Source organism: Williamsia sp. M5A3_1d, from assembly GCF_053345315.1.
Window position 1 is genome coordinate 460512 of sequence record NZ_JBKEZX010000003.1, and the last position, 56057, is coordinate 516568.

Genomic DNA, 56057 nt, shown 5'->3' on the forward strand with positions numbered 1-56057 from the left:
GACCATCGATTTCGACTCCTCGACCGGTCGCAAGGTGCCGGTGTTGCTCGGTTCACCGGCCATGCCCGTGCGGAGCTGAGTGGCGATCGGCTCCCCCGAACCACCGCGACCTGCGGGTTTACCGGTGGCCGACGCCGCCGAAACACGGCATTCACATGAGCTGACCACACTGGACAACGGCCATCCGACAGCCGAGTCAGGAGCGACCCCATGACCGTCATCGACCACCAGAGCGTGGATGTCGCCACCCACACCTGGACGCGCGCGTGCGCGCTGACCGACCTCGTCCCCGGACGAGGTGTGGCGGTGTTGCTGCCCGACGCGACCCAGGTGGCCCTGTTCCGCATGCATGACGACGAGTTGTACGCCGTGGGCAACATCGACCCGTTCGGACGCGCGGCGGTCATGAGCCGGGGCCTCGTCGGTGATCGTGGCGGCGAGCCCACCGTCGCCAGCCCGTTGCTCAAGCAGGTCTTCTCGCTGCGCACCGGCCGGTGCCTCGACGACGAGAGCGTGGGGCTGGGCACCCATGCGGTCCGCGTGGTCGACGGCATCGTCGACGTGTGTTCGTGTTGACCGCCGGCGACGTGACCCCTGAGCCCTCGTCTCCGGACTCCTTGACTTCGGACCCCTCGTCTCCTGTTCCCTCGCCACCTGCAGTGACCGAGCGCCCTCTGGCCGGGTTCACCATCGGGATCACCGCTGCGCGGCGTGCCGACGAGTTCGAGGCCCTGCTCGTGCGCCGGGGCGCCGAGGTGATGCACGCTCCGGCTATCCGCATCATCCCGCTCGCCGATGACGCCGAACTGCAGCGCGTCACCGCCGAGATCGTCGCCGATCCACCCGACGTCGTGATCGCCACCACCGGCATCGGGTTCCGCGGATGGATGGAGGCCGCCGACGGTTGGGGCATGGCCGAGGACCTCGTCGAGTCGCTGACGAGATCGACGGTGCTCGCGCGTGGGCCGAAGGCGAAGGGATCGATCCGCGCCGCCGGGTTGCGCGAGGAGTGGTCGCCGCCGAACGAGTCGTCGAGCGAGGTGCTCGACCACCTGCTCGCCGGCGACGTCGAGGGCAAGCGGATCGGCGTGCAGCTGCACGGCGCCACCACCGAGTGGGAGCCACTGCCCGACCTCTGCGAGGTGCTGCGCGAGGCCGGTGCCGTCGTGGTGCCGATCCCCGTCTACCGCTGGACCCCGCCCACCGACACCGGACCGATGGACCAGATGATCGCCGCGGCCATCGGCTGCGGCATCGACGCCATCACCTTCACCAGTGCCCCCGCGGTCGCGTCGATGCTCGGTCGCGCGCACGACACCGGGCTCCTCGAACCACTCCTACACGCGCTGCGCACCTCGGTGGTGCCCATGTGCGTGGGCTCGGTCACCGCCGGGCCGCTGCACGCCCTGCAGGTACCGACGGTGCAGCCCAACCGGTTCCGGCTCGGCGCCCTCGCGCGCCTGATCGCCGAGGAACTGCCGCGGCGCGCGACGGTGCTGCGGGTCGCGGGTCACGACGTCACCATCCTGAGCCGCAACGTCGTCGTCGACGGCGAGGTGCGCACCCTCACCGCCGCGGGACTCGCGCTGCTGAAAGGGCTGTCGCGCACACCCGGCCGGGTGGTGTCGCGCCAGGCGCTGCTGGCCGAGCTTCCCGGTGGCGGCGACGACACCCATGCCGTCGAGACCGCGATGGCCCGACTGCGCACCGCGCTGGGCGACTCGAAGATGGTGCAGACGGTGGTCAAGCGTGGGTACCGGTTGTCGGTCGATCTCGAGGACGATGACCCGCGGTGACCGAATCGGTTGTCGTGCAGCGGTTGCCGGAGGGGGTGACTCCTGTCCTCGTCGCCCACGGCACGCGGTCGTCGGTGGGTGTGGCCACCGTCGCGGGCATCGCCGAGCTGGTGGCGCAGCGGGTCGGTCCCACGCGCGTCGCGTTCGTCGACGTCCTCGGACCCAGTCCCACCGATGTCCTGCGTGATCTCGACGGACCCGCGGTCGTGGTCCCGGCGTTCCTTGCGTCGGGGTACCACGTCCGCGTCGATCTCCCCGAACACATCCGGGCGGTCGCGCGCGAGAACGTCGCCGTGGCACCGGCTCTGGGTCCCGACCCGGTGATCGCCGCCGTGCTGCTGGCGCGGTTGCGGGAGGCGGGGTGGCGACCCGGTGACGCGGTCGTGCTGGCGGCCGCGGGGTCGTCGGATCCCGACGCCTGCGGCGACGTGCGTCGCGCGACGGACATGCTCGCCGAGCTCACCGGGGACCGTGTCGACGTCGGATACGTCACCACCGCATCGCCCGCGGTGCCCGAGGCGGTCGTCGCCGCCCGCGCCCGCGGTGCGCGCCGTGTCGTCATCGCGTCGTATCTGTTGGCGCCCGGGCTGTTCCACACCCGGCTCGCCGGGTTCGGCGCCGACGCGGTGGCCCAACCCCTCGGTGCCGATCCCGCGATCGCCGACCTCGTCGCGTCGCGCCTCGTCGCCGCGGCCCACCTGGTGACCGCGCGCTAGACCCGCCGAGTGGGCAGGTAGCGGCGTCGATCGGGCAGGTAACCCCGCCGATCGGGCATTTAACGGCGTCGATCGGGCAGATAACCACATCGATCGTGCAACAGTTCACGTGAAGCGTCTGCGGTGCCGCGATGGTCACGGCCAACTGCCCGTTCGATCCGTGGAACTGCCCACTCGACGGCGTTTACTGCCCGGTCAACGCCGTCTACTGCCCGGTCGACGGGTGGGTCAGGTGGCGGTGCGGTCGACGATGTCGCGGACGAGTCGTGCGGTGAGTTCCGGACGCGACAGCGGGACCATGTGATCGCAGTCCTCGTGGGTCACGGTGAGCTGCTCACCCAGCGCGGCGTGCATCGCGTCGAGGAACTCGGGCCGCACGTAGGGCGGCTGCACGCGGTCGGCGATCACCAGATGCGTGGGCACGGCCACCGCGGGGACCACGAACGGCCGCGCCAGTTCACTCCAGGTCGCCGCGACCGCGCCGGGATGTACCCGCCACGTGAGGCGGCCCCTGGAGTCGGTGGTGAGGTGCTCGGCGATCTCGGCGGTCAACAGCTCGTCGGGTACCTCCCACCAGGCCTCGGCGCGTTTGCGGTCCCATGCGTCCTGCTCATCGGTGAGGTACCAGGTGTCGAGACTGGCCGCGGCGACCTCCGACATCTGCCCGCCGTCGAGGCCGATCGCGGGATCGAGGAGTACGAGACCCCGGATCCGTTCGGGCGCGGTGCGGGCCAGGTGGACGGCGAGCGCTCCACCGTAGGAGTGTCCGACGACGACGACCGGTCCGTCGGTGGCGTCGTCGAGCACTTCGATCAGTGCTCCCACCTGTCGTTCGATGGTCCACGGTGCCGCCCACGACGCATGCCCGTGCCCCAGCAGGTCGGGGGCCACGACGCGGAGCTCGGGGAGGTGGCCGGTCGCGAGGTCCCGCCATCGCCGACCGTGTCCGGTGATGCCGTGCACCGCCAGAACTGTCGTCCCGTCGTCCGGACCGTAGATCGTGACCGTCATGTCGCCCATGTCCGCGATCTTGCCCGACACCTCGCATCGGGTCGCGCCGGGCGGTGTCGGGGTCGGATGATCTGATCGACGCGACGCGACACACGCCGGACAGCGGGTGCGGAGTGCATGCAGGGGAGGGGGAGCGAGATGGCCGAGCAGACGACGCGCGCTCGAGCACGGACCGAAGTCCGTGCGTCGCTCATCGCCGCATCGCGCACGCCCACGGTCGTCCACGACTGGGAGCCCGCCGCGGCCGCACTGGTGGCCGCCCCCCATGGTCCGGCGTCCGACCACGTCGCGGCCGACCCCGATCGGAACGACGCCTGGCGGCCGGTGCGGATCACCGGTGGACCGGGTACTGGGAAGTCGTCGTTGCTGGTCGACATCGCCGTCGCCCGGCTCACCGACCCCACCGTGGATCCCGAGTCGGTTCACGTCATCGCGTCGGATCGTCGGGCCGCGGCACGTCTGCGCGAAGAGATCAGCGGACGTGTACTGCGCGCATCCGACACCGACACCGACAACCGGGGTCTGCGGCGTTCCACCCGGGAACCGTTGGTGCGCACCGTCCATTCGTATGCGTTCGCTGTCCTGCGGCTGCAGGCTTCGGCGCAGGGCAACCCGCCGCCGCGTCTCATCACCGGATCCGAACAGGACGCCGTGCTGCGCGAACTCCTGGCCGGTGACATCGCCGACGGTGCCCGCAACTGGCCCGCGCGACTGCGCCCGGCTCTGGGCACCGACGGTTTCGCGCAGGCGTTGCGTGACCTCATGATGCGGGCGGCCGAACGCGGTGTCGGCCCCGAGCAGCTCATCGCGCTGGGACGCGACCACGGTCGCGACGAATGGGTGGCGGCCGGGATCGCCTACCGGCAGTACGAGCAGACGACGCTGCTGCGCGGTGCGGTCGGCGTCGAGGCCCCCCAGGCGTCGGCGCCCGCGGTCGACGCCGCCGAACTCATCGGATCGGCCCTCACCGCGCTCTCGACCGACGACGTGCTGCTCGACCGCGAACGAGCGCGGATCCGACACCTGCTGGTCGACGACGCCCAGCACCTCGATCCGCACGCCGCGGCGTTGATCCGCCTCGTCGGCACCGGCACGGTGGAGGCCGTCATCGCCGGCGACGGCGACCAGTCCGTCTTCGGGTTCCGCGGCGCCAGTTCGCGATTCCTCGACGATCTGGTCCCCGCCGGCGACGTCCGCCGCGACATCGTGCTGCGGGTCAACCATCGCAGTGTCGACGAGATCGCGACCGCTGCCGCCGACATCGCCGCCCGCCTGCCGCGTACACGATCGCCGCGACCGACGGTGGGAGCCGGTGACGACGCCGGCGCGGTGAGTGTCACCGCATACTCGTCGGCGGCGAAGGAGGCGACCGCCATCGCCGACACCCTGCGACGGGCGCACCTGTTCGACGGTGTCGCGTGGTCGGACATGGCCGTCATCGTCCGATCGGTCCCGCGCGCGATCGCACCGCTGCGCCGCGCACTGCGGTCGGCGGGTGTGCCCGTCGCGACCCCCGCGAACGAGATCGCGCTGCACCGGCAGCGGGCGGTCGCGGCCCTGTTGACGGTGTTGCGCGGTGTCGACGACCTCCTCACCGCCGACGATGCGTTGATGCTGCTGTCGGGACCCATCGGTGGGGCCGACCCGACGGCGCTGCGTCGACTCCGTCGGGGGCTGCGTCGTGTGGACGGTGCGATCACCGACGCCACCGGCGACACCGAGGGTGCAGCGGAGGATCCTGCGGCCCAGCGTGACTCGCTCGACATCGTCGTCGACCTCCTGTCCCGCCCGCTGACGCAGACCACCGCGCACACCGACGCGTTGACCGCCACCGAACGCGCGCCGCTCACCCGGGTGCTCGAGGCGTTGTCGGCGGCGCGCACCGAACGCGCGCGCGGTGGAGGTGTCGAGGACGTGCTGTGGGCGGCGTGGCAGTCGACCGGCGCGGCCCGACGGTGGGCCGCGACCGCCCTGCGCGGTGGCCCGGCCGCCGATCAGGCCGACCGCGACCTCGACGCGGTCGTCGCCCTGTTCGACGTCGCGGCGAGCTTCACCGACAACCTGCCCGCCGCCACCGTCGGCGCCTTCGTCGACCACGTCTCGAAGCTGCAGATCCCCGGCGAGCAGTCGCGTCGAGCGGTCGTCCCCGAGGCGGTCACGATCGTCTCGGCACATGCCGCGGCCGGGCGGGAATGGGACGTCGTCGCCGTGGCCGGGGTCCTCGACGGGCTCTGGCCCAGCCTGCGCAGCCGCGGCAGCATCCTCGCCACCCCGCAGCTCGTCGACCTGCTCGACGGTGTCGCCACGGAGGCGCTCGACACGGTCTCCCGGACCGCGACCGCGCTGGCCGAGGAACGCCGCCTGTTCCTCGTGGCGTGCTCGCGGGCGCGTCGGCGCCTGATGGTGTCGGCGGTCGACGACGGCAGTGGCGACTCGGCCCCGTCGCGGTTCGTCATCGAGATGGCCGCGGGTGCAGAGGGTCTCGATCCCGAGGAGACCGCGGTGTCCGCCGACGGTCTGCTCGAGGTGGCGCCCGCGGTCCGGCGCGTGCTGTCGCTGCCGTCGCTGGTGGCGACCCTGCGCGCGCAGGTGTGCGCACCCGACACCGCCGACGCCCAGCAGCAGACCGCCGCCGATCTGCTCGCCCGCCTCGCCGACGCCGGTGTCCCCGGCGCGCATCCCAGCGAGTGGTTCGGGCTGCCCGAGGCCAGCAGCGACGTCGGGCTGTGGGATCCCGCGCGGGGGCCGGTGACCTTGTCGCCGTCGTCGATCGAGGCGCTGCAACGGTGTTCGCTGCGCTGGATGCTCGAACGCAACGGAGGACGTGACGGCGATTCGGCGCCCGCGGTGGCGGGGACGCTGGTGCACACCCTCGTGCAGGCGCTGGCCGGGCAGATCGATCCGACGCATGTCACCGAGGCCCTGCACCGCGTGTGGGATCAGGTCGACGTGGGCGCGCAATGGTTCTCGGCCCATGAGCTCGACCGTGTGGAGGGGATGCTGACGCACTTCGCCGACTGGCTCGTCCGCTCTCGCGACGAACTCGACGAGGTCGCGGTCGAGGTCGAGGTCGATGCGGTCATCCCTCCCGACTCCACCGACGACGCCACCGCCGACGAGCCCGCCGTGCGGCTCCGGGGTCGGATCGACCGGCTCGAACGCGACGCCCACGGGCGTCCGGTGGTGGTCGACGTGAAGACGGGCAAGACCATCGTCAGCCGCGACGACGCGCAGGTCCACCCCCAGCTCGCCGCGTACCAGCTCGCGCTGCACCTCGGCGGCGCCCCGGAGATCGGTCCGGCCGAGCCCGGGGGTGGGCGACTGGTCTACGTGAACAGTGCGTCGACGAAGACCGGTGCCACCGAACGTGTTCAACCGCCGTTGACCGGCGATCAGATCCAGGAATGGATCGGCCTCGTCCGTTCGGCCGCGCGGGCGAGCGTCGGGCCACGTTTCGTCGCGACCGTCAACGCAGGCTGTGTGCGGTGCCCGCTGACCGCGTCGTGCCCGGCGTCGATCGCGGGGAAGGCAGTGACCGATGACTGATGGGACCGTGTCACCGATCTCCACACGCATCTCGGCGCGGTCGTTATCGGCGGCGCTGGGATTGCCGCCGCCGACCGACGAGCAGGTCGCGGTCATCGAGGCGCCGATGGAACCGCTGCTGGTGGTGGCCGGCGCGGGCGCGGGCAAGACCGAGACCATGGCCGCGCGGGTGGTGTGGTTGGTGGCCAATCGGATGGTGAGCCCCGACGAGATCATCGGACTCACCTTCACGCGCAAGGCGGCAGCCGAACTCGCGGCGCGAATCCGTCGACGTCTCGCGATGCTCGCCGCGTCGTCGGCGATGATCGGCTGGGACCCCGACGGTTCCATGCGAACCCTCCTGCGCAGCGCCGATCCCGAGGTCAGCACCTACCATGCCTACGCCGGTCGACTCATCGGCGACTACGGACTCCTGCTGCCGGTGGAGCCGGCGGCGACGCTGCTCTCGGAGACCGAACTGTGGCAGCTGGCCTTCGGCGTGGTCACCGGCTGGTCGGACGAGCTCGAGACCCCCAAGACCCCGCTCGGGGTCACCGAGTCGGTGCTCAAGCTGTACTCCGACGCCGCCGAGCACCTGGTCGATCCGAACGACATCGACGGCTTCGGCATGGATCTCCACCGGCTCATCGACACCCTGCCGCCGGGTCCGCGGCAGCGCGCCGACCCGTCGAAGGAGCTGCGCGGCATCCAGGAGGTCATCACCGAACGCCACCGCTTCGTCCCGCTGGTGGAGCGGCTCGCGGCGACGATGCGCGAACAGAACGTGCTCGACTTCGGCAGCCAGATGTCGTTGGCCGCGCGGTTGGTTCGCGATCACCCCGAGGTTGCCCGCGCCGAGCGCCAGGCCGTGCGCGCGGTGCTCCTCGACGAGTACCAGGACACCGGGCACTCCCAGCGCGTGTTGCTGTCCACCCTGTTCGGGCAGCCGCCGCAGGCACCGAACGGCAGGGGTTCGACAGACCGGGGGCCGGCGTCGATCGCGGTCACCGCGGTCGGTGACCCCATCCAGTCCATCTACGGCTGGCGCGGTGCGTCGGCGGCCAATCTGCCGCGTTTCGCCACCGATTTCCCCGACTCGTCGGGTTCTCCGGCGCAGCAGATGGAGTTGCTCACGAGCTGGCGCAACCCGCGGACGGCGCTCGAGTTGGCCAACCGGATCTCCGAGGACCTGCGTGCGGTCGGCATCCCGGTGAGCGTTCTCCGGCCCCGCGACGACGCCCCCGACGGTGCGATCGACGTCGCGCTCCATCCGACCGTGGTCGACGAACGCACCTGGCTGGCCGAGGAGATCTCCGCCGAGTACGCCCGGGCCGAGGAGGCGGGTGAGGCCCCACCGACGACCGCGATCCTGGCGCGCCGCAACGAGGACTCGGCGCCGCTGGCCGCAGAACTGGAGAGCCGAGGCATCCCGGTGGAGGTCGTGGGGATCGGTGGGTTGCTGTTCGTCCCGGAGATCCAGGACGTCGTCGCGATGTTGCGGCTGATGGCCGACCCCATGGCGGGCACCGCGGCGATGCGACTGCTGACCGGGGCGCGGTGGCGACTCGGGGCTGCAGATCTTGCGGCGTTGTGGCGCCGCGCCCGACACCTCGCCGCCGTCGAGTTCGCCGCGGTGACCGGGGTGGTCGCCGATCTCGCCGCGCTCGACGACGCGCTGGACTCGGCCTTGCCGACCGACGCGGTCGATCAGGCCGGCCTGGGCGATGCGATCGCCGACCCCGGCGACAAGTCCCAGTACAGCGCGGAGGGGTATCGCAGGATCACCGAGTTCGCGGCCATGCTCGACGGGCTCCGGCGGCGTCTCGGACAGTCGCTGCCCGATGTGGTGGCCGACGTCGAGGCGACACTCGGCGTCGGGATCGAGACCCAGATCCGGGCACGCCGTATGCGCGGGACCATCACCGGGCGTGAGCATCTCGACGCCTTCGCCGAACACGTGTCGGCCTACGCCGAGCGGTCGGCGGCGACACTGCCCGGCCTGCTCGCGTTCCTCGAGTCCGCCGCGGCCATCGAGAAGGGACTCGAACCCGGCGCCGTCGAGATCGCGGAGGACCGGGTGCAGATCCTCACCGTGCACGCGGCAAAAGGCCTGGAGTGGGAGGTGATCGCGGTGCCGCACCTGTGCACCGACATCTTCCCGGGCGGCCGCTCCGACGGCACGTGGATCGGCAGCGCCCGCGAGTTGCCTGCCGCGCTACGAGGTGACCTCGCCGATGCCTCCGGGGTGGGGTTCCCCCGGTTCGACACCTCCGCGGTCACCGACCGCAAGGAACTCGAGACGGTCATCGCCGACCACAAGCAGGCCCTGCGTGACCGCAAACTCGAAGAGGACCGACGGTTGCTGTACGTGGCCTTGACCAGAACCCAGCGGCGGCTGCTCATCGCGGGTCACCACTGGACGGCCAGACACGACAAACCCAAGGGGCCCTCGGTGTTCCTCACCGAGATCGGCGACATCGTCACCGAACTGTCCGACGGCCCTGAACCGATGGCCGGTATGCATCTCGCCGAGTGGGCACCCGCTCCCGCCGACGGCGCGGACAACCCGCTGTCGGCGCACGCGGTGACCGCGTCGTGGCCGCAGGATCCGCTGGGCGACCGGCGTGCGCAGGTACGTGCGGGAGCCGACCTCGTGCTGGAGGCCCTGCGCACCCGCGGTCAGCCGACGCTGTTCGACGCCGCGCCCGACACCGTGGAATCCGGTTCTGTGGCACCCGATCCGGGTGCCGACGAGCACGACGGCGACGTGTTGCGTCGCGAGGTCGATGCGCTGCTGGCCGAGCGTGCGGCGGCGAACTCCATCGACCTCGAGGTGGTGCTCCCGCATCACCTCTCGGTGAGCGATCTCGTCGAACTCGACCGCGACGAGGCCGCGTTCGCCCGCAGGCTACGGCGACCGATGCCCTTCAAACCCAACCGCCTGGCCCGGCGCGGCACCGCGTTCCACGCGTGGGTGGAGCGTCGCTACGGCGCGACACGTCTGCTCGACATGGACGAGTTGCCCGGTGCCGCCGACGAGACCTCCGACACCGACGCCGACCTCGCGACGCTGCGCGACGCATTCCTGGCCTCGAGCTGGGCGGCGCGCAACCCCATCGAGGTCGAGGTGCCGTTCGAGACGGTCATCGGCGACACCGTGATCCGCGGACGGATCGACGCCGTGTTCGCCGAACCCGACGGGGGCGCTGTCGTCGTCGACTGGAAGACCGGTGCGCAACCTGATGCCGCACAAGCGAAGTCGGTCCAGATCCAGCTCGCCGCCTACCGCATCGCGTGGGCCGAACTGAGCGGCATCCCGATCGAGCGGGTGCGTGCGGCGTTCCACTACGTGCGTTCGGGGGTCACCGTCGAACCCGACGACCTCCCCGACCGCCGCCGGCTGGCGCAGATGGTGGCTCGCGAACAGGCTCAGGGAGTCGCGCGGTAGATCTTGAGCGCCCGGGTGATCATCGGCACCTGTAGCGGCAGGCGGGCGATCGCGCCGTAGCGGAGCAGAGGCTTCTTCCAGAGGATGCGGACCGAGTTGATGTTGGCGGGGAACACCGCGACGAACAGGGCGACCGCGGCCAAGGCGGCCGGCTTGCGGGTGCGGGGCACGAGGAGCCCGACCCCGATCGCGGCCTCGGCGACGCCCGAGGCGTAGGTCAGGGTGCGCGGGTTGCCGGGGATCTCCTGCGGGACGATCGAGTCGAAGGGGCCCGGGACCACGAAATGCAGGGTCCCCATGCCGATCAGCGCGCTGCCCATCACGGTGGCGTCGCGGCGTACGGCGTCGCGGCGGTGGGGGAGTCTGTCGAGGAGTGTGGCCATGCCGACCACTGTCGCACAGTGTGGCGATATAAGGTCGCCGGTGATGCCTGGCCCATTACGTCGCCGTCTGCGGTCCGACGACCTCACCGGTAAACCCGATCACGCTCTCGTCGGGGTGGTGCGCATCCCCGAGATGCAGCAGAGCCCGGTACGGGCGATCAGTCGGCGGGTCCTGTTCGCCCTCGGGGCTCTGTTCGCGGCGGTGTTCATCGTCTACCTCGACCGTGACGGTTATCGCGATGTGCAGGACAACGAGCTGTCGTTCCTCGACTGCCTCTACTACGCGACGGTGTCGCTGTCGACGACGGGCTACGGCGACATCACGCCGTTCGCCCCCGAGGCGCGACTGATCAACGTTCTCGTGATCACCCCTCTGCGGGTGATGTTCCTGATCGTCTTGGTCGGCACGACCCTCGAGGTGCTCACCGAACGTTCGCGGCAGGCCCTGAAGATCCAGCGTTGGAGGAGCAAGGTGCGTAACCACACCGTCGTCGTCGGCTACGGCACGAAGGGCAAGACCGCGGTGAACGCGATGATCGGTGACGGCACCAAGCCGTCGGAGATCGTCGTCGTCGACTCCAATCAGACCGTTCTCGACTCCGCGGCCGCGAACGGACTCGTCACGGTGCGCGGCGACGCGACCCGTTCGGATGTGTTGCGCCTCGCCGGGGCCCAGCACGCCTCGGCCATCGTCATCGCCACCAACCGCGACGACACCGCCGTCCTGGCCACCCTCACCGCCCGCGAGCTGGCACCGCGCGCGAAGATCGTCGCCTCGATCCGCGAGGCGGAGAACACCCATCTCATCCGCCAGTCCGGTGCGAACTCGGTCGTGGTGTCGTCGGAGACCGCCGGCCGGCTCCTCGGTCTGGCCACCTCGACCCCCGCGGTCGTCGAGGTCATCGAGGATCTGCTGACCCCCGACGCCGGCTACGCCATCGCCGAACGCGACGTCGAACGCGACGAACTCGGTGCCTCACCCCAACACCTCGTCGACATCGTCCTCGGTGTCGTGCGGTCTGGCCGGCTACATCGCGTCGACGACAGCGAGGTCGACGCCATCGAGTCCGGTGACCGCCTGCTCTACGTCCGTAAAGGGCCCGCCTGACACGCGGAGTCGATGACGTCGCGCACGACGAGTCGGTGGTCGACCCCCGGCGCGACAACGCCCATCGCTCCCGTCGAGTTCACCGTCGCGACCCCGTGCACGCCGCTCCACAGCGCGGCCGCGCGACGTTCGGTGCCGTCGAGTCCCATGCGATCGAGTTGCCGGCGTAGCCACGTGAACAGTGGTCGGGAGGTGGCACGGAGGTCTCCGCCGCCCCCGACGAGCAGGTCGTGTCGGAACATCAGCGCGAACATCGCGGGCCGACGGACGGCGAAGTCGACGTAGGCATGTGCCGCGGCATCGATCACTGCGCGACCCTCGAGATCTCGTGCGGCCGTCTCGATCGCCGACGCGAGATCGGCGAGACCTGCGGCCGCGATCGCCGACAGCAGCGCGCGATGGGTGGGGAACCACCGCCGCGGCGCGCCGTGCGAGACCCCGGCCCGTCGAGCGATCTCGCGGAGGCCGATGTCGACCGAGCCGCTGTCCTCCATCAGTTCCACGCCTACCCGCACCAGGCGGTCCCGTGTCGACTCCTGCACGTAGACAGTGTCCACCACGACTGGTAGACACTGTCTATGCATGCGGCTCAGTGGTGGTGTCGGCACGTCCTGGTCGGACCCGCGCTCCGGGTCTGGCACCGCCCGCGAGTGATCGGACGCGAACACCTGCCGCGCGCGGGACCGGCGATCCTCGCAGCCAACCACCTCGCCGTCTGCGACTCGTTCCACCTGGCCCTGGCCGCCCGACGACCGGTGTTCTTCCTCGCCAAGAGCGACTACTTCGACCAACCGGGCGTGGGCGGCGCGATCCGCCGTCGCTTCTTCGTGGCGGTCGGTCAGATCCGCGTCGATCGATCCGGAGGTCGCGGCTCGGCGGCCGCGCTCACCACCGCGGAGGAGGTGCTCGCGTCCGGCGGGGCCTGGGCGATACATCCCGAGGGCACACGGTCGCCCGACGGCAGGGTGCACCGCGGGCGTACCGGCGCCGCGCGTGTGGCGGCGCGGACCGGTGTGCCGATCGTCCCGGTGGCGATCACGGGAACCGTCGGCAGCACGTGGCGACGACGACGCGTGACGATCCGGGTGATGCCCGCGATCCGGGTGGCGCCGTCCGATGACGTGCGTGCCCGAACGGACGAGCTGATGCGGACCATCGCCACACACGCCGAGCTGGCCTACGTGGACCGGTACGCGCGCCCGCGCTCGGCCGCCGACGCCGTCGCGATCACCGATCACTAAGCTCTCGCCCGTGGCCACATTCGAGTTCGTCGAGTCCCCTCTGCTGTCCCGGTCGACGATCGACAGGGCCGACGAGATTCGGCACGACACCGCGTTGTTGGCCGGCGCATGGCCGACGGCGAAGGTTCTCGAGATCGACCCCGAGGGCCGCTACGGCGTGGGTGAGGACGGACTCCGGTGGCGACCGGCGCTCGATGTCGCCACCGAGATCCCTGCGGCGGCGGTGTTGTTGGGCATCGACGACGGCGTGTACCTGTGGGCGATCCGGGTCCCCTCGATCGAGGGGCGCACCGCCGACGCGCGGCGCAGCGCGGGACGCCTCAGCGGCGACGAGGCCGGTCTGGTCAGCACCGCGTTGGGGATGCTCAACTGGCATGACGCCGCGGCCTTCTCGCCGGTCGACGGCAACCCCACCGAACCGGCCAAGGCCGGTTGGACCCGACGCAACGTCGTCACCGGCCGCGAGGAGTTCCCCCGCACCGACGCCGCCATCATCACCGTCGTCCACGACGGCGCCGACCATGTGCTGCTGGGTCGGCAGGCGGGGTGGCCGGAGCGGTGGTTCTCCACCTTCGCGGGGTTCGTCGAACCGGGTGAATCACTCGAACAGTGCGTGGTCCGGGAGCTGCACGAGGAGACCGGCCTCGACGTGGTCGAGCCGCGCTACCTCGGCAGCCAGCCGTGGCCGTTCCCCCGGTCGCTCATGCTGGGGTTCGAGGCCCGCGCCGACCGCGATCAGCCACTGGACTTCCTCGACGGCGAGATCACCGAGGCCATCTGGTTCCCCCGCGACGAGGTGCTGGCCGCGTTGGCCAGCGGCGACGAATGGCTGCGCGGTGAGAACGCCTCCGACGACGACGGTCCACGCCTGCGCCTACCCGGATCGATCTCCATCGCCCGGCAGCTCGTCACCGCATGGGCACACGACAAGGGCTGACCCGGGGATGACGACCGACCGTGGTCGTCAGACGCTGAGCTTGGCCTTCACGTCGCGCACCGAGGGGTTGGTGGCGGTGGAACCGTCGGCGAACTTCACCGTCGGCACCACGTGATTGCCGTTGTTGACGCTGCCGACGAACTCGGCGGCCGAGGGATCGGCCTCGATGTCGATCTCGGTCCACTCGATGCCCTCGCTGCGCAGGCCGGTCTTCAGCCGGGCGCAGAAGCCGCACCACGAGGTCGTGTACATGGTCAGGGCGGAGTTCTCGCTGCTCATGGCCCGTCCAACGTCTCGGGGCGGTGTGGTTGTTCCCGGGTGGGTGGTCAACGGTTGTCGCACCCCGTTGCGATACTGGAACCATGAGCACGCTCGACGGCCTCGACCCCGAACAACAGGCCGCAGTCCTCGCACCGCGCGGACCGGTCTGTGTGCTGGCCGGCGCCGGGACGGGCAAGACCCGCACCATCACCCGGCGCATCGCCCACCTCGTCACCGAGGGCCACGTTCGCGGTGGTCAGGTGCTCGCGGTGACCTTCACCGCGCGCGCGGCGGGGGAGATGCGCGGGCGCCTGCGCTCGCTGGGTCTGGCCGAATCGGGCAACACCGTCCAGGCGATGACCTTCCACGCCGCGGCGATGCGCCAGCTCCGGTACTTCTGGCCGCAGGCCATCGGCGACACCCGCTGGGAACTGCTCGACAACAAGTTCCCGGTGGTCTCCCGCGCGGCCCGGCGCGCCGGTCTCGACACCTCCACCGAGACGCTGCGTGACCTCTCGTCGGAGATCGAGTGGGCCAAGGCCTCGCTCATCGGATACGACGAGTACGCATCCGCGGTCGCCGCGCGACGTCGCGAGACCCCGCAGCCCCCGGAGAAGGTCGCCGCGGTCTACGAGGCCTACGAGGAGGCGAAGATCTCCCACGACGGCGACCGCCTGCTCGATTTCGACGACCTGTTGCTGATGACCACCGCGATCCTGCGCGAGAACGACGGTGTGGCCGAGGAGTTCCGCGACCGCTACCGGTGTTTCGTCGTCGACGAATACCAGGACGTCACCCCCGCGCAGCAGGGTCTGCTCGACGCGTGGCTCGGTGCGCGCGACGATCTCACCGTCGTCGGCGACGCGAACCAGACCATCTACACGTTCACCGGGGCCAGCCCCAAGTACCTCCTCGACTTCACCCGCCGCTTCCCCGACGCCGAGATGGTGCGCCTCGAACGCGATTACCGCTCCACCCCGCAGGTGGTCGGTCTGGCCAACCGGGCGATCGGTGCGGCGCGTGGTCGGGTGGCGGGCACCCGGCTGGCGCTGGTCGGTCAGCGTCCACCGGGACCCGAACCCGAGTTCGCCGAATACGACGACGAACCGGCCGAGGCCGCCGGTGTCACGGCGCGGATCAAGAAGCTTCTGGCGCAAGGGGTCCCGGCGTCGGAGATCGCCATCCTCTATCGCGTGAACGCCCAGTCGCAGGCTCATGAGGACGCGCTGACGGCGGCGGGGATCGCCTACCAGGTGCGCGGCGGCGAGGCGTTCTTCCAGCGCGCCGAGATCCGGCAGGCGATGCGGGCGATCTCCACCGCGGCCGCACGCAGTGACCTGCCCGCCGACGCCGACCTGGTCACCCTGGTGCGTGCGGTGCTGGTGCCGTTGGGGCTCACCGATTCCGAGCCGACCGGCACCCAGGCACGTCAGAGGTGGGAATCGTTGCGGGCGTTGGTGACCCTCGCCGAGGACCTACGTGCCGACGTCCCCGACATCGACCTCGCGGGTCTGGCCACCGAACTCGCCGCCCGCTCGCAGGCCCGACAGCCACCGACCGTCCAGGGGGTCACGCTGTCGTCGTTGCACGCGGCGAAGGGCCTCGAGTGGGACGCGGTGTTCCTCGTCAACGTCACCGACGGCTCGCTGCCGATCAACCAGGCCATCAACGGCGCCGACGACGACGTCGAGGAGGAACGGCGCCTGTTCTACGTCGGGATCACCCGTGCGCGGGAACATCTGCACATCTCCTGGGCGCTGTCGCGTGCCGAGGGAGGGCGTAAGAGTCGTCGTCGCTCCCGGTTCCTCGTCGACCTCGTCCCCGACGACTCGCCTGCCTCGAAGATCGCCGAACCCACTCGTCAGCGGAAACGTCCGCAGTGCCGGGTGTGCGGCAAGCAGCTGCTCGGCAAGACCGCGTCGTTGCTCGGGCGATGCGAGAGCTGCCCCAGCAACCTCGACGAGGACCTGTTCATCGCGCTCAAGGAATGGCGCAGCGAGCAGGCCAGAGAACAGAAGGTGCCTGCGTTCGTGGTGTTCTCCGACAACACGCTCATCGCCATCGCCGAACAGCGCCCGGCCGACGTGGCCGCACTCGTCGCCATCCCGGGAATCGGGGCGAAGAAGCTCGATCAGTACGGCGAGATGTTGCTCGGACTCGTCGCCGGTACCGGCTGACCCCCAAAACCCCAGGTCAAAAAAAGGTTGTGCGATCGGCGAACGATCTTCTAGTCTTTCTCACATCAGTACGGGAGAGGTTGCACCAGCGATGTCGAGCGTAGAAGCGAACACACAGAAGGGAGTGGATCAGTGAACAACGCAATCGTCACCACCGCGGCATCGAACGCGTCGGCACCTGCCTCGAACGCAGGCATGCGTCATCGTCACGTCCCCTCCTGGGTGTCCGCGCCTCACGCGGCGGCCTACGCCGCTGCCGGCGCACCGCTCTTCGCCCTGGGAGCAGCCCACGACGCACGAGCCGAGCGCGCCGCGATTCCCGTACCTCGACCACCTCTCACGAGCTGAGCACAGCTCGATCGAGAACACGAGGCCACGGCGAATCGCAGATGCGAACCCCGTGGCCTTTCTTGTGAACCGGTGAGAACACCCCACAAGTGACGCCCGGGTTGGCAATCCACAACCAACCGAACGACCACGTCACACACAGTGGAGGAAACACCGATGACCGCGCCGACAACCCCGTCGACCGATCCGACCACCTGCTATCCGATCGGCGATCTCGCCGTGGCCCGCGCCGCGACCGCCACCGAGACCCGTCTGCCCTGCCGGGTGGCCGACCCCGATCTCTGGTTCGCCGAGAGTCCCAGAGATCTCGAGCGGGCGAAGGCCCTGTGCAGCGAGTGCCCACTGCGGCGCGAATGCCTCGACTCCGCGCTCGACCGCGGTGAGCCGTGGGGCGTATGGGGAGGCGAGATCTTCTCCGAAGGAGTCGTCATCGCCCGCAAGCGCCCGCGCGGGCGGCCGCGCAAGCACCCGGTCGCGGCATGAGAGATCAGAGAAGTGGGTGTCAGGCCGACAGGCCGGGCACCCACTTCTCCATGATCCGCCGATAAGGCGCCTCGGCGTCGAGCTGCGCGGCGATGCCGACGCAGCCGCCCAGCACGCGGAACACCATGACGTACTCCGGCGGCACGTTCAGGTGTCGCGACGTCTTGTAGACATCACCCTTGAGGTCGGTGGCCTTGCCGACCGCGCGCTGCAACCACTTTCGCGTGAAGTGGAACGAGTCCGCCATCAGCGGATCCACGTATGCCTTCAGATAACGCTCGATGTCCTGCGGCGTCACCTTGTCGCGGTTGCTGCCGAGGATGAACTTCGCGTCGATCATCGCCTGCACGAGACCGTCGAAGTCCTGATCGCGCGCCAACCGCAGGATCTTCCCCGTGTCCGCGGGCAACCCGTTCGGATAGTGGCCCACCGCACCGAAATCGAAGACCGCGAGACGTCCGTCGTCGAGGATCTGGAAGTTGCCGGGGTGCGGATCGCCGTGCAGCAGCCCCACGCGAGCGGGCGAGGAGATCTCGAACTCCGCGAGCTTGGCCGCGACCTCGTCGCGCTGCGTCTTGGAGCCTGAGGAGATGATCTGTGCGAGAGGTGTTCCCGTGATCCACTCGCTGACGACGACCTTCGGGGCGCTCGCGACGATCTTCGGGATGACGAAGTCGGGGTCGCCGTCGAACTCGGCGGCGAACGCCCGTTGGTTCTTCGCCTCGCCCTGGTAGTCCAGTTCGTCCTCGGTGCGCGCGATCAACTCGTCGACGAGAGCGCGCACATCGGTGCCCGGCGTCATCCGCTGCATCAGACCCGCCATGCGCGACAACGTCTTCAGGTCGGCCTTCAGCGCGTGGTCGGCTCCGGGGTACTGGATCTTGACAGCCACCTCGCGGCCGTCGGACCAGACGCCGCGATGGACCTGCCCGATGCTCGCCGAGGCGGCCGGGGTGTCGGAGAACTCGGTGAAGCGCTTTCGCCACGCGGTCCCGAGTTGGGCGTCGAGAACCTGGTGCACCTTCTTCGCCGGCATCGGCGGCGCCTCGGCCTGCAGCTTCGTCAAGGCTTCGCGGAAGGGCTCGCCGTACTCGTCGGGGACCGCGGCCTCCATCACCGACAGGGCCTGCCCGACCTTCATCGCGCCGCCCTTGAGTTCACCGAGGACCGTGAACAACTGTTCGGCGGCCTTCTCCATGAATTCCTGGTTGATCTCGTCCTTGTCGCCGCCGGCGAGACGCTTGCCGAAGCCGGCCGCGGCCCGACCCGCCATACCCAGCGGGAGCGTCGCGAGTTTGGCGTTACGCCGCCCGCGTCCCTCGGTGATGTCAGCCATCCACCCATCCCTTCCGACCGGCCTCCAGGATAGTTCACCGGCGAAACAAGCAACTGCACAGCGGGTGCGGTTCCCAGCGTCGAACACGCAACCGCGCAGGCTGCGGCAGGTATTCGAGGGTGTGGTCGATGATCTGCGGTGCAGCGGTCTCGACGCGGGATTCGCCCGTAGCGCCCTGTGACCGCCGCAGACCGTGTCCGACCTGTTCGATCTGTTCCATCGCCAGGGCCGCGGTGGCCGCGATCGTCGCCGCGCTGGCGTGCCCCACCTGGCCGATCATCTGCCCCGCGACGAGCGGCCACCCGGGGTCGCGGTCGGCTCGGTGGTGGTCGGCGCAGCGCAGACAGCTGGTACGGCCCGGCAGGACCAGCGGACCGATGACCCCGCTGCCGTCGCGCAGGCGGACGGGCATGTGGGCGATGCCTCGGGACATCAGCCCACCGACGATGGCCGGGTCGTGGGCGAGGTGGTCGGTGAGCACCACGAGCCCCTCGTCCCACGACGCCAACGGGGCGTCCGCCGCGCCCTGCGCCGTTCGGGGACGTTGCGCCGACACCGTCACCGGGATGCTCGCCTCGCGCAGCAGTGTGGTGAGGCGCGTGGTGAGGGGGCCGCGACCGTGCAGCCGCACCCGCAGCGATCGGGCGTGTTCGGTGGCGTCGGGTTCGGCGACCATCCCGGCGTCGCGGAGACGATCGAGCAGATCGGTGGCGACCTGCTCGTCGAGCCCCCACCGGGCGGCGGTCCGACGGATCTCGGTCGGTGAGCGTGCGGTGGCGAGGAATCGCAGGAATCCGACGACGTCGTCGGCGCGCAGGGTGGTGGGTAGCTGGATCACCAGACCCCGCTCCGGGTCGCAGCCCACCTGGATACAGCCGTTGCCGCGGTGGACCACAGGGGTCCCCGTCCGCAGTGCGGTGAGGGTGTCGTGTCGTGCCATGGGCAGACGATGTCATCGCCGCCCGTTCCGCCTACGCCGGAGCGCACCGGTTATCCACAGGCCGGCGTCGCCGGCCCGTCGTGTGGACGGACTACCGGTCGGTGTCGCTCGGGCCCGTCGAATCGTCGTCGTCGGCCTCGGAGTCGTCGGTGCCGGCGTCTTTCGCCTCGCGGGCGGCGGCCTCGTCGGCCATCGTCTTCTCGAGTTCGGCCATCGGATCGTCGAACGAGCTGACATCGCCACCGATGACCCGGTCGATGAAACCGGCGGGGGAGTCGATGTCGTCACCGTCGGGCATGAGGTCGGGGTGGGCCCAGATGCCGTCGCGTGTGGCGACGTCGCTGCTGGTGAGCAGTTTCTCCCACAGATCGGCGGCCTCGCGGAGTTTGCGGGGACGCAGTTCGAGACCGACCAGCGTCGCGAAGGTCTGCTCGGCGGGTCCGCCGCTGGCGCGCCGACGGCGCACGGTCTCCGCGAGTGCCCCGGCGGCGGGGATGCGATCGGCGAGGGCATGGGCGACGACGTGTTCGACCCAGCCCTCGATGAGTGCGAGCAACGTCTCGAGTCGTGCGAGTGCGGCCTTCTGTTCCGGGGTCGTCGTCGGCTCGAACGACGTCCCCGAAGCCATCAACTCCTCGATCTTCGACGGATTCGAGAGCAGCTCGGTGGGGTCGATGCCGTTCGCGGCCTCCTGGATGCCGGAGAAGTCGACGGTGATCCCGCGGGCGTACTCCTCGACGGTCGCGAGCAGGCGCTGGCGCAGCCATGGCACGTGTGCGAACAGGCGGACGTGGGCGGCCTCGCGAGCGGCGAGGAAGACGATGATCTCCTGCGCGGGCTGCTCGAGCCCGTCGGCGAAGGCGGCGATCGCCTCGGGTAGCAGCACCGCGGTGCCGGTCGGTGCGAGCGGCAGACCCACATCCGACGAGGTCAGAACCTCCTTGGCGAGCTGGCCGAGTCCCTGGCCGAGCTGTGTGCCGAAGGCCATGCCACCCATCTGGTTCAGCATGCCCATCATGGGGCCGGCGAACTGTTGCGCCTCGGCGGGAAGTCCGGCGCTCAGCGTGCCCGCGATCTGCGTGGCGACCGGATCACACAGCACCTTCCATGTGGGAAGCGTCTCCTCGAGCCACTGCACGGGCGTCCAGGCGAGCGATGTCGACACACCGGCCGGCAGGGTGGTGGCACCGTCGAGCCAGACCTCCACGAGGCGGATGGCGTCGCTGACCGCCGACTCCTGTCCGGCGTCGATGGGGGTGAAGTTGCCGATCTGTTGGCGGGCGAGGCTGGTGGCCACCTGGTAGTTGACCGGCCCGCCGCCTCCCGACCCCGGTCCGGCGCCCATGCCACTGATCATCGAGCCGAGCTGAGACAGCATCTGCCCCAACGCATTCGGGTCGAACCCGCCGGCGCCTCCGCCGGCTCCACCGAAGCCGAACGGATCCGATCCCGATGCCCCGCCCGACGACGAGTCGCCACGTTTGCGTGCGGCGTCGTCGCCGTCGTCGTCGCTGGACGATCTGAAACCGAAGGGCAGGTCATTCATGCCGTCCACGGTACCGGCGGCAACGCCGCCACCGAGGTCACGAGCAGGCCGCAGTCGGGTGTTTCGCTGTCAGCGGAGATGACCCGCCGCCGACCGCTGTGCACCTTCGGCGCGGGCTGACCGTAAGTGTTCTGCCCGGCTGCACGCGTCCGTAGGTTCATCGCGCAGTGCACCCGGCCGTCGTGATCGGCGGCCTCGATAGGCGGAGAACCACACGTGAAGACCCTTTTCGACCTTTCCCGGCGTCGGCGGGGAGGGCGTCTGACGGCGCTCGCCGCCGCCCTGGCCATCGTCTCGGCGTCGGGTGGGCTGTTGGCCCCGGCGGCATCGGCCGAGCCTGTCGCCCTCGACGGCCTGTTCGCCCTCGACGGCGGAGTGTGCTCGGGCGGATCGGTGACCGGCTCGTTCTTCCGCATGATCCTGCCCGCCGGCTCCACCAGCGGTCCGTTCCTGTCCAACAGCGATTCGGGATGTTCGGACAAGACCGTGACCCCGCTCGCCGCGGGCACCGACGGCGGTCTCACCTCCGGAACCTTCCAGGCCCAGCCCGCGCAGGCGTTCGACGGCAGCGGCAACGCCGTGTCGGGCCGCGTCACCCGGCCGGTGAAGTTCTACGGCGTCGGTTTCGCGACGGCCACCAACCCGACGGACCCGCAGACCGGTTCGGCCGCGGCGCTCCCGCAGCTACGCGCCGACGGCACCGCCCTGACCGGCGACCTCAGCAGCTTCGGCGTCACGTGGAACAAACAGGTCTTCAACCAGGGCGCCCCGAAGCCCGGCGGCGGCCTGCCCGGCAAGACCTCCGCGGTCCGCGGCACCATCGACCGCGCCACCGGCGCCTTCGTCATCGAGTGGACCAGCCAGATCGTCGGCGGCCCCTTCAACAACTTCACCGGCCTGTGGCACCTCGCCGGCACCTACAAGGGCTCGGGCCTCGGCGGCGCTCCGGCGGCGGCGACACCCGCTCCCGCCGCGACCCCGGCCCCCGGCGGCCCGGCGACGTCACCCGCGGCCGGCGCCCCGGCATCGGGGACACCCGCACCGGCGGCGGGCGCTGCCACCACTGCCGCAGCGTCGGCGGCGGCACCGGTGGCGGTGAGTGGGGATCCGGCGCTGGCGGCGAAGACGGTCGAGGTGTCGGACTCGTCGAGTCCCCGATGGCTGCTGCCGGTGCTGGTGGTGTTGACCGCGCTCGCGACCGCGCTGCTGACCAACGCCGACCGCCTGTTCCGCCGTCGCGATGCCCGATGACCGTCCACCCGCGGTGAGCGTCACCGAGCGGCCCGACGCCGCACTGCCGTCGTATCCGGGGGAGGACTCGGCCCGTTCCGGGTCGACGGTGCCGAACTCTGCGCCCACCGACGCGATCGTGTCACCGCGACGGTGGCCGTGGATCGCCGTACTCGTGCTCGGGGCCGTGCTGACCATCGCGCCCCTCGCCGGGGGCATGTTCTATCCGGCGGCCCAGGGGCAGGCCATGATCGGGGCGTTCGAGCCCTACATGACCACCGACCGGCTCGACGGTTTCCGCGCGGACCTCGATCGTCTCGCCGCCGCTCGTGCCGCCACGGTGCGACTCGACTCCGCCAACCGGATCGACGCGGGGCAGTTCCCGCAGATCGACGGATTCCAGACGCAGTACGGCGGCATCGACGCCGACATGACCGGCCTGCTGGATCGGATCGACTCCGCCCGGGGAGATTTCGGCGACCTCGCGGCGATGCGCCCGTTGGACGTCATCCCCTTCGTCCCGGTCGGCGCCGGCCTGTTGCTGATCGCTGCCGGTGTGTGGGGTCTACGTCGCAGACACACCGTGCCCGGGCGGATGGGTGCGGCCACCCTCGTCCTCGCGGTCGCCGTCGGGCTCGTCGCGTACCCCGTCGCGACGTCGATGGTGTCGCATTCACGGGCCGCGACCCCGCTGCTCGATCGCTTCGACTCCGTCGTCACCGCCGGGAAGGTCCGCGACATCCAGGGCTACTTCGTGGTTCTCGTCGGGGCGGTCGGCCAGGTCGACAGCAGCTACCGCACCGCGGTCGACACCCCGGTCTCACCGCGCGCCGATCTCGTCGCCGTCGACGATCTCAGTGCCTCGTGGCAGCGGATGTCGTCGGATTTCGCCGGTCTCATCGGGACCCTGAACGACAACGTGAAGAACTACGCCGGCGTGGCCCGGTTGAACGATCGCACCGACGCCCTGGGAGTCGGCGCATTCGCCCTCCTGCCCTGGTTCCTCATCGGATCCGGTGTGCTCGCTGCCGTTCTCGGCACCGTGGGCCTGCTGGGGCGCACCCGACGACGCACGACAGGAGCACGATGACCATCTCCCTCCCTCCCCGGATCCGACCTCGCTCGTCCCCGACGCACAGCCGCCGACGATCGGTGTCTGCGCTCGCGGTGGCGTTCATGGTTGGTGTCGGCCTGCTCGCCGGATGTGGATCGAACTCCGATCCGGCCGCGCAATCCGGTGACCTCGTGGGCCTGCTGCGTCTCACACCGGGCGCGGTCTCCGGTGACACGGTCACCGGATCGTGGTTCTCGATGGTGCAGCCCGGAGGCACCCCGGACAAGGGGCCCTTCATGCCCAATGGGGATTCGCCGGCGAAGGGCGGCACGGTCACGCTGCTGAACCCGGGCCGCGAGGGCGGACTGCGGGTCGGCGGCTACCAGTCCGAACCGACCCCCGCCTTCCGTGACGGCAACGCGCTCGCGTCGTCGATCATGGCGCCCACCAAGTTCTTCGGCGTCGAGTTCGGCGCTTCGACCAACCCGATCGATCCCCAGACCCGCAACGCGGTGGTGGCGCCGTCGGTGCGCAACGAGGGCGGGAAGCTCACGGCGAATCTCACCGCGTGGTCGGCGTCGTGGAACAACCAGGAGTTCAACCAGGGCGCCCCGAAGGCGCCGGCGAAGGCCGGGCCGGCCGTGCCCGGTGTCGCGCAGGCCACCCGCGCCTGGGACTGGGTGTCGCAGAAGTGGTTCGGACAGAGCGCGGTGTCGGCCGGTGACGGACCTCCGGCCACCGGCACCTACGACAGCGACACCCGCGCATACACATTGGAGTGGACCAGCCTCATCGTCGGCGGGCCGTTCAACGGCTTCACCGGCGTGTGGCACCTCGAGGGTGTCTACGAACCCCAGGCCGCCGCCCCCTCGACCGCACCGCCGTCGGCATGAGTTCCACAGATGACGCAGCCGACCTTCCCTCCGAGAGAGAGCACACCGTGCCCCGCGACGATCCGACCACCGAGGAGTTTCCGACGCAGCCCACCGCACGCCGCCGCCCGTCGGCGCCGACGGTGGTGCGCGCGCTGTCGGGGATCACGGTCCTCGCCGTGTTGGCCTCGGCCACCTGGTACGCCGACACCGATCGGCGCGTCGTCGTCACGACACCGGCCGTGGCACAGCAGGCAGCCGTCGTCGGGGTGGCTCCCGCGGCACCGTCAGCATCTGCCGCCCCGAAGACCGCACCGCCGACGTCGGCGAAACCCGCACCGTCGGCGCCCGCTGCGAACGCCCCGGCCGCCGCGGTGGCCATCACCCCCGGCGGCGGCGGTGCGACTCTGCCCGGTGCCACCACGATCGCGCCGGGCACCGCCGCGACCCCGGCCGTCCCCATCACGCCCGGTGGCGGGGTCCCCGGCTCGTCGACGCAACTCGGCGCGGGCGGGACCGGTCTGTCGGTCGCGCCGATCACCGAGCAGGCCGCATGCCCCATCGGGTTGCCGAAACCCGACAAGACCGGCGGCCTGTCGTCGATCGTCGAACTCTCGCCCATGTTCGGGCCGTTTGCCTCCGAGGTCTTCGCGCTGGGGCCCGCGATCCAGCCCCTCATGCAGCTCGCGGGTCCGTTCCTCGCCGAACTCGAACCGGTGATCCACCAGAACCTGCCGTTCCTCACCCCGATCCTCGACCAGATAGCGGGAGCGGGAACGATTGTGCTGCAGGCGATCCTGCCGTTCTACGGGCCGTACCGCGATCAGTTCATCGCCGCCGAGGGGCAGTGGGCTGCGGCCATCGCCCCGGCACTCGCATCGGCCTACCAATCGCCGGCCGCAGCCTGCCTCACCGCGTTCGAGGGGCAGCTGATCCGTGCGGCGAAGGGCAACCGGGTGACGGCGCCGTCGCTGGCGCACCCGGGGCGGGTGGTCACCCTCGGGCCTCGACGCTGACGGGCGCCCGCGCCGCAACCTCTACTGTGGTCGACGTGAGAGTTGTCCCGGCGAATCGGCGAATGGTGACGCTGGCCGTCACCCTGGTGCTGCTGGTGGTGTTGGTCGTCGTCGGCGCTTTTGTCCGTGTGCCGTACGTCAGCCTCGGACCGGGCCCCACCGTGAACACCCTCGGCGCCGTCGGGCAGACCCCGGTCGTGAAGATCTCGGGTGCCCCGGTGCGCGCCACCGACGGCAACCTCAACCTGACGACGGTGTCGGTGACGGACCAGCTCACCCTGTTCCAGGCGATCGGGATGTGGTTCTCGGGTCGCGACTCGTTGCAGCCGCGGGAAGAGGTGTTCCCTCCGGGGCAGAGCACCGAGGAGACGCGTCGTCAGGATCAGCAGCAGATGAGCGGGTCCGAGGACACCGCCGCGATCGCCGCACTGCGCTACCTCAAGCGGCCGACGGCGCTCACCGTCACGGTCGACCCCGAGGGTCCCGCGGCGGCGAGCCTGAAGACGGGGGACCGCGTGGTGAGCGTGAACGGCGCGCCGGTGTCGACCTCGGACGAGCTGCGCGACGCGGTGTCGAAACTCAAGCCGGGCGCGGTGGTGACCCTCGGTGTGCCGAACGCCGCCGCGAGCGTGCCCGCCGGGACGCCGACGCCGGTGGAGCCGCGCCGCGTGACCATCGGTTCGCGGCCCGATGACAAGTCCAAGGGTTACCTCGGCGTCACGCCCGAGGTCGTCAACGCCGACCCGTCGCTGCGGATCGATTTCAACGTCGGCGACATCGGCGGCCCCTCGGCCGGACTGATGCTGACCCTTGCCGTCATCGACAAGCTCGGCACCACCGACCTGACCGGCGGCAAGTTCATCGCCGGCACCGGCACCATCAGCGATTCCGGCGAGGTCGGTGAGATCGGCGGCATCACCCACAAGACCCTCGCGGCGCGCGAGGCGGGCGCCACCGACTTCCTCGTGCCCGCGGGGAACTGCGCCGAGGCGCGGTCGGACATCCCCGACGGCCTACGGCTGGTGCGGGTCGACACGCTGTCCGACGCGATCGGCGAACTCGCCGCCATCCGAGACGGCAAGAACGTCAGCCGGTGCTGAGCTCCGGCCGCAGCGTGGACTCAGAAGTCCTCGGGGTCGTTCTCGAGGGTGGTGGTGAGCGCCGCGATGAGGTTGGGCGCGAGCTCGGGGTGGGCGAGCAGCTCCACGGGGGCGTCCTCCTCGCCGAGCGGCGGGCGCAACTGCAACAGACACAGGTTCTGACCTCCGCGCAGCACGGCGGCCACCAGGCGGGCCTCGTTGGCCTCGGGGTGTTCGAGCGCGGTCTGCCGCGCGGCCTCGTCGGCGGCGTCACGATCGGCGAGCAGCGGGACGAGTGCCTCGTCGAGGTCGGTCTCGGCCTCGGGCGGCAACACGATGATCTCCTGCACCAGAACGCATCCCGCGACGGTGCCGGGCCAGCTGGTGGTGCCCAGGACATGTTCGAGCTCGGTCATCCCGCTGTCCTCCGAGATCGGCAACGGGTCCTGCTCGACCAGGGTCAGCTCGGTCTCGTCGAGCGAGTCGACGAGGTCGGGTTGGGCCTGCATCACCAGCGCGGTGGGCACGAGTGCGAAAAGCAGGGGAGGTTGGCCCCATCCGTTGGCGTCGACGAACTCGACGACCTCGCGGACGGCGACACCGAGGGCGTCAGATGACAGTGGCGGCAGACTGTGGTCGGTCACCGACCCATCCTGTCACCGCGAACGCGGCGGGTCGGTCACCGGCGGTCGTGAGCACGAGGACCCCTCGCCGGGGTGGCCGTCAGTAAAGTGTTGGCAAAGCAGCTCCGTGGCCGTCTGGCGCGGGACCATGAGTGGGAGTGTGAGACGTGAACGTACGGGGTCCGGCAGGAATGCCGACACTGTCGAGACGGAGCAAGATTCTGATCGGGGTCGCCGTCGCCCTCCTGGTCATCCTGCTGGTGGGGCCGCGTCTCATCGGGCTCTACACCGATCTGCTCTGGTTCGACGACCTCGGGTACAGCAACGTCTTCTCCACCATCATCTGGACGCGGGTGGCGCTGTTCTTCATCGTCGGTTTCGTGGCCGCGGCGATCGTGTTCACCGGGTTGGCGTTGGCGTATCGGTCGCGACCGGTGTTCGTGCCCACGAGTGGTCCGGGTGACCCGATCGCGCGGTACCGCGCGGTGGTCATGACGCGCATCCGGTGGTTCGCGATCGTGCCCGCACTCATCATCGGCCTGCTGTCGGGACTGGTTGCACAGGGGTCGTGGGCGACGGTGCAGACGTTCCTGCACGGCGAGTCGTTCGGGGTGAAGGATCCGCAGTTCAACTACGACGTCAGCTTCTACGCGTTCGATCTGCCGTTCTTCCGCTTCGTGCTGAACTTCCTATTCGTGCTGCTGGTGGTGGCGTTCATCGCGAGCCTGGTAACGCACTACATCTTCGGCGGCATCGCGCTCAACGGCCGCAACGGCACGCTCACCAAGGCCGCCCGCATCCAGCTGGCCGTCATCGCCGGACTCTTCCTGCTGCTCAAGGCCGTTGCGTACTGGTTCGACCGGTACACGCTGCTGTCGAGCACCCGTAAACAGGAGATCTTCACCGGCGCGAGCTACACCGACATCAACGCGGTGTTGCCCTCGAAGCTCATCCTGTTGGCCATCGCGGTGATCTGTGCCGCGGCGTTCTTCGGTGGCATCGTGCTCCGCGATCTCCGTGTCCCCGCTCTCGCGACGGCGTTGATGCTGTTGTCGGCGTTGGTGATCGGTGTCGGCTGGCCGTTGGTGATGGAGCAGTTCTCCGTCAAGCCCAACGCCGCGCAGAAGGAATCGGAGTTCATCGGGCGCAACATCAGTGCCACCGAGGCGGCGTACAAGATCGGCGACGACAACGTCAAGTACCAGACCGACTGGACGCAGCAGCCCGCGGTGCAGCAGGCCGTCGACAACGATCGCGCGACGCTGTCGAACATCCGATTGCTCGACCCGAACGTGATCTCCGAGGCGTTCACCCAGCTGCAGCAGGGCGCGAACTTCTACGGGTTCCCCTCGCAGCTGGCGATCGACCGGTACCGGGTGAACAACGAACTGCGCGACTACATCGTCGCGGTCCGTGAGCTCGATCCGAGCCGGTTCGCCGAGAACCAGCAGAACTGGATCAACAAGCACACCGTGTATACCCACGGCAACGGGTTCGTCGCCTCGCCGGCCAACCGCACCGCGCAGGCGGCGTCGTCGGGCACCGACGTCAACAACGGTGGACAGCCGGAGTTCGACGTCAGTGATCTCGAGAACATCAACAGCGCCGACTACAAGGCCAACGCGCCGATCAAGGTCACGCAGCCGCGAATCTACTTCGGCGAGTTGATCTCCAAGGTCAACCCCGACTACGCGATCGTCGGTGCGGACGGCGGACAGGGTGTCGAGTACGACACCGCCAATTCGCCGCGCTACACCTACACCGGCGATGCGGGGGTGTCGCTCGGCAACATCTTCAATCGCCTGGCGTACTCCATCAAGTACACCGAGCGGAACATCCTGCTCTCGGGTGCGATCAACAAGAACTCGAAGATCATCTACAACCGTGACCCCCGCGACCGCGTGAAGAAGGCGGCGCCGTGGCTCACGGTCGATTCCAAGACCTACCCGGCCGTGATGAGCGACGGGTCGATCCAGTGGATCGTCGACGGGTACACCACGCTCGACAACTACCCGTACGCGCAGAAGACGTCGCTGCAGGACGCCACCACCGACGCCCAGGAACTCAACCAGGGTCAGACCGGACGCACGCAGATCAACAAGCAGATCGCCTACGTCCGGAACTCGGTGAAGGCCACGGTCGACGCCTACACCGGCAAGGTGACGCTCTATCAGTTCGACGACAAGGATCCGGTCCTCAAGACCTGGATGAAGGTGTTCCCCGGTTCGGTGAAGCCGCGGTCGGAGTTCGACAAGAACACCAGCCTCGTGGAGCACGTGCGCTACCCGGAGGACCTGTTCAAGATCCAGCGGACCCTGCTCGAGAAGTACCACGTGAAGGATCCGCAGACGTTCTTCCAGGGCAACGCCTTCTGGTCGGTGCCCACCGATCCGACCGATCCGAACGCCGTCACCCAGGGGCTCGATCAGCCGCCGTACTACTTCGTGGCCGCCGATCCCCGTACGGGCAACGCCACCTTCCAGTTGACGAGCGTGCTCAACGCCCTCAACCGGGACTTCCTGGCGTCGTACATGACGGTGTCGTCGAACCCGGACACCTACGGGCAGATGACGGTGCGCGAGGTGCCGCTCAACCCGCAGCGTGAAGGCCCGAAGCAGGCGTTCTCGGCGATGTCGACGTTCGGTCAGGTCAACGAGGACCTCCGCAACCTGCAGAGCTCGGCCAACGTCCGGTTCGGCAACCTGCTGACACTTCCGGTGGGGCAGAACGGGATCCTGAACGTGGTGCCGCTCTACGCGCAGGCGAAGAACGACGCGACGTTCCCGCGCCTGTACCGCGTGATCGTCCGATACCGGGCCTCGAGCACGCAGCCGATCACCATCGGTTACGCGCCGACGATCGGTGAGGCGCTGTCGCAGGCCGGCATCAGCCGCGCCAACGCGACCGACCCCAGTTCGGTCCCGGAGGGTCAGGACACCGGCGAGCAGAACGCTCAGACCGGCCAGACCGGTCAGACGGGTCAGAACGGCCAGGCTCAGGTGCCGACGACTGCACCGAGTTCGACCCCGCCGTCGTCGAGCACCGCACCCAGCGGTGGCGCCAACGCCGAGCGCGATGCCGCGGTCGCCGAGTTGAACGGTGCCATCGATGCGCTGCAGCAGGCGCAGAGTTCGGGCAACTTCACCCAGTACGGTGCGGCACTCGATCGTCTGCGCGCGGCGACCGAGAGGTACGAGGCGCTGCCGAAGTGACCGCTGTCCCGGCCGCCGTTGTGCACACTGCGGCCGGGAACTAGCGTCGCTGCGATGGCGATGTCCGACGTGCCCGTCGACTGGTTGCTCGATTCCGATCCGACGTTGCGATGGCAGGTCGAGCGCGACATCGTCGGCGCGCCGGCTGCGGTGTGGGAGGCGACGCGAGCGCGCACCGCGGTCGAGGGGCACGGCGCGCGACTGTTGTCGCTGCAGGACGACGACGGGCTGTGGGCGGGCGGCGCATACTTCCCGGCCGGGTTCGCCGGCGGTGATGACGGGCAGCCATGGACGGCGACGACGTGGAGTCTGGCCACCCTGCGCGAGTGGGGTGTGGACGCCGAACCGCTGCGACGTCGCGGAACCGCCGATCTCCTCGCCGAGAACGCGCGCTGGGAGTACGAGGACCTGCCCTACTGGGGTGGCGAGGTGGACGCATGCATCAACGCGATGACACTGGCCAACGGTCAATGGCTCGGGGCCGACGTCGCAGCGTTGGTGGACTGGTTCGCCGATCATCAACTCGCCGACGGGGGATGGAACTGCGAATGGGTCGAGGGTTCCCGGCGCTCGTCGTTCCACTCGACGCTGAACTCGCTGCGCGGTCTCCTGTCCTATGAGATCGCGACCGGCGACAGTTCTCGCGTCGCGCCGTTGCGCCGGCGGGCGGAGGAGTATCTGTTGTCGCGCGACCTGTTCCGTCGTGCGGGTGACGGTGAGGTGGTCGGCCCGTGGGCGACCCGGTTCGTGTACCCGGCGCGGTGGGTCTACAGCGTGCTCGGCGCCGCCGATCACCTCCGGATGGCCGCCGCTGTCGACGGCACCGACCCCGATCCGCGGATGGCCGACGCGATCGACATCATCCGCTCGGCACGTGGCGCCGACGGGACGTGGCTGCAGGGCGGGCGCCACCCCGGTGCGGTGTGGTTCGAGACCGACGTCGCGCCGGGTGAACCATCGCCCTGGCTGACGCTCATCGGCACCCGAGTTCTGGCCTGGTGGGACGAGCATCACGGATGACGTCGCAGCTCAGGGCGCGATTTGCAGTCTGAGTGAGCCGCTGTGTAACGTTGTGTTCACCCGACGCGGGGTGGAGCAGCTCGGTAGCTCGCTGGGCTCATAACCCAGAGGTCGCAGGTTCAAATCCTGTCCCCGCTACTACACATCGAAGGCCCTCGGAGATTCTCCGGGGGCCTTCGATGTTGCGTGGGGCGACCGGCCATGGCCTCAATCCGTCGTGACACCGATCTGCCAGCTGACGCCGAAACGGTCCTGCACCCAGCCGAACGGTCCGAAGCCGTAGTCGCCCAACGGCATGAACTCCTGGCCGCCCTCGGACAGCGCGTCGAACACGCGGCGCTGGTCGTCGGCGGTGTCGCAGTCGACCCAGATCGATATCGCCGGGGTGACATCCCATGCGTGCTGGATCGCCGAGTCGCTGCACCGGACCCGCAGTCCGGCGACCTCGAATTCGGCGAGGAACACCGTTCCCTCGCCGCCCGGTTCGCCGGCGCCTCGGCGACGATCGGAGATGACGCGACCACCGAAGATGCGGACGTAGGCGCTCATCGCCGAGGCCGCTGTGCTCCCCGACGGCGTCGGCTGAAAGGTCAGAAACGGTAGGGCTCGCATGGGCTCTTCCTGAACAGTGCAGTGGTCCCGGTCGGAACGATCCGGGGTATGGGTGGTCGTGCAGCCCGGTCGGGGCGTGTCGCGGTCACGATGAGCGGCGTGTCCCCTGGTAGGGGCGCCCGAGCGCAGGTACAACGGCGCCGAGAAGTCCGCGCACCAGCGCTTTCCCCATGTCGAGGTTGTCGAAGTAGTCGCGCCACAGTGCGATTCGGCCGTCGCGGACCTCGAAGACGCCGCATACCCAGAACTGCAACCGCACCGGTCCGAACGTGAGCGCGTCGGTGCGCTCGTTCATCACCGTCGAACCGTCGGCGGTCGATCGATGCACGATCACATCGAACGGCACCCGTCCCTCCATCCGTCGGAACAGCGCCAAGGTTCGGCGGGCACCACGAATCGTCGGCAGTCCGACGTTCTGATAGACGAGGTCGTCGTCGAGAAGTGCTGCAGCGGTGATGAAGTCCTCGTCGCGCAGTGCGTACAGGAACCGAGTGACCACCGCCCGGGGGTCGTCGGTGGGCGTCGTGGTGCCACGTGTCGTCGTCGGCAGTGCATCGGTCATGTGTTTCTCCCGTCTCGTCCCCCCACCATCGCACCTGGACTCGCCCGGTGCGAGGGGTTGTCGGGTACCCGCGCGGTCCTGCTCTCGGGCGCCGGAATTGTCGTACCCCTGTTCTAGGCTTGTTTCATGGCTGGTGCGGGGGTGCGCCGAGTGAGAATCGAGCGCAGCGAGGCTCGGAGCGAGTGCGCGTCCACCCCCTCTGCGCCTGCGTGGACTGGGGTGGATGCGGGGTCGGTGGGGTTGCTCACCGACCACGTCGATGCTTCGGTGAACTCGTTGTTGGGCAACATGGTTCACGCCGCCGCCGGACAGGCCTACCTGGAGTGGACCCGCTACCGCGACGCCGGGGAACTCCACCGCCAACTCGTCATGCCTGAAGAAGCGTCGGATCGGCGGACGTTCGATGCGTCGATGCAGTGCGCCGCCCGGATCGCCCTGACGCATTCGATGTCGCAGGGCGCCGCCGAACGACTCGTCGACACCGCTGTCGCGCTGCGGGATCGTCTCCCGAAGGTCGCCGCGTGTTTGCGGGACGGGCGTCTCTCGCCGCGGTACGTGCGGACGATCGTCGAACGCACCGACCTGCTCGTCGACCGTGAGGCGCAGGACACCGTCGACACCGAGGTCGCCGCGGCGTTACGGCGGCGGGGGTCGTGGTCACCGGGCCGGATTCGGGACATGGTCGACCGCAGCGTCTACCGGGTCGACCCCGATGCCGTTCGGGCCCGACGCAAAGCCGCGGTCGATGCGCGTGGGTTCTGGACCGAACGTCTCGAGGACGGCATGGCCCGCGTCGAGGCCACCAGCACCGCCGAGAAGGCGATCCAGGTGTCGCGACGGGTGGACACACTCGCCCGCGCGGTCTGCAAGAACGATGGCCGGACTCTCGCGGCAAGGAAGTCCGATGCCCACTTCAGCCTCGTCATGGGTGTCGCCTGGGAATGCCAGTGCGGGGATGGCGAGTCCTGCAATGCGCCGACCGCTGCTGAGGACGACGCCCCCACACCGCGCACCGTGCCGGGCACGGGGTCGAACATGACGCTGCACGTCATCTGCGATCTCGAGACCGTCGCCGGGGATGGGGAGACCCCGTGTTTCCTCGACGGCTACGGCGTCATCTCCCCCGCGCACCTCGACGAGTTGCTTCTCGAGCCCGGGGTGTCGGTCAAGCCGATCGGGCATCTCGATGACCCGATGGCCCCACACACACCCGGCAACCCGTACCGGCCTTCCACCGCCCTCGACACCGTTGTGCGGGCCCGATCGCTGTACTGCGACGTCGCGGGCTGCGAACGGGCGGCGTGGGTGTGCGACATCGACCACACCCGCGAATACGACCACGACCACCCCGAACACGGCGGTCAGACGTGTCCGGGGAACACCGGGTCGAAGTGCCGGTTCCACCACAACCTGAAAACCCACACCGCGTTCCTCGACGACCAAACCCAGTCCCGGGATGGCCGGACCGAGCGGGTGATCATCACCCCCGAAGGCCTCACCATCACCGGACCCGCCTTCACCGGCGATGATCTGTTCCCGGCGTTGAAAGACATCCAGTTCACCGCACCCGAGAACGCACCACCAGCCACGAACCCTGAGCCAGAGCCCTCGCCCACCAGACGCCGACCACGCCTGGCGGACAAACACGCCCGCCGACAGACAGAACGCGAACACAACCGCCGCACCCGCGAAGCCGAGGCCCAGGAACGGGCAGCCCGCGAGGCGGAGGACGACGAACCACCACCGTTCTGACTCACGACCGGTGGCGCCGACCCGTACGTCTACTCTGTGGCGCATGAGTCTGCGATTCGACGTGGCCGGCGAGGGCCCGACCCTGCTCCTGGTCCATGGCGTCGTTCATCGCAGGCAGGCGTGGGATCCGGTGCTCGACCTGTTGACCCCGTATCGACGCGTGGTGGCTGTCGACCTCCCCGGCCATGGTGAGTCCGAGGATGTCGACGTCCTTGCCGCGGAACGGCTGCCGGTGTTCATCGAACGACTCTCGGAGTTGGTCACCGAGCAGGAATCGAACGGACCGGTGCACATCGCCGGGAACTCGCTCGGCGGATATCTGGCGTTGGCGCTCGCCGCCCGCGGCGATGTCGCATCGGCCACGGCGTTGTCGCCCGCCGGGTTCTGGAAGAACCATTCCGCGCAGGCCCGGAGCATGGTGAGGTTCCGAATGCTGCGTGCAGCCGCGGGCGCGATGGGGGACCACCTACCGAACGCGTTCCGCAGCAGGTTCGTCCGCTATCCGTCGCTCGCGCCGTTCTTCGCCCACCCCAGCCGCATCTCGTACGAAAACGCGGTTACCGATGCACATTCCCTGCTCACCAACACGACACTCGCCGGCGGGGTGGATGCACCGTTCGAGCTGCCGCCGCTCACGTCGCCGCCGGTGCCGGTGACCGTCGCGTGGGGGACGCGCGACCTCATCCTCCCGCACCGCGATCGCCACAACGTGACCGCACATTTCCCGCACGCCCGCATCATCTCGGTTCCCGGGGTGGGACATGTTCCCATGTCCGACAATCCGGAGTTGATCGCGTCGATCCTGCTCGCGGGCAGCGAATCCGCCTCCACTTCTCGATAACGTCCGCTGCAACGGTTAACATCGTCCGTAGGCGTTCGCCGAGGCGCCTCCGGGTCCGCGGACAGGGCTGAGCCCACTCGGTAGGCGTCACCGGAGAACCGACCACCCACCTCCTTTCGGCCTGTCCCGCGGACCGCAGGCGACGAGAGGAGCCTGCCGTGGCCCACCTTCCCGAGAACCCCGATCTCGAGCAACTGCGCAGGCGCGCACGCGAACTCCAACGTACGAGGCGTCACACGGACCGTGATTACGCGTTGACGAGCGCTCAGCGTGATCTGGCTCGTGAGTATGGCTTCGCCAGTTGGCCGCGCCTGGTGCGCCATGTGCGGACCGTCGCGGCGCGTAAGTGGACGCTCGAGAGGGACCGCGGTACCCACCCCGCAGACACCTTTCTCGACCTCGGATGTCTCACCTACCAGCGCGACGAGACCGGGAATGCACGCCGCGCGCAGGAGATGCTCAGGTCGCAGCCGACCCTGCGCACGGCGAACGCCGCGACGGCCGCAGTCACCGCCGACGTGTCGGCGTTGCGAGAGATGCTGACGCGCAATCCTTCAGCCGCACGCGAGCCCGTGGGGCCCTTCGCGTGGGCGCCCCTGATGTACCTGGCGTACGGCCGCCTCGACACCGACCTCGAGGACTGTCTCGACACCGCACGCCTGCTACTCGCCGCCGGCGCGGATGTGAACGACGGGCGATTCTTCGCGGGTCTCCCGACCCCGTTCACCGTCCTGACCGGCGTCTGTGGTGGGGGAGAGCGAGACCAGCCGCCGCATCCGCATGTCCTCGACCTCGCGCGCCTGCTTCTCGAGTCGGGGGCACAGGCCAACGACGGTCAGGCCGTCTACAACCGCATGTTCGGCACGGACGACAGTGTGTACGCGCTGCTGCTCGAGCACGGGCTCGGCCGGGGTGCCGGGGGTCCCTGGCGCGCAGCGCTTCCCGACGTGCTTCCCGCCCCCCGTGACATCGTCGGCGGACTGCTGGCGTGGGCGGTGACCCACGATCAACGCGACCGGGTGGAACTGCTCGCGAGCCACGGCGTCGACGTGACCGCACCCCTGCCCGACGGCAGGTTGCCGATCGACGTGGCTGTCGGCAACGGTCACGCGGCGCTCGCCCACCGCCTCACCGTGCTCGGCGCCGCGATGCCGACGCTGTCACCGGGCGAGGCATTCGTCGCAGCGGTGCTGGCCGGTGATGCTGCCACCGTGGCCGCCACCCCGCTCGCTGTGGTGACCGCCGTCCGGACCGCGCGACCCGCTCTGATGGTGTGGGCGGCGGCCCATGGTCGAGTCGCCGCCGTGGAATTGTTGAGCGACAACGGGTTCGACATCGACGCGATGGGGCGGTCGGACATCGCGATAGATCAGCCGTGGCAGACCGCATTGCACACCGCCGTCGAACGCGACGACGCCGCCATGGTGGCGCGTCTGATCGAACTGGGCGCCGATCCCACGATCCGCGACGCCCGCTTCGACTCGACGCCCGTGCAGTGGGCCCGCCACCTGGGCCACGACGACCTCGTCGACCTGTTCGACGCCTGAACGTCGATCAGCGGCGGGGAACCAGGCGGAGTTCACCGCCGAGGGTCACGAGCGCATCGCCGTCCCTCACGGAATGGTGTGCGACGCCGTCGGCGGTGAGGCGCCGGCTCAGTTCGGTGCAGGCGACGCCGTCGGCATAGGTCCCGCCGACGTGGGGGATGAGCGGTCGATCGAGCACGCCGAGCCCGGCTGTGATCGGCGTGTCGACCACCGACGGGTCGTCGACCGCGGCGACGGCGGTGAGATCGGGCGCCAGCACCGCCGCGCCGGCGCTGTACCCCGCGTATCCGAGCGATTCGTCGCTGATGCGCGCGGTGATCACCTGATCGGCGCCGTGCCCGGCCATCGCCGATCGCAGCAGGAAGGTGTTGCCGCCGCGCACCCACAGCGCGTCGACGACCTCCAGGAGCGCCACGTCCGCCGGTTCACGCAGATCGAGCACGACCGGTCGAAGCCCCAGGCGCGTCAGTTCGGCGGTCTCGATCTCTGTGGCGAGCGCCCGATCGGACGGACGGTCGTCGATGGCGTTGAGCACCACTCCTATCTGTGCGCCCCGGCCCGTCACCGACACCAGCAGATCGTCGTGTCCGTCGACACCGAGACACGTCAGGAACAGGCGCATGTCGACGAATGTATGCGTGCGGTAGACCTGTCAGCACAGAGGTTGCCTACGAGAGGAGTTCGCAGTGAGTGGAGTCGAGGACCGGGTGGTCGTGGTGACCGGCGCCGGGGGCGGGCTGGGACGCGAATACGCGAAGCTGCTCGCGGCCGAGGGAGCGCTCGTGGTGGTCAACGACCTCGGCGGGGCCCGCGACGGATCCGGTTCGGGGTCGACGATGGCCGACACCGTGGTCGGCGAGATCACCGACGCCGGTGGGCGCGCCGTGGCCAATTACGACTCCGTCGCCACCGCCGAGGGTGCTCAGGCGCTCGTGCAGACCGCACTCGACACGTTCGGTGCCGTGCATGGCGTCGTGAACAACGCGGGCATCCTGCGCGACGGCTCGTTCCACAAGATGAGCGACGAGAACTTCGACGCCGTCATCAAGGTCCACCTCTACGGCGGCTACAACGTGACCCGCGCGGCATGGCCACATTTCCGCGAGCAACGCTTCGGTCGCGTCGTGGTCGCGACCTCGACCAGCGGTCTATACGGCAACTTCGGTCAGGCCAACTACGGTGCCGCGAAACTCGGGCTGGTCGGGCTGATCAACACCCTCGCCGTCGAGGGGGCGAAGTACTCCATCACCGCCAATGCCGTTGCGCCGCTCGCCGCCACGCGTATGACAGAGGACATCGCACCCGCGGAGATGCTCGAGAAGCTCTCGCCCGCGTTCGTCGCTCCGGTCGTCGCCCAGCTCATGAGTGAGGAGTGCACCGACACCGGGTCGATCTTCGAGGTCGGCGGCGGGCAGGTCGCCCGCGCACAGATCTTCCACAACGGCGGCGTGCACTTCGACACCCCGCCGTCGGTCGACGACCTGCGTGCACAGTGGTCGGCGGTCACCGACATGACCGCCGCGACACCGGGTTCCAACCCACTCGGCTGAGGGGCCCCGTGCGCCGGGGTCAGGTGCGCACGGCCCGCAGGACCACGTCGTTGACGTGATGGGCTCCGCCGCCGACACCGCTGTGGCGGCGGGGCCGTAACTCGTTGCGCACCACCGACCACCCGTCGGTGAGCAGGGCCGCGACGTGCTCGGTGTGATAGACGCTGTCGAGATCGGGTCCTCGCCAACGGGGTTCGTCGCCCGGCGCCTCCTGCTGATGCTCGGCTCGGTGACGGTGGATGTCGGTCATGTCGTGTGCGACCCACAGCAGGGTGCCGCCGGGAGCGACCACCTCGAGAAGTGCGCGCATCGGTCCGTCGCCCTCGACCCGCATCATCGGGAAGTACTGCATCGACACCAGATCGAACGGGCCCGCGGGCGGTCCCTCGACGGCGACGTCGCGCCGTTCCCACCGGATCGAACCGTCGGCGCCGAGTGCGCGTGCCCGGTCGATGGCGACGCCCGAGATGTCGACCGCCGTGACATCCCATCCACGCGCGGCGAGCCACCGGGCGTCATCGCCCTCCCCGCTACCCAGGTCGAGTGCGCGGCCGGGCGTCACGTCGGTCATCTCGTCGACCAGTGCACCGTTCGGATCCCCGCTCCACACGCGATCGCCCTCGTCGTACCGGGCGTTCCAGAAGTCCTCGTCCATGCCGTCACAGTACTGAGGCGTCACCCGACACACCGGGATCACACCTGTACCTCGAGCCACTTCATGCCCTACCGTCACAGCATGCGAGTGATGGGAAGTCAACGACTGCGGCGGTGTGTCGCGACGATCTCCGTGACGGCGGCGTTGGCTGCCGCGGTGCCCGCGGCGGTCGCGTCCGCCGACACCGGGCCCGACGTCTCGTCGTGGCAACACGTGAACGGCACTCTCATCAACTGGTTCGCGGTGAAGGCGTCGGGGCAGGACATGGCCATGGTCAAGGCCACCGAGGGACTGAGCTACGTCAACCCCTACTTCGTGCCCGACTCGATCGGCATGCGCCTGGCCGGCGTCGCGCGTGGTTCCTACCACTACGCCGACCCCGCCCTGCCCGCTGCACCGCAGGCGGCCCTGTTCGCCACGGTGACCCTCGGCATCAACGGCTACGGCGATCTGCCGCCCGTCCTCGACCTGGAGAAGACAGGTGGCCTCGGGCCCGGAGCGCTCATCGCGTGGACACGCCAATACCTCGACACCGTCCGTCTGCTCACCGGCCGGACGCCGATCATCTACACCTATCCGAACTTCTGGCGCACGGCGATGGCGAACACCACCGCCTTCGCCGGCTACCCGCTGTGGATCGCCGACTACAACGGTCGCTCGGCACCCGGTCCGTTGCCGGGTGGGTGGACCCGATGGGCGTTCTGGCAGTACACGAGCAGCGCATCGGTCCCCGGGATCCCCGGACGCACCGACATGAACCGTGATAGCGGTTCTCAGGGACCGCTCCGCGCCTACGCGAACAGCTGATCCCGGGGTCCGTGCGCGAACTCGGCGGTAGGTTTGGGCGCATGCGAGTGTTCACATCAGCAGACGACATCCTCGGCGCGGCGGGGGAGACCCTGGGCACCACCGACTGGTTGACCATCACCCAGGAGCGGGTGAACCAGTTCGCCGAGGCGACCGGTGACCATCAGTGGATCCACGTCGACGTCGAGAGGGCGAAGGCGGAGAGCCCGTTCGGTGGGCCGATCGCCCACGGCTACCTCACGCTGTCGTTGGTGCCGATGCTCGCATGGCAGCTCTACAGCATCGAGAACGCGAAGCTGGGCATCAACTACGGCTCCAACAAGGTGCGGTTCCCGGCTCCGGTGCCGGTCGGCTCGGAGGTCGCGTTGACCGCGGTGCTCACCTCGGCGCAGACCACGAAGGACGGGATGGTCGAGATGGTGGTCACGCACACGCTCACCGTGCGTGATGCGCCGAAACCCTCGCTGGTCGCCGAGACCATCACCCGCGTCGCGTTCTGACGCGGCCGATCAGATCGAGGCGGTGGCGAGCGCCCAGATGACCGCCGGGGCGTCGGCCTGGAGCTCGCAGGGGGTGCCCTTCGCGGCGCTCTGCAGCGCCAGACCGTCGGCGTAGACCATCACGTGCGCGATTCGCGCATCGGTCTCGGCGTCGGGCAGGCCGGCCGCCGCGAACGCGCGGACCAGCAGGCGGCGGTAGGCGGCCATGCAGCGGTCCGAGATCGCGGCCACGGTTGGGTTGCGCGCCGATTCGGTGTACATCTCCAGCTGTGCCAGCATCCGGGTCGGCTCGCAGTACGACGCGCTGAAATCGGCGAACACCGCGGCCATCAGCTCGCGGGGGGTCATGGTGTCGAGCTCGGGCCGGGCGAGCGCGGTATCGCACTGCTCGACGACCGAGTCGGCGAAACGCGACAGGGCGGCGATCAGCAGGGCGTCGCGGTCGGCGAAGTGGTAGGTCGTCGACCCCAGCGACAGACCTGCCGCCGCGGCGACCTCGCGCAGCGTGATCGCGTGGAGCCCCCGCTCACCGATCAGCCGCAAGGTCGCGTCGAGAAGTACATCGCGGCCGGTACCCCGCGCGACCGTGGAACGGCCTGTGCTCATCTTGTCGATCCCTCACCCTCGCGCAACCCGATGTGGACTGCGGTCCACGTTGACAATATCTAATGAATCAATATTGATCCACATTCTGCTGGCAGAACTGCTCACTTGCACACATTCTGCCTCACAACGGTCAGAACCCGGCTCCGCGCGGGGAGCCGGGTTCTGAGCGTGTCGCCCTTTCGGGCGGTCGATCCTCGATCAGAGGTTGCTGCCGCAGACCGGCCATGCACCCGGTCCCTGCGAGGCGAGGACGTTCTCCGCGACGCGGATCTGCTCCTCGCGACTGGCGGCCGCCGGGCTGCCGACGCCGCCGTTCGCCTCCCAGGTGCTCTGGGTGAACTGCAGGCCCCCGGAGTAGCCGTTGCCGGTGTCGATCGCCCAGTTGCCGCCGCTCTCGCAGGCGGCGACGGCGTCCCAGTTGTGCCCGCCCTCGGCGGACGCGGTGCCGGCCATCAGGCCCAACGACGCAGCGGCCAGGACGCCGGTGACTCCTGCACGCAGGGTCAGGGTGCGGATGGTCGTGCTCATGGGTTCCTCCTCAACGCACCGCGGTCGAGATGTCGGTGTGCGCGGCGCTGACGTTCTCTCCCGCCCGTGGACTGACTCGGGCGGTCGTCGAGACCGTGTGCGGGCCTGCTCGGCAAACCATCGTCGCGGGGCGACGGGGAGCACTCGATCTCGAACCGCAGGCGACGCTACAAACCGACACGTCGTGTGGTCACATCGAGGAATCGCGCGGCGCAGAGCCGGCCGGGCGGGACTCGCCACGCCGTCAGATCGGCTCCGAGGCAGGTCATCTCGGCGTGTCGGACCGCCGATGGACGGGTGCCCAGTCGGGTGTTTCCGTGACGAGGAACACCGTGTTCATGTGAACGGGGACACGTCCCGTCGAGGGCCCGACAGGGGCTCGGTGTCCCGTCGACCGCGTCACAAGCGTGTGCGACAGAGCGGGGCGACGGACAACGAGGAAGGGCCCGGACGCACCCCTCGGTGCGTCCGGGCCCCTGTGCAGCTGTCACCGAGAGCGGTGGTGACAGCACGTCCTCACTTCAGTTCGGCGCTCGTCTTGTTGAGCACGCGACGCGCGATGACCAGGTTCTGGATCTGCTGGGTTCCCTCGAAGATGTCGAGGATCTTCGAGTCGCGGGCCCACTTCTCCAGCAGCAGGTGCTCGGAGTAGCCCAAGGTGCCGGCCAGCTCGACCGCACGGGTGGTCACGTCGACGACGGAGCGTCCGGCCTTCGCCTTCGACATCGACGCCTCCTTGGAGTTGGGCTGCTTGTTGTCGGCCATCCAGGCGGCGCGCAGCATCAACAGGTAGGCGGACTCGTAGTCGGACTCGAGACGGATGAACTCTGCGGCAGCGGCGTGCTGGCTCTGAGCGGGCTTGTCGTAGTCGATCTCGACACCCGCCTCCTCGAGCAGCCGACGGATCTCCTCGAGCGCTGCGCGGGTGACACCCACGGCCATCGCGGCCACCATCGGACGGGTGTTGTCGAACGTCTGCATGACGCCGCCGAAACCCTTCTTGGTGTCCACCTCGGGGGAACCGAGCAGGTTCTCCTTCGGGATGCGGCAGTTCTCGAAACGGATCTGCGCGGTGTCGGAGACCTTGATGCCGAGCTTGTGCTCGAGGCGCTCGATGGTCACGCCGGGGTGCTCGCGGGGGACCACGAAGCTCTTGATGGCGGCGCGACCGGCGCTCTTGTCGACCGTCGCCCACACCACGATGTGGGTGGCACGCGAACCCGCGGTCACATAGATCTTCTCGCCGTTGATGACGTACTCGTCACCGTCGAGCACGGCGGTGGTCGAGACCGCTGCCGAGTCGGAGCCGAAGCCGGGCTCGGTGATGGCCATCGCGGCCCAGACCTTGCCGAAGCTCTCGAGCTGTTCGTCGGTCGCGACAGCGGAGATGGCCGCGTTGCCCAGACCCTGGAACGGCATGCTGAGCACGAGACCCACGTCGCCCCACGACGTCTCGAGGACGTTGAGGCAGGCCGCCATGTTGCCGCCGTTGGCGACGGCACCCTTGGGCAGCTCCTTCTGCGGCTGCTTGCGGCCACCGTCGGCGCCGGCACCGGCCTGGCCGGTCTCGGACAGGCCGTCGTACAGGCTGGCCAGGGTGTCGAGCTCGATGGGGTAGTCGTGCTCGTGTAGATCGTATTTGCGCGAGACGGGTCGGAAGATGTTCGCTGCCGCCTGGTGCGCCTGATCGACGGTCACCAGGAGCTTCTTGGGCAGTTCGAGGTTGATTGCCATGGTTCTCTCTTTTCGAGGATGAAGCCGGGAAGTGGGATCAGGGACTAGAGGACGACGATGCCTTCGCCGATGGAGGCCGCACGCAGGTCGCGGTACCAGCGCTCCACCGGGTGCTCCTTGGTGAAGCCGTGGCCACCGAGCAGCTGCACGCCGTCGGAACCGATCTGCATGCCCTTGTCGGACACGAGCTTCCGGGCGAGAGCGGCCTCGCGGGCGAACGACAGGCCCTGCTCGGCGCGCGAGGTGCCGCGCTGGGTCACCAGTCGCAGGCCGTCGAGCTCGGTGGCCATGACGGCGACCGGGAAGGCGACGCCCTGTCGGTTGGAGACCGGCTCACCGAAAGCGGTGCGGTCGTTGACGTAGGGGACCACGTAGTCGAGCACGGCCTGGCTGGTGCCCACGGCCAGCGACGACCACCCGAGGCGCGCGAGCCGGACCACGTCGCGGTAGGCCGCGAACGCCGCGTCGCCCTCCTCCTCGCCGAGCAGTGCCGACTTGGGGATCGAGACATTGTTCAGCAGAAGGCGACCCATGCCGGCGGCCCGCACACCCATACCCGGGTCGGCCTCGACGATGAGTCCGTCGGTGTCGGCCTCGACGATGAACAGAGCCGGACGGCCGTCGAGGTTGGCGCCGATGATGAACAGCTCGGCCGAGCCGGCGGCGGGGACGAACGACTTCACGCCGTCGAGCTTGTAGCCGCTCGGCGCGCGGGTCGCCTTGGTCTTGATGTCGAACGCGTCGAACAGGGCGCGCGGCTCGGCGATGACCACCGACGACTGCGGGACGTTCTCACCGGCGTAGTCGGGGAGGAAGGTCTTCTGCTGCGCGTCGCTGCCGTACTGCGTCAGCGTGGTGGCGACACCGCTCGGCGCGAGCAGCGGGATGGCCAGCCCCATGTCGCCGTAGGCCATCGCCTCGGCGACCAGACCGTTGGTGACCACGCCGCGCTCGCTCGCCGCGCCGTCGAACTCCTCGGGCACGTTGATCGTGGTGATACCGAGCTCGGCGAAGCGGCCCAGCAGCTCCTCGGGGGCGACGGCGGCCTCGTCGGCGTCGTGCGCGGCCGGCCGCAGGATCTCCTCGGAGAACTCACGCGCGGTGTCGGCGATCATCTTCTGCTCGTCGTCCGGCGCGATGTTGAAGTAGTCCTTGCCCGGGGTGGCCAGGCGCTTCGGGGCGCCGCCGCCCTGTACCGACTTGAACGCGCGGCTCGCCGCGCCCAGGGTCTGGAACCCCGTCTTGGTGCCCTGGTAAGCGACACGGTTGATCGGCTCGCGCAGGCCGAAGCGCTCGGCGATGTCGGAACCGGTGATGACGGTCAGAAACCGCATCGCCGCGCCGATCGCGTTGGTCTTGGGGGGGTTCTTGCCGACCGCGGAGGTGTCGCGCGGCTCAGTGTGAGTAGACATTTCGCACCTACAGTTTCGTGGTCGATGTTCTGGGCTGGACGACGCCGTCCCGGAGGACCCGAGGGCTCCCGACTTGCGCCGATGCCGATCTTACTCGGCAGTAAGATGTACCTTACCGACCGGTAAGGAAGATGTCACCACCCATTTCGACCGCGTGCCTGATTTGGGTGGAATCCACTATGTCGCTTCGGCCGTGTCGCCGGGTCTCTGTGACCTAATCTGTTGCGCATGACGCAACCACCCATGGGTAAGCCGATGCAGCCGCCGTCGGGTCCCCAGAACGACACCTTCTACGCCGCGATCCTCGGTCAGGAGCAAGGTCCCATGACCTACTTCGACCTGCAGAACCTCACCCGCTCCGGTCAACTCAAGCCCGAGATGCAGGTCCGTACCACCACGAGTTCGTGGTTCCCGGTCTCGCAGGTGCCGGGACTGTTCTCCGACAAGGACTGGCTCACCACCGTCCTCATCTCCTTCTTCCTCGGGTCCCTGGGTATCGACCGCTTCTGGCTGGGCTACACCGGACTGGGCATCCTCAAGCTCATCACCTGTGGTGGACTCGGCGTGTGGTCGCTGATCGATTTCATCCTGATCATCCTGCGCAAGGTGCCCGACTCGAACGGCGTCCCGCTGCGGTGACGTCCGCGCCGACGTCCACCGCCGGCCGAGACGGTGTCGGCGCGCGAACGTCGGTGCTCATCACCGCCGCGGTCGGGGCCGGCGCGATCGCCGCGGCCATCACGCTGCCCCGTTCGATGAGCTCGTCGGGTCCGGTGCTCTGTCCGTTCCGGATGGTCACCGGCCTGCCGTGTCCCGGCTGCGGCCTGACCAGGAGCTGGATCGCCCTCGGCCACGGCGATGTCGGGACGGCGTTCTCCTACAACGCCTTCGGGCCGATCAGCATGGCGTTCGTGGCCGCGATGGTGGTGCTCACCCTCGCGGTCGCCGTGGTCGGACCCACGCGGATCGGTCGGGTCGCCGGTGTCGTGCGCCATCCGCTGGTGTGGCTCGTCGCCGGGGCCTGGATCGCCTACGGCGTGGCGCGGGCGATCGACGCCGGTGTCGGCACGGGCTGGTTCCCGCCCGTCACCTGACCGGAGGCGCGATCCCCAGTGCCTCCACGACGGCGTCGTGCAGGAGACCGTTCGTGGCCACAGCGCTGCCGCCGTGCGGTCCCGGCGCCCCGGTGAGGTCGGTGAATCGTCCGCCGGCCTCTCCGACCAGCACGTCGAGCGCCGCGAGATCCCACAGCGACACCTCCGGTTCGGCCGCGATGTCGACCGCACCCTCGGCCACCAGGCAGTAATTGAAGAAGTCGCCGTAGCCGCGGACCCGCCACACCTCGTCGGTGAGAGCGATGAAGCGATCGCGTGCGCCACGATCGGCCCAACCGCTCAGGCTCGAGAACGCCAGGCTCGCCGAGCCGATCTGCGCCACCTTCGACACCCCGAGCCGACGGGGTTCATCACCGTCGACGGCCGCGAACGCCCCCTCCCCGGCTGCCGCCCACCACCGACGGTGCAGTGCCGGCGCCGACACCACCCCGACCACCGGGCGGCCGTCGACGAGAAGGCTGATCAGCGTGGCCCACACCGGGACGCCACGGACGAAGTTCTTGGTCCCGTCGATCGGATCGACCACCCACTGGCGTCCGGCCAGGCTGACCGCGCCACCGAACTCCTCGCCGAGCACGGCGTCGTCGGGTCGGCGTTCGGCGAGCACGGCCCGCACGTCGGACTCCACCGCGAGATCGGCATCCGACACCGGTGTCAGATCGGGTTTGTCGGAGACCTGCAGATCCAGCGCGCCGAAACGTGCCGCGGTGATCGCATCGGCGCGGTCGGCCATCTCGAGGGCCAGCTGCAGATCAGACGGGTGCGATGCCATGCCCGGTAGGCTACTGGGCAGTTCGGGCGAGGCGAATTGTCCGAATCGACCGCCGGTGATGCGCCGGTGGGACGAAGGAGAGGTGGACGCAAGCAGATGGTCTCGGTCGTGTTGTTCGTCATGTTCGCGGTCCTGCTGACGTTCATGGTGCTCCAGTGGCGACGCGGACGCGCCGGCGGAAGCGGCGGCCTGTTCGGCGGCGGCGGAGTCGGCGCCGGCCTCGTCCAGGGCACCCTCACCGTCACCGGTGTGAGCGATCGGCCCGACGAGGGCGACCGCAACGACCAGATGTACTGCACCGTCTCGGGCACGATCATCGGCCCCGACACCGCTCCCACGAACGTCTACGGACACATGGTCGTCACCGGCAAGACGCCGTGGCCGCAGATCGGCGCCGACATGCCGGTCGTCTACAAGCCCGGCAAGACCGACACCAGCTGGCGATTCGGCAGCCTCGAGATCCCGCCCGCCGCCTGACGCCCGACGCGACCCCCGCGCCCGTCGGCCCGCTGTGGGCCTCGGCCGTCGCGCAACACGTAGCCTGGTGAACCGTGCAACCCGACGTACAGACCGACCTCGACTCCCTCGACGCCACCTTGACCACGGTCGAGAAGGTGCTCGATCTCGAGGAACTGGCCCGCCGCATCGACGAACTCGAGCACCAGGCGGCTGATCCCGAGCTGTGGAACAACCAGGAACGCGCCCAGCAGGTGACCAGCGAGCTGTCGCACGCCCAGGGCGAGTTCCGCCGGGTGACCGCGCTGCGCCGTCGACTCGACGATCTGCCCGTCCTCTACGAACTCGCCGAGGACGAGGAGGGCGACGACCGCACCACGGGTCTCGCCGACGCCGACGCCGAGCGCGCCTCGCTTCGAGCCGACATCGAGGCGATGGAGGTCAAGACCATGCTCGCCGGCGAGTACGACGCCCGCGACGCCCTGGTCAACATCCGTTCCGGCGCCGGCGGTGTCGACGCCGCGGACTGGGCCGAGATGCTCATGCGCATGTACATCCGGTGGGCCGAGAAGCACGACTACGGCGTCGAGGTCTTCGACACCTCCTACGCCGAGGAGGCGGGTCTGAAGAGCGCGACCTTCGCGGTGAAGGGCCCGTACATGTACGGCACCCTCTCGATCGAGATGGGCACACACCGCCTGGTGCGGATCAGCCCCTTCGACAACCAGGGTCGCCGCCAGACCTCGTTCGCCGAGGTCGAGGTGTTGCCCGTGGTCGAGACGACCGACCACATCGACATCGACGAGAACGATCTCCGCGTGGACGTGTACCGGTCCTCGGGTCCGGGTGGACAGTCGGTCAACACCACCGACTCCGCGGTCCGCCTCACCCACGTGCCCACCGGCATCGTGGTCACATGTCAGAACGAGAAGTCGCAGCTGCAGAACAAGGTCGCCGCCATGAAGGTGCTGCAGGCCAAGCTGCTCGAGGTCAAGCGCAAGGAGGAGCGCGCCGAGATGGACGCCCTCAAGGGTGACGGCGGTTCCAGCTGGGGCAACCAGATGCGGTCCTATGTGCTGCACCCGTACCAGATGGTGAAGGACCTGCGGACCGAGTACGAGGTCAACAACCCGACCGCCGTCCTCGACGGGGACATCGACGGGTTCATCGAGTCGGGCATCCGTTGGCGGATGGCCGCGGCGGACGGATAGGGATCCATGCACCCATCCGTTCATCACCTCGCCTGGGCGCCGGCGGGCACCGACGACCTCGTCCGGACCCTGTCGCTGCGCGGGCTGCCGATCATCCTGCTGATCCTCGCGGCCCTGATCGCCACCCGAGCCATCCAATGGGCGACCGCGCGGATCACCGGTCGGATCGATCAGGGGTTCCGCAACAGCGACGAACTCGTCCGGTCGGAGTCGGAGAAGCATCGTCACTCGGTGGCACAGGTCATCTCGTGGGTCGCGATCGTGATCGTCTACCTGGTGGTCGCGTTCAACATCATCCGTCTGCTGAACGTCCCGATCACCGGGTTCGTGGCGCCGGCAACAGTTCTCGGTGCGGCGCTGGGTTTCGGTGCCCAGCGGATCGTGCAGGATCTGCTGTCGGGGTTCTTCATCATCACCGAGAAGCAGTACGGTTTCGGTGACGTGGTCGAACTGGCCGTCGCGGGCGGCATCCCACCCGCCGAGGGCACTGTGGAGGATGTGACGCTGCGCGTCACCAAGATCCGCTCATCGGACGGCGAGGTGATCACGGTGCCCAACGGGCAGATCATCAAGGCGATCAACCTCTCCAAGGACTGGGCGCGCTCGGTGGTCGACATCCCTCTGCCCGCGGGCGCCGACATCAGTCGCGTCAACGAGATCCTCAGCACCATCGGTGAACAGACCTTCGCCGATCCGCGGATGCGTCCCCTACTGCTCGACGCGCCGACGCCGATGGGGGTCACCGACATGGAGATCGACGAGGTCACCGTGCGCATCGTCGCGCGCACCCTGCCGGGCAAGCAGTTCGAGGTCAGTCGCGATCTGCGCTCGCGGATCGTGCGCGCCTTCGGACGCGCCGGCATCTCGCTGGCGCCCGGTGAAGCCATCCAGACCGGGGCGATGGGCGCCCCGGCGCAATCGGAGTCGAACACATGACCACGCCGGACGATTCGACGACGAACAACGCCGACTCCGCGTCGCCCGGGAAGACGCTGCTGCAGCGGATCCCGCGACACCTGTTCGGCGGCCGCCTCCGCACCACCACGGCGGTGCTGCTCATCGCGTTCGTCGGAGTGCTGGTGTTGTACGGCCAGCGCGCCGACCACTACAAGGCGATCGACGAACAGAACGCCGCCGCCTCTGCGACCCGCACCGCCGCGCCGCGCACCACCGAGGAGACCCCCGAGTACACGGCGCCGGCCACCACGCGGAGCTCGCTGCGCTCGTCGAGCAGCGCGCCGTCGACCACGTCGACCACCGGCACCGACCAGACGTCGCCCACCGACGGCTCGCAGCCGACCACGACCACCACCGCGCCCGGTTTCCAGCTGCCCACCATCCCGGGCCTCGTCCTGCCCGGGCAGACGCCCACCACGACCCCGGCGCGCTGAGGTGGCGTAACCGGTCGATCGCCGGACCGCACGGTGCGGGACACGGCTGTGGTGTGACTGTTGTGGCTAGACTGGCCGCCGTGATCAGCCTGGACAACGTCACGATGAAGTACAAGGCCTCCGGCAGACCCGCTCTGCAGGGCCTGACCCTCGACGTCGACAAGGGCGAGTTCGCGTTCCTGATCGGCCCGTCGGGCTCGGGGAAATCGACGTTCTTCCGGCTCCTGCTGAAAGAGGACAAGCCCACCAGCGGCGAGATCCAGGTCGGTCAGTTCCACGTCAACAAGCTGCCCAGCCGCCGGGTGCCGCTGCTCCGGCAGTCCATCGGATGCGTATTCCAGGACTTCCGGCTGCTGCAGCAGAAGTCCGTCGCCGCGAACGTCGCGTTCGCCCTCGAGGTGATCGGCAAGCCGCGCTCGACCATCGAACGTGTGGTCCCCGAGGTCCTCGAATACGTCGGCCTCGCGGGCAAGGCCGACCGCATGCCCTACGAGCTCTCCGGCGGCGAGATGCAGCGGGTCGCGATCGCCCGCGCCATCGTCAACCGTCCGCTGCTGCTTCTGGCCGACGAGCCGACCGGAAACCTCGACCCCACCACCAGCGAGGAGATCGTCGACGTGCTCGACCGGGTGAACCGCCGCGGCACCACCGTGGTGATGGCGACCCACGACCGCCACATCGTCGACGCCATGCGGCGCCGGGTGCTCGAGTTCGACATGGGCCGGCTCGTGCGTGACGACCAGCGCGGCGTGTACGGGGTCGGCTGATGCGCGCGAGTTTCATCCTCAGCGAGGTCCTCAACGGTCTGCGTCGCAACGTCACCATGACGATGGCGATGGTCCTCACCACCGCGATCACCCTCGCCATGTTCGGTGGCGGTCTGCTGGTGGTGCAGATGGCCGACAAGAGCCAGGACATCTTCCTCGACCGCGTCGAGATGCAGTTCTTCATCTCCGACACCGTCGCCGACGCCGATCCGGAGTGCCGGGCCGACCCGTGCGCGGGTCTGCGCAAGCAGATCGAGAACGAGTCCGGCGTCGAATCGGTGTCGTATGTCGACCGCGCCGAGGCGTTCCGCGATGCGAAGACCAAGACCTTCGCCAACAGCCCCGACATCGCGTCGATGATCCGCGAGAACACCCTGCCGGCATCGTTCAAGGTGCGGATGTCGGACCCGAACAGGTTCGGGGCCGTCCTCGACAAGTATCGGACGGCGAACGGGATCGACGGGGTGCTCGATCAGCGCGAGCTGGTCAAACGCATCTTCAGCGTGCTCGACGGCGCGCGCAACGCGGCCTTCACCATCGCGTTGGTGCTAGCCCTCGCCGCGATCCTATTGATCGCCAACATGGTCCAGGTGGCTGCCTACACGCGTCGCACGGAGGTCGGGATCATGCGGCTGGTCGGCGCGACCCGGTGGTACACACAGCTGCCGTTCCTGCTCGAGGCCGTGGTGTCGGCGTTCGTCGGGTCGCTGCTCGCCGTCGCGGGACTGTTCGGCGCGAAGACCCTGTTCTTCGACCGCGCACTCGGCGACCTCTACGGCGTGAACATCCTCGCCCGCATCACCCTCGGCGACGTCGTGTTCGTCTCGCCGTGGCTCGTGATCGCCGGGATCGGGCTCGCGACCATGACCGGATACGCGACGCTGCGGTTCTACGTCCGCATCTAGATCGGTCGTTCGAGCAGCACGACTTTCGTGTCGCGATGGAAGTGCGCCGGTAGATCGGCCAGGCGAACCCGGCGGAACCCGAGCGAGTCGTAGAAGGCGAGCAGCGTCGGGTTGTGGCTGACCGCGTCGAGGCGCAGCAGATCGAATCCGGCCTCGCGAGTGCGCAGAACCGACCACTCGATGAGCTCACGACCCCACCCGGATCCGGCGAACCCCCGGTCCACCATCAGGCCGTGGACGTATCCGGCGGGGGCATCGTCGGCACCCCAGAACAGTGGATCCGACCAGATCAGACGAATGCATGCCGCGACACGGCCGTCGACCTCGACCACGTTCCACTCCCCGTCGGGGACCTGCGCGGCCACGTCGTCGGCGGTGATCTCCCCGGGCGCCCACTGTTCGATGCCGTTCGCGGTCATCCAGCGCGCCAGATCGTCGCGCAGGGCGGCGATCACGGGGGCGTCGGCGAGAACAGCGGTCCGCACCGGCGGCAACGGGATGGAATGGCCGACCATGGACGTTATTGTGGCCTGCCGGTCGGCGCCGGAAGAAAACGATTACCGCCCGTGCGACCGCGGTCCGTAGGCTGGACATCCGGTCACGACGACCGACATGAGCACGTGAGACCAGGGGAGAAGGTGAGGACATGGCGAAGGAGAAGGGCCGCAAGGCCATCGCGACCAACCGCAAGGCACGCCACAACTACCTGATCCTCGACACCTACGAGGCGGGTGTCGCGCTGCTCGGAACCGAGGTGAAGAGCCTGCGTGACGGCAAGGCCTCGCTCGTCGACGCGTTCGCGACCATCGATAACGGCGAGGTGTGGCTCCGTGGCCTGCACATCGCCGAATATGGCAACGGGTCGTGGACCAACCACGCAGTGCGTCGCAACAGGAAACTGCTTTTGCACCGCCGCGAGATCGACGGTCTGTCGGGCAAGATCGCGACCGGGAACCTCACGCTGGTACCGCTGTCGATGTACTTCAACGACGGCAAGGTGAAGGTCGAACTCGCGCTCGCGCAGGGCAAGCAGGCCCACGACAAACGCCGCGCGATCGCCGAGCGCACCGCCGCGCGCGAGGTCACACGCGAACTGGGTCGGCGGGTCAAGGGCATGCCGGGTTGAGTCGGGCGGCCGACGGTGAAATCGGAATGAATTCGTCGGTGACGGTTGTTAGTATGAAGCGTCCGCTGCGTCAGGAGTGGGCACCTACGGGGCTGAACGGTTTCGACTTGGTTCATCTAAGTAGGGGAAGCGTGTCGGTGCAGGCGAGAGACCACCGTGAGCGTCATCGCAACCAATTAAGCGCCGATTCCAATCAGCGCGACTACGCCCTCGCCGCCTGAGCGAGTGCTGGTCTGTCGGCCCGGGTGTGCTCCCGCCCCGGGTACCGGCATCATCAAGGGAGCTCACCGTTCGGCTCGGTCGCGGAGTCGAACGGGACAACCAACAGCGACTGGGATCGTCATCTCGGCTTGTTCGCGTGACCGAGAGATCCGAGTAGAGGCGTAGCGAACTGCACACGGAGAAGCCCTACTGACATGACGAAGGACCCGGGTTCGATTCCCGGCAGCTCCACCGAACAGCAGCGGACCAGGACACCAGTCCTGGTCCGTTCTGCTGTGTAGAACAAGTGTGTCCCCGGTCGGTAACGCGGCGTACCACCCCGGCGATGTACGAGATGACCGATTCGTACACGAACGAAGGACATCCCACCGTGCGTCGACTGCCCGTGCTCGCAGCCACCCTGATCGCCCCCGTCGCCCTGCTCACCGCCTGCGGTTCCGACGAGGGATCCACCTCCGCCGAGTCGACCTCGGCCGTACCGATCACGAGTTCCGCGACCGCGGATACGCCCTCGCCGGCACCGGAGTCGTCGACCACCGCGACGAATGAGTCCGCTCCCGCGGCTGACGACGCCACCGGCGACGACACTGCGGTCGAGGAGACCGCATCGATCACACTGTCACCCCTGGGGAGCGACGCATGTGCGTTCGCCACGCCGGACGCGCTGATGGCCGCGTTGCGGTCGACTCCGGAGTTCGATCGGGTCGCACGGCCCACCGGGTTCCGCCGCATCCAGTGCTCTGCGCCCTTCGCCCTCGCATCCACATCGGGAACACCGCAGTCGTCGGGAGTCCTGTTCACCCGTGCCGGAGACGGCTGGACAGTCCTCGACGTCGGGTCGGCGATGCAGTGCGCCCAGTACGGCGTCACCGCGGCCCAGGCCGCCGCTCTGGAGGGGTGCGTCGTCTGAGGACGGCGGAATGCGAGTCCTCTGATGAGCGTTGACAACGATCGTGGGCCTGAGATCCGGGCCCTGATCAACCTCTTGGAGGACGCCCTATGACCTCGGTCCCGACCATTGCCCTCAACGACGGACGCAGCATCCCGCAGCTCGGATTCGGTGTGTTCCAGATCGAGCCCGGTGACACCGCGAAGGCCACCCGCCTCGCCCTGGAGACCGGCTATCGGCACATCGACACGGCGCAGATGTACGGCAACGAGGCCGAGGTCGGCGAGGGCATCCGGGACTCGGGCATCGCCCGCGACGACATCTGGGTGACGACGAAGCTCAACAACGGCTTCCACCGTCCCGACGACGCGAAGCGCTCGTTCGACGAGAGCCTGTCCAAGCTCGGGCTCGACCACGTCGACCTGTTCCTCATCCACTGGCCGCTGCCGACGCAGTACGACGGCGACTTCGTCACCACGTGGAAGACGCTCATCGAGTTCCAGAAGGAGGGACGCGCGAAGTCGATCGGCGTCTCCAACTTCCAGCCCGCGCACCTCGACCGCCTCGCGGCCGAGACCGATGTCGTGCCCGCGGTGAACCAGATCGAGGTGCACCCGTACTTCGCCAACACCGAGGCACGGAAGTACGGCGCCGAGCACGGCATCGCGACCGAGGCGTGGTCGCCGATCGCGCAGGGCAAGGTGCTCGACGACGAGACGATCAGCGCCATCGCCGAGCGCGTCGGGAAGTCGACCGCCCAGGTCACCCTGCGGTGGCACCTGCAGCACGACAACATCGTGTTCCCGAAGTCGGTCACCGAGTCGCGGGTCAAGGACAACTTCGACATCTTCGACTTCGAGTTGACCGCCGACGACATCGCGAAGCTCGACGGCCTCGACAAGGGTGAGGACGGCCGCACCGGCCCCAACCCCGACACGTTTGATTACATCCCTGACTGACCCATCCCGCGAACAGCAGCGCCCCGACGAGCATGTGTCGGGGCGCTGTTCTCGTACAGGCGAGTTGTGATCAGCCCACTGTTCCGGGGTCGATCCGGTTGTGCAGCCACGGCAGTGCTTCGGCGAACGACTGGGCGCCGAACGCCCACGTGTGTGGGCCCACGGCGTACCGCTCGGAGGTGGTGATGCCCACCGACCGGGCGATCGCGGACAGTTCGCGCGCCGCCTCGGCCTGACCCGAGACCACCGAACCGTCCTTGTTGCTGCGGTGGCCCTCGGACCGGAACCATCCCGAGACGCCGACATACATCCCGTGGGCGCGCATCACGGTGGCCGGATCGAAGCGGTCCCACGCCCGGCTGTCGCCGCCATAGAGGGCGTTGATGGTGCTCTGTTTGTCGCCGACGTTCGGACCGATGTCGCCGGAGATGTCTACGAACGTCGCGAACCGGTCGGGGTGCCGGACCACGAGATCGATCGCGCACGTCCCGCCCATCGACCATCCGACGACCGCCCAGTTGCGAGCGGCCGAGGCCGCCCCGAAACGGGAGATCACATAGGGGCGGACCTCGTCGGTGATGTGGGTGTCGACGTTGCCGCGGGGACCGTCGACGCACTCGGTGTCGGTGGTGAGATTGCCGCTCGGATCGACAAGCACCAGGATCGGCGCGCGACCGCCGTGGTCGCGCGCGTAGGCGTCGGAGATGGCCAGCGCGTCGCCGCTGCGTACCCAGTCCTGCGGGGTGTTCACGACGCCGCCGATCATGATCACCGCCGGCAGGGGCGGGGGAGTTGCGCCGGTGAACCAGGCCGGCGGCAGGTAGACGTACTCGGTGCGGGGATGGAAACGGCTGATGGAGCTCGGGGTGCGAATGGCGACGACCCGCCCGTTCTTCACCGTCTCGGGGCGATTGCGGAAGGTGGCGAGCTTGGCGACCGTCGTCTCGTTCGGCAACGGTTGCGCGGTGAGACCCGCGACCGCGCGATCGAGGGTGGGGTAGTAGCCCGACCACTGATTGACCGACAGGGCCAGACAGAACACCGCCAGCGGGATGGCGAACGCCATCGACACGTGCTGCCACCACCGACCCGATCGGATGCCGATGATGGTCAACATCAGAACCGCCGACCCGACCGCCGTCCAGACCCAGAACAACGTCGGCGCGGAATCCGGTGACAGTCCGCGCGCGTCGAGGATCACGTAGACGATCACCGCGACGACCGCGCCGACGGCGGCCGCGACCGGCACCCACACCACGCGCCACCGTCGGGTCCGCCAACCGATGGCTGCGAGGACCACTGCCACGGTCACCACCTCGACGACGGTCGGGAACCAGCCCGACAGGAGGTGGATCACGATGCCGGAACTGTGTCCGGGCGGGGTGTACGACCATGCCAGCACACTCGTCGGGCCACCCGACACCAGACGGTCGGCGCCGACCGTGACCACAGAACTCACCTGATGATGATGCAACCGGCGGCTGTCGGGATGCTGTGAATCCGAGAAGGAAACGCCGTCATCGTGGTGGGGCTGATCACAGCTTGTCGTCCACGTGACGAACGCGCGTGTCGGAGACCCCGTCGAGGGCCTCGGCGACGAAGTCGAGCGCGGTCCGCTGCCACCAGAGCACATGGTCGAGCATCGCGTGACCGCCGTCGGGGACCGGGATGTAGGTCGCGTCGAGCCCGCGTTCGCGGAGCTCGGCGACGCCGCGTTCGGTGCGGTGCGGATAGGTACGGGTGTCGGCGGTGCCGTGCATGGCGACGACCCGGACA

The 56057-nt window shown here is 69.0% G+C and carries 55 protein-coding genes, 1 tRNA gene and 1 other RNA gene (2 of these 57 cut by a window edge); 37 read left to right on the forward strand and 20 right to left on the reverse strand.

What is annotated here, in order from left to right; all coding sequences use genetic code 11:
* The 4 genes from nirB to ACLBW1_RS14335 all read left to right on the forward strand — a co-directional run.
* Positions 1-79: the final stretch of a nitrite reductase large subunit NirB gene (gene nirB / locus ACLBW1_RS14320; RefSeq protein ID WP_447812483.1), read on the forward strand. Its footprint begins 2444 nt before the window's first position; 79 of the gene's 2523 nt are visible here — the last part of the coding sequence; its start codon lies off the left edge, out of view; the stop codon is at positions 77-79.
* 131 nt (positions 80-210) lie between these two features.
* Positions 211-576 (forward strand): nitrite reductase small subunit NirD, encoded by a 366-nt coding sequence (gene nirD / locus ACLBW1_RS14325; RefSeq protein WP_447812484.1) that lies wholly within the window; start codon positions 211-213, stop codon positions 574-576.
* An 83-nt stretch (positions 577-659) separates the two neighbouring features.
* Positions 660-1796 carry a uroporphyrinogen-III synthase gene (locus ACLBW1_RS14330; RefSeq protein WP_447812485.1) on the forward strand — a complete coding sequence of 379 codons (1137 nt, stop codon included), beginning with the start codon at positions 660-662 and terminating at the stop codon, positions 1794-1796.
* Positions 1793-2512 (forward strand): sirohydrochlorin chelatase, encoded by a 720-nt coding sequence (locus ACLBW1_RS14335; protein ID WP_447812486.1) that lies wholly within the window; start codon positions 1793-1795, stop codon positions 2510-2512. Before ACLBW1_RS14330 ends, ACLBW1_RS14335 begins: the two co-directional genes overlap by 4 nt.
* 228 nt (positions 2513-2740) lie before the next feature.
* Here the strand turns inward: ACLBW1_RS14335 and ACLBW1_RS14340 are convergent, their stop codons facing one another.
* Positions 2741-3532, reverse strand: a complete 792-nt coding sequence (locus ACLBW1_RS14340; RefSeq protein WP_447812487.1) for an alpha/beta fold hydrolase — start codon at positions 3530-3532, stop codon at positions 2741-2743.
* A 129-nt stretch (positions 3533-3661) separates the two neighbouring features.
* On the opposite strand from ACLBW1_RS14340, the gene ACLBW1_RS14345 reads away from it, so the two are divergent.
* Positions 3662-7069, forward strand: a complete 3408-nt coding sequence (locus ACLBW1_RS14345; protein ID WP_447812488.1) for an ATP-dependent helicase — start codon at positions 3662-3664, stop codon at positions 7067-7069.
* Positions 7062-10496 (forward strand): ATP-dependent helicase, encoded by a 3435-nt coding sequence (locus ACLBW1_RS14350; protein ID WP_447812489.1) that lies wholly within the window; start codon positions 7062-7064, stop codon positions 10494-10496. Before ACLBW1_RS14345 ends, ACLBW1_RS14350 begins: the two co-directional genes overlap by 8 nt.
* Here ACLBW1_RS14350 and ACLBW1_RS14355 read toward each other — a convergent pair.
* On the reverse strand, positions 10478-10879 hold the full coding sequence (locus tag ACLBW1_RS14355) for a DoxX family protein (RefSeq protein WP_447812490.1): 402 nt from the start codon (positions 10877-10879) through the stop codon (positions 10478-10480). The two genes, ACLBW1_RS14350 and ACLBW1_RS14355, sit on opposite strands and share 19 nt — an antisense overlap.
* 43 nt (positions 10880-10922) lie before the next feature.
* Here ACLBW1_RS14355 and ACLBW1_RS14360 point away from each other — a divergent pair, with 43 nt between their 5' ends.
* On the forward strand, positions 10923-11987 hold the full coding sequence (locus tag ACLBW1_RS14360) for a potassium channel family protein (protein ID WP_447812491.1): 1065 nt from the start codon (positions 10923-10925) through the stop codon (positions 11985-11987).
* Here the strand turns inward: ACLBW1_RS14360 and ACLBW1_RS14365 are convergent.
* Positions 11963-12529 (reverse strand): TetR/AcrR family transcriptional regulator, encoded by a 567-nt coding sequence (locus ACLBW1_RS14365; protein WP_447812492.1) that lies wholly within the window; start codon positions 12527-12529, stop codon positions 11963-11965. The genes ACLBW1_RS14360 and ACLBW1_RS14365 overlap by 25 nt on opposite strands.
* 108 nt (positions 12530-12637) lie before the next feature.
* Here ACLBW1_RS14365 and ACLBW1_RS14370 point away from each other — a divergent pair, with 108 nt between their 5' ends.
* Complete coding sequence (locus ACLBW1_RS14370) at positions 12638-13228, forward strand: lysophospholipid acyltransferase family protein (protein WP_447812493.1); 591 nt, start codon at positions 12638-12640, stop codon at positions 13226-13228.
* A gap of 10 nt (positions 13229-13238) precedes the next feature.
* A complete protein-coding gene (gene nudC / locus ACLBW1_RS14375) occupies positions 13239-14165 on the forward strand; it encodes an NAD(+) diphosphatase (protein ID WP_447812494.1) in 927 nt (308 codons plus the stop codon).
* Positions 14166-14192: 27 nt separating this feature from the next.
* Here nudC and ACLBW1_RS14380 read toward each other — a convergent pair whose 3' ends face one another.
* The gene (locus tag ACLBW1_RS14380; protein ID WP_447812495.1) at positions 14193-14444 is read right to left on the reverse strand and encodes a mycoredoxin; all 252 of its coding nucleotides are present in this window, start codon (positions 14442-14444) and stop codon (positions 14193-14195) included.
* 83 nt (positions 14445-14527) lie between these two features.
* Here ACLBW1_RS14380 and ACLBW1_RS14385 point away from each other — a divergent pair, with 83 nt between their 5' ends.
* Together ACLBW1_RS14385 and ACLBW1_RS14390 are read left to right on the forward strand one after the other, a co-directional pair.
* A complete protein-coding gene (locus ACLBW1_RS14385) occupies positions 14528-16603 on the forward strand; it encodes an ATP-dependent DNA helicase UvrD2 (RefSeq protein WP_447812496.1) in 2076 nt (691 codons plus the stop codon).
* Between the two features lie 504 nt (positions 16604-17107).
* Positions 17108-17434 carry a WhiB family transcriptional regulator gene (locus ACLBW1_RS14390; protein ID WP_447812497.1) on the forward strand — a complete coding sequence of 109 codons (327 nt, stop codon included), beginning with the start codon at positions 17108-17110 and terminating at the stop codon, positions 17432-17434.
* Between the two features lie 19 nt (positions 17435-17453).
* On the opposite strand, the gene ACLBW1_RS14395 is transcribed toward ACLBW1_RS14390, so the two are convergent.
* The 3 genes from ACLBW1_RS14395 to ACLBW1_RS14405 form a co-directional block, all read right to left on the reverse strand.
* Positions 17454-18770, reverse strand: coding sequence for an ABC1 kinase family protein (locus ACLBW1_RS14395; RefSeq protein ID WP_447812498.1), 1317 nt, complete (start codon positions 18768-18770; stop codon positions 17454-17456).
* A 34-nt stretch (positions 18771-18804) separates the two neighbouring features.
* On the reverse strand, positions 18805-19710 hold the full coding sequence (locus tag ACLBW1_RS14400; RefSeq protein WP_447812499.1) for a hypothetical protein: 906 nt from the start codon (positions 19708-19710) through the stop codon (positions 18805-18807).
* Between the two features lie 91 nt (positions 19711-19801).
* Positions 19802-21256, reverse strand: a complete 1455-nt coding sequence (locus ACLBW1_RS14405; protein ID WP_447812500.1) for a zinc-dependent metalloprotease — start codon at positions 21254-21256, stop codon at positions 19802-19804.
* A gap of 216 nt (positions 21257-21472) precedes the next feature.
* On the opposite strand from ACLBW1_RS14405, the gene ACLBW1_RS14410 reads away from it, so the two are divergent.
* The 5 genes from ACLBW1_RS14410 to ACLBW1_RS14430 all read left to right on the forward strand — a co-directional run bounded on the left by ACLBW1_RS14410 (position 21473) and on the right by ACLBW1_RS14430 (position 26528).
* Positions 21473-22507 carry a hypothetical protein gene (locus ACLBW1_RS14410; RefSeq protein WP_447812501.1) on the forward strand — a complete coding sequence of 345 codons (1035 nt, stop codon included), beginning with the start codon at positions 21473-21475 and terminating at the stop codon, positions 22505-22507.
* Between the two features lie 13 nt (positions 22508-22520).
* Positions 22521-23576 (forward strand): hypothetical protein, encoded by a 1056-nt coding sequence (locus ACLBW1_RS14415; RefSeq protein ID WP_447812502.1) that lies wholly within the window; start codon positions 22521-22523, stop codon positions 23574-23576.
* 86 nt (positions 23577-23662) lie between these two features.
* A complete protein-coding gene (locus tag ACLBW1_RS14420) occupies positions 23663-24433 on the forward strand; it encodes a hypothetical protein (protein WP_447812503.1) in 771 nt (256 codons plus the stop codon).
* The gene (locus tag ACLBW1_RS14425) at positions 24430-25428 is read left to right on the forward strand and encodes a hypothetical protein (protein WP_447812504.1); all 999 of its coding nucleotides are present in this window, start codon (positions 24430-24432) and stop codon (positions 25426-25428) included. The genes ACLBW1_RS14420 and ACLBW1_RS14425 overlap by 4 nt, the downstream gene beginning before the upstream one ends.
* Positions 25429-25490: 62 nt before the next feature.
* Positions 25491-26528 (forward strand): YlbL family protein, encoded by a 1038-nt coding sequence (locus ACLBW1_RS14430; protein ID WP_447812974.1) that lies wholly within the window; start codon positions 25491-25493, stop codon positions 26526-26528.
* Positions 26529-26548: 20 nt separating this feature from the next.
* Here ACLBW1_RS14430 and ACLBW1_RS14435 read toward each other — a convergent pair whose 3' ends face one another.
* Entirely contained in the window at positions 26549-27151 is a 603-nt protein-coding gene (locus ACLBW1_RS14435; protein ID WP_447812505.1) for a PPA1309 family protein, read from the reverse strand.
* Between the two features lie 170 nt (positions 27152-27321).
* On the opposite strand from ACLBW1_RS14435, the gene ACLBW1_RS14440 reads away from it, so the two are divergent.
* The 3 genes from ACLBW1_RS14440 (at position 27322) to ACLBW1_RS14450 (ending at position 31500) form a co-directional block, all read left to right on the forward strand.
* A complete protein-coding gene (locus ACLBW1_RS14440) occupies positions 27322-30342 on the forward strand; it encodes a UPF0182 family protein (protein ID WP_447812506.1) in 3021 nt (1006 codons plus the stop codon).
* Between the two features lie 54 nt (positions 30343-30396).
* Positions 30397-31362 (forward strand): squalene cyclase, encoded by a 966-nt coding sequence (locus ACLBW1_RS14445; protein ID WP_447812507.1) that lies wholly within the window; start codon positions 30397-30399, stop codon positions 31360-31362.
* Between the two features lie 64 nt (positions 31363-31426).
* A tRNA-Met gene (locus ACLBW1_RS14450) sits at positions 31427-31500 on the forward strand.
* Positions 31501-31569: 69 nt separating this feature from the next.
* Here the strand turns inward: ACLBW1_RS14450 and ACLBW1_RS14455 are convergent.
* Together ACLBW1_RS14455 and ACLBW1_RS14460 are read right to left on the reverse strand one after the other, a co-directional pair.
* Entirely contained in the window at positions 31570-31974 is a 405-nt protein-coding gene (locus tag ACLBW1_RS14455; protein ID WP_447812508.1) for a VOC family protein, read from the reverse strand.
* An 85-nt stretch (positions 31975-32059) separates the two neighbouring features.
* Entirely contained in the window at positions 32060-32536 is a 477-nt protein-coding gene (locus tag ACLBW1_RS14460) for a limonene-1,2-epoxide hydrolase family protein (RefSeq protein ID WP_447812509.1), read from the reverse strand.
* 219 nt (positions 32537-32755) lie between these two features.
* Between ACLBW1_RS14460 and ACLBW1_RS14465 the strand changes: the two genes are divergently transcribed.
* From ACLBW1_RS14465 to ACLBW1_RS14475, 3 genes are all read left to right on the forward strand, one after another.
* On the forward strand, positions 32756-34288 hold the full coding sequence (locus ACLBW1_RS14465; RefSeq protein WP_447812510.1) for a DUF222 domain-containing protein: 1533 nt from the start codon (positions 32756-32758) through the stop codon (positions 34286-34288).
* Positions 34289-34331: 43 nt separating this feature from the next.
* A complete protein-coding gene (locus ACLBW1_RS14470; RefSeq protein ID WP_447812511.1) occupies positions 34332-35129 on the forward strand; it encodes an alpha/beta fold hydrolase in 798 nt (265 codons plus the stop codon).
* Positions 35130-35287: 158 nt separating this feature from the next.
* The gene (locus tag ACLBW1_RS14475; RefSeq protein WP_447812512.1) at positions 35288-36676 is read left to right on the forward strand and encodes an ankyrin repeat domain-containing protein; all 1389 of its coding nucleotides are present in this window, start codon (positions 35288-35290) and stop codon (positions 36674-36676) included.
* A 7-nt stretch (positions 36677-36683) separates the two neighbouring features.
* Here the strand turns inward: ACLBW1_RS14475 and ACLBW1_RS14480 are convergent, their stop codons facing one another.
* Positions 36684-37298, reverse strand: coding sequence for a Type 1 glutamine amidotransferase-like domain-containing protein (locus ACLBW1_RS14480; RefSeq protein ID WP_447812513.1), 615 nt, complete (start codon positions 37296-37298; stop codon positions 36684-36686).
* A gap of 64 nt (positions 37299-37362) precedes the next feature.
* Between ACLBW1_RS14480 and ACLBW1_RS14485 the strand changes: the two genes are divergently transcribed.
* Positions 37363-38226 carry an SDR family NAD(P)-dependent oxidoreductase gene (locus ACLBW1_RS14485; protein ID WP_447812514.1) on the forward strand — a complete coding sequence of 288 codons (864 nt, stop codon included), beginning with the start codon at positions 37363-37365 and terminating at the stop codon, positions 38224-38226.
* A gap of 19 nt (positions 38227-38245) precedes the next feature.
* Here ACLBW1_RS14485 and ACLBW1_RS14490 read toward each other — a convergent pair whose 3' ends face one another.
* The gene (locus tag ACLBW1_RS14490; RefSeq protein ID WP_447812515.1) at positions 38246-38881 is read right to left on the reverse strand and encodes a class I SAM-dependent methyltransferase; all 636 of its coding nucleotides are present in this window, start codon (positions 38879-38881) and stop codon (positions 38246-38248) included.
* 90 nt (positions 38882-38971) lie between these two features.
* On the opposite strand from ACLBW1_RS14490, the gene ACLBW1_RS14495 reads away from it, so the two are divergent.
* Entirely contained in the window at positions 38972-39688 is a 717-nt protein-coding gene (locus ACLBW1_RS14495) for a glycoside hydrolase family 25 protein (RefSeq protein ID WP_447812516.1), read from the forward strand.
* Positions 39689-39729: 41 nt separating this feature from the next.
* Positions 39730-40188: a MaoC family dehydratase gene (locus ACLBW1_RS14500; protein ID WP_447812517.1), complete on the forward strand. Its 459-nt coding sequence runs from the start codon at positions 39730-39732 to the stop codon at positions 40186-40188.
* A 9-nt stretch (positions 40189-40197) separates the two neighbouring features.
* On the opposite strand, the gene ACLBW1_RS14505 is transcribed toward ACLBW1_RS14500, so the two are convergent.
* The 4 genes from ACLBW1_RS14505 to ACLBW1_RS14520 all read right to left on the reverse strand — a co-directional run bounded on the left by ACLBW1_RS14505 (position 40198) and on the right by ACLBW1_RS14520 (position 44468).
* The gene (locus tag ACLBW1_RS14505) at positions 40198-40794 is read right to left on the reverse strand and encodes a TetR/AcrR family transcriptional regulator (RefSeq protein ID WP_447812518.1); all 597 of its coding nucleotides are present in this window, start codon (positions 40792-40794) and stop codon (positions 40198-40200) included.
* A 198-nt stretch (positions 40795-40992) separates the two neighbouring features.
* Complete coding sequence (locus ACLBW1_RS14510; RefSeq protein ID WP_447812519.1) at positions 40993-41322, reverse strand: transglycosylase family protein; 330 nt, start codon at positions 41320-41322, stop codon at positions 40993-40995.
* Positions 41323-41838: 516 nt separating this feature from the next.
* Complete coding sequence (locus ACLBW1_RS14515; RefSeq protein ID WP_447812520.1) at positions 41839-43056, reverse strand: acyl-CoA dehydrogenase family protein; 1218 nt, start codon at positions 43054-43056, stop codon at positions 41839-41841.
* 44 nt (positions 43057-43100) lie between these two features.
* Complete coding sequence (locus ACLBW1_RS14520; RefSeq protein ID WP_447812521.1) at positions 43101-44468, reverse strand: acyl-CoA dehydrogenase family protein; 1368 nt, start codon at positions 44466-44468, stop codon at positions 43101-43103.
* Positions 44469-44696: 228 nt separating this feature from the next.
* Between ACLBW1_RS14520 and ACLBW1_RS14525 the strand changes: the two genes are divergently transcribed.
* Both ACLBW1_RS14525 and ACLBW1_RS14530 read left to right on the forward strand, forming a co-directional pair.
* Entirely contained in the window at positions 44697-45107 is a 411-nt protein-coding gene (locus tag ACLBW1_RS14525) for an NINE protein (protein WP_447812522.1), read from the forward strand.
* On the forward strand, positions 45104-45562 hold the full coding sequence (locus tag ACLBW1_RS14530) for a DUF2752 domain-containing protein (protein ID WP_447812523.1): 459 nt from the start codon (positions 45104-45106) through the stop codon (positions 45560-45562). Before ACLBW1_RS14525 ends, ACLBW1_RS14530 begins: the two co-directional genes overlap by 4 nt.
* Here ACLBW1_RS14530 and hisN read toward each other — a convergent pair.
* Positions 45555-46355: a histidinol-phosphatase gene (hisN, locus tag ACLBW1_RS14535; protein WP_447812524.1), complete on the reverse strand. Its 801-nt coding sequence runs from the start codon at positions 46353-46355 to the stop codon at positions 45555-45557. The genes ACLBW1_RS14530 and hisN overlap by 8 nt on opposite strands.
* A gap of 96 nt (positions 46356-46451) precedes the next feature.
* On the opposite strand from hisN, the gene ACLBW1_RS14540 reads away from it, so the two are divergent.
* The 6 genes from ACLBW1_RS14540 (at position 46452) to ftsX (ending at position 51085) form a co-directional block, all read left to right on the forward strand.
* Positions 46452-46832 (forward strand): hypothetical protein, encoded by a 381-nt coding sequence (locus ACLBW1_RS14540; protein ID WP_447812525.1) that lies wholly within the window; start codon positions 46452-46454, stop codon positions 46830-46832.
* A gap of 74 nt (positions 46833-46906) precedes the next feature.
* Complete coding sequence (gene prfB, locus ACLBW1_RS14545; RefSeq protein WP_447812526.1) at positions 46907-48022, forward strand: peptide chain release factor 2; 1116 nt, start codon at positions 46907-46909, stop codon at positions 48020-48022.
* Between the two features lie 6 nt (positions 48023-48028).
* Positions 48029-48958, forward strand: a complete 930-nt coding sequence (locus tag ACLBW1_RS14550) for a mechanosensitive ion channel family protein (RefSeq protein WP_447812527.1) — start codon at positions 48029-48031, stop codon at positions 48956-48958.
* Positions 48955-49413, forward strand: a complete 459-nt coding sequence (locus ACLBW1_RS14555) for a hypothetical protein (protein ID WP_447812528.1) — start codon at positions 48955-48957, stop codon at positions 49411-49413. The genes ACLBW1_RS14550 and ACLBW1_RS14555 overlap by 4 nt, the downstream gene beginning before the upstream one ends.
* A gap of 80 nt (positions 49414-49493) precedes the next feature.
* A complete protein-coding gene (gene ftsE / locus ACLBW1_RS14560) occupies positions 49494-50180 on the forward strand; it encodes a cell division ATP-binding protein FtsE (RefSeq protein ID WP_434216987.1) in 687 nt (228 codons plus the stop codon).
* Positions 50180-51085: a permease-like cell division protein FtsX gene (ftsX, locus tag ACLBW1_RS14565; RefSeq protein ID WP_447812529.1), complete on the forward strand. Its 906-nt coding sequence runs from the start codon at positions 50180-50182 to the stop codon at positions 51083-51085. Before ftsE ends, ftsX begins: the two co-directional genes overlap by 1 nt.
* On the opposite strand, the gene ACLBW1_RS14570 is transcribed toward ftsX, so the two are convergent.
* Entirely contained in the window at positions 51082-51600 is a 519-nt protein-coding gene (locus ACLBW1_RS14570) for an N-acetyltransferase family protein (protein WP_447812530.1), read from the reverse strand. The genes ftsX and ACLBW1_RS14570 overlap by 4 nt on opposite strands.
* A gap of 131 nt (positions 51601-51731) precedes the next feature.
* On the opposite strand from ACLBW1_RS14570, the gene smpB reads away from it, so the two are divergent.
* From smpB to ACLBW1_RS14590, 4 genes are all read left to right on the forward strand, one after another.
* Positions 51732-52211 carry an SsrA-binding protein SmpB gene (gene smpB, locus ACLBW1_RS14575; protein ID WP_447812531.1) on the forward strand — a complete coding sequence of 160 codons (480 nt, stop codon included), beginning with the start codon at positions 51732-51734 and terminating at the stop codon, positions 52209-52211.
* Between the two features lie 88 nt (positions 52212-52299).
* Positions 52300-52667, forward strand: a transfer-messenger RNA (tmRNA) gene (ssrA, locus tag ACLBW1_RS14580).
* Between the two features lie 100 nt (positions 52668-52767).
* Positions 52768-53343 (forward strand): hypothetical protein, encoded by a 576-nt coding sequence (locus tag ACLBW1_RS14585; RefSeq protein WP_447812532.1) that lies wholly within the window; start codon positions 52768-52770, stop codon positions 53341-53343.
* Positions 53344-53432: 89 nt separating this feature from the next.
* Complete coding sequence (locus ACLBW1_RS14590; protein WP_447812533.1) at positions 53433-54281, forward strand: aldo/keto reductase; 849 nt, start codon at positions 53433-53435, stop codon at positions 54279-54281.
* 70 nt (positions 54282-54351) lie between these two features.
* Here the strand turns inward: ACLBW1_RS14590 and ACLBW1_RS14595 are convergent, their stop codons facing one another.
* Both ACLBW1_RS14595 and ACLBW1_RS14600 read right to left on the reverse strand, forming a co-directional pair.
* The gene (locus ACLBW1_RS14595; protein WP_447812534.1) at positions 54352-55740 is read right to left on the reverse strand and encodes an alpha/beta hydrolase; all 1389 of its coding nucleotides are present in this window, start codon (positions 55738-55740) and stop codon (positions 54352-54354) included.
* A gap of 76 nt (positions 55741-55816) precedes the next feature.
* Positions 55817-56057, reverse strand: the 3' end of a protein-coding gene (locus ACLBW1_RS14600; protein WP_447812535.1) for an alpha/beta hydrolase. It continues 380 nt past the right edge of the window; only the last 241 of its 621 coding nucleotides appear in the window; its start codon lies beyond the right edge, outside the window; it ends in the stop codon at positions 55817-55819.

Coding starts and splice junctions, on each gene's coding strand:
- ACLBW1_RS14470 (WP_447812511.1), top strand. CDS start 34,332: ATGAGTCTGCGATTCGACGTGGCCGGCGAGGGCCCGACCCTGCTCCTG.
- ACLBW1_RS14540 (WP_447812525.1), top strand. CDS start 46,452: ATGGTCTCGGTCGTGTTGTTCGTCATGTTCGCGGTCCTGCTGACGTTC.
- ACLBW1_RS14460 (WP_447812509.1), bottom strand. CDS start 32,536: ATGACCGATGCACTGCCGACGACGACACGTGGCACCACGACGCCCACC.
- ACLBW1_RS14340 (WP_447812487.1), bottom strand. CDS start 3,532: ATGGGCGACATGACGGTCACGATCTACGGTCCGGACGACGGGACGACA.
- ACLBW1_RS14425 (WP_447812504.1), top strand. CDS start 24,430: ATGAGTTCCACAGATGACGCAGCCGACCTTCCCTCCGAGAGAGAGCAC.
- ACLBW1_RS14440 (WP_447812506.1), top strand. CDS start 27,322: ATGCCGACACTGTCGAGACGGAGCAAGATTCTGATCGGGGTCGCCGTC.
- ACLBW1_RS14395 (WP_447812498.1), bottom strand. CDS start 18,770: ATGGCTGACATCACCGAGGGACGCGGGCGGCGTAACGCCAAACTCGCG.
- ACLBW1_RS14455 (WP_447812508.1), bottom strand. CDS start 31,974: ATGCGAGCCCTACCGTTTCTGACCTTTCAGCCGACGCCGTCGGGGAGC.
- ACLBW1_RS14555 (WP_447812528.1), top strand. CDS start 48,955: ATGACCACGCCGGACGATTCGACGACGAACAACGCCGACTCCGCGTCG.
- smpB (WP_447812531.1), top strand. CDS start 51,732: ATGGCGAAGGAGAAGGGCCGCAAGGCCATCGCGACCAACCGCAAGGCA.
- ACLBW1_RS14495 (WP_447812516.1), top strand. CDS start 38,972: ATGGGAAGTCAACGACTGCGGCGGTGTGTCGCGACGATCTCCGTGACG.
- hisN (WP_447812524.1), bottom strand. CDS start 46,355: ATGGCATCGCACCCGTCTGATCTGCAGCTGGCCCTCGAGATGGCCGAC.
- ACLBW1_RS14420 (WP_447812503.1), top strand. CDS start 23,663: ATGGTTGGTGTCGGCCTGCTCGCCGGATGTGGATCGAACTCCGATCCG.
- ACLBW1_RS14350 (WP_447812489.1), top strand. CDS start 7,062: ATGACTGATGGGACCGTGTCACCGATCTCCACACGCATCTCGGCGCGG.
- ACLBW1_RS14380 (WP_447812495.1), bottom strand. CDS start 14,444: ATGAGCAGCGAGAACTCCGCCCTGACCATGTACACGACCTCGTGGTGC.
- ACLBW1_RS14430 (WP_447812974.1), top strand. CDS start 25,491: ATGGTGACGCTGGCCGTCACCCTGGTGCTGCTGGTGGTGTTGGTCGTC.
- ACLBW1_RS14400 (WP_447812499.1), bottom strand. CDS start 19,710: ATGGCACGACACGACACCCTCACCGCACTGCGGACGGGGACCCCTGTG.
- ACLBW1_RS14590 (WP_447812533.1), top strand. CDS start 53,433: ATGACCTCGGTCCCGACCATTGCCCTCAACGACGGACGCAGCATCCCG.
- ACLBW1_RS14490 (WP_447812515.1), bottom strand. CDS start 38,881: ATGGACGAGGACTTCTGGAACGCCCGGTACGACGAGGGCGATCGCGTG.
- ACLBW1_RS14505 (WP_447812518.1), bottom strand. CDS start 40,794: ATGAGCACAGGCCGTTCCACGGTCGCGCGGGGTACCGGCCGCGATGTA.
- ACLBW1_RS14550 (WP_447812527.1), top strand. CDS start 48,029: ATGCACCCATCCGTTCATCACCTCGCCTGGGCGCCGGCGGGCACCGAC.
- ACLBW1_RS14520 (WP_447812521.1), bottom strand. CDS start 44,468: ATGTCTACTCACACTGAGCCGCGCGACACCTCCGCGGTCGGCAAGAAC.
- ACLBW1_RS14445 (WP_447812507.1), top strand. CDS start 30,397: ATGGCGATGTCCGACGTGCCCGTCGACTGGTTGCTCGATTCCGATCCG.
- ACLBW1_RS14405 (WP_447812500.1), bottom strand. CDS start 21,256: ATGAATGACCTGCCCTTCGGTTTCAGATCGTCCAGCGACGACGACGGC.
- ACLBW1_RS14510 (WP_447812519.1), bottom strand. CDS start 41,322: ATGAGCACGACCATCCGCACCCTGACCCTGCGTGCAGGAGTCACCGGC.
- ACLBW1_RS14345 (WP_447812488.1), top strand. CDS start 3,662: ATGGCCGAGCAGACGACGCGCGCTCGAGCACGGACCGAAGTCCGTGCG.
- ACLBW1_RS14480 (WP_447812513.1), bottom strand. CDS start 37,298: ATGCGCCTGTTCCTGACGTGTCTCGGTGTCGACGGACACGACGATCTG.
- ACLBW1_RS14360 (WP_447812491.1), top strand. CDS start 10,923: ATGCCTGGCCCATTACGTCGCCGTCTGCGGTCCGACGACCTCACCGGT.
- ACLBW1_RS14515 (WP_447812520.1), bottom strand. CDS start 43,056: ATGGCAATCAACCTCGAACTGCCCAAGAAGCTCCTGGTGACCGTCGAT.
- ACLBW1_RS14500 (WP_447812517.1), top strand. CDS start 39,730: ATGCGAGTGTTCACATCAGCAGACGACATCCTCGGCGCGGCGGGGGAG.
- ACLBW1_RS14585 (WP_447812532.1), top strand. CDS start 52,768: ATGACCGATTCGTACACGAACGAAGGACATCCCACCGTGCGTCGACTG.
- ftsX (WP_447812529.1), top strand. CDS start 50,180: ATGCGCGCGAGTTTCATCCTCAGCGAGGTCCTCAACGGTCTGCGTCGC.
- ACLBW1_RS14355 (WP_447812490.1), bottom strand. CDS start 10,879: ATGGCCACACTCCTCGACAGACTCCCCCACCGCCGCGACGCCGTACGC.
- ACLBW1_RS14385 (WP_447812496.1), top strand. CDS start 14,528: ATGAGCACGCTCGACGGCCTCGACCCCGAACAACAGGCCGCAGTCCTC.
- nirD (WP_447812484.1), top strand. CDS start 211: ATGACCGTCATCGACCACCAGAGCGTGGATGTCGCCACCCACACCTGG.
- ACLBW1_RS14525 (WP_447812522.1), top strand. CDS start 44,697: ATGACGCAACCACCCATGGGTAAGCCGATGCAGCCGCCGTCGGGTCCC.
- ACLBW1_RS14570 (WP_447812530.1), bottom strand. CDS start 51,600: ATGGTCGGCCATTCCATCCCGTTGCCGCCGGTGCGGACCGCTGTTCTC.
- ACLBW1_RS14390 (WP_447812497.1), top strand. CDS start 17,108: ATGACCGCGCCGACAACCCCGTCGACCGATCCGACCACCTGCTATCCG.